This is a genomic window from Kitasatospora sp. NPDC096128 (genome assembly GCF_040303105.1).
Classification (GTDB): domain Bacteria; phylum Actinomycetota; class Actinomycetes; order Streptomycetales; family Streptomycetaceae; genus Kitasatospora.
The window spans coordinates 55069-112739 of record NZ_JBEOSP010000024.1; the positions used below are offsets into that span (position 1 = coordinate 55069).

General features: G+C 72.9%; 52 protein-coding genes (2 of these 52 only partly in view). 31 read left to right on the forward strand and 21 right to left on the reverse strand.

The features are described from left to right. The 12 genes from cydD to ABTY61_RS25455 all read left to right on the forward strand — a co-directional run. On the forward strand, positions 1–3006 hold the 3' portion of the coding sequence (gene cydD / locus ABTY61_RS25400) for a thiol reductant ABC exporter subunit CydD (RefSeq protein ID WP_350507363.1). It extends 477 nt beyond the left edge of the window; only the last 3006 of its 3483 coding nucleotides appear in the window; its start codon lies off the left edge, out of view; the stop codon is at positions 3004–3006. A gap of 68 nt (positions 3007–3074) precedes the next feature. Next, positions 3075–4883 carry a sensor histidine kinase gene (locus tag ABTY61_RS25405; RefSeq protein WP_350507364.1) on the forward strand — a complete coding sequence of 603 codons (1809 nt, stop codon included), beginning with the start codon at positions 3075–3077 and terminating at the stop codon, positions 4881–4883. Between the two features lie 161 nt (positions 4884–5044). Continuing rightward, entirely contained in the window at positions 5045–5548 is a 504-nt protein-coding gene (locus tag ABTY61_RS25410) for a YegP family protein (protein ID WP_350507365.1), read from the forward strand. Beyond that, complete coding sequence (locus ABTY61_RS25415) at positions 5538–5942, forward strand: hypothetical protein (protein ID WP_350507366.1); 405 nt, start codon at positions 5538–5540, stop codon at positions 5940–5942. Before ABTY61_RS25410 ends, ABTY61_RS25415 begins: the two co-directional genes overlap by 11 nt. 317 nt (positions 5943–6259) lie before the next feature. Then, entirely contained in the window at positions 6260–7294 is a 1035-nt protein-coding gene (locus tag ABTY61_RS25420) for a PstS family phosphate ABC transporter substrate-binding protein (protein WP_350507367.1), read from the forward strand. 241 nt (positions 7295–7535) lie between these two features. Continuing rightward, the gene (locus ABTY61_RS25425; RefSeq protein ID WP_350507368.1) at positions 7536–8135 is read left to right on the forward strand and encodes a hypothetical protein; all 600 of its coding nucleotides are present in this window, start codon (positions 7536–7538) and stop codon (positions 8133–8135) included. A gap of 259 nt (positions 8136–8394) precedes the next feature. Continuing rightward, positions 8395–10971 (forward strand): hypothetical protein, encoded by a 2577-nt coding sequence (locus ABTY61_RS25430; RefSeq protein WP_350507369.1) that lies wholly within the window; start codon positions 8395–8397, stop codon positions 10969–10971. 407 nt (positions 10972–11378) lie between these two features. After that, on the forward strand, positions 11379–12410 hold the full coding sequence (gene pstC / locus ABTY61_RS25435) for a phosphate ABC transporter permease subunit PstC (RefSeq protein WP_350507370.1): 1032 nt from the start codon (positions 11379–11381) through the stop codon (positions 12408–12410). Between the two features lie 79 nt (positions 12411–12489). Beyond that, positions 12490–13797: a phosphate ABC transporter permease PstA gene (gene pstA, locus ABTY61_RS25440; protein ID WP_350507371.1), complete on the forward strand. Its 1308-nt coding sequence runs from the start codon at positions 12490–12492 to the stop codon at positions 13795–13797. A gap of 38 nt (positions 13798–13835) precedes the next feature. Beyond that, positions 13836–15644 (forward strand): substrate-binding domain-containing protein, encoded by a 1809-nt coding sequence (locus ABTY61_RS25445; RefSeq protein ID WP_350507372.1) that lies wholly within the window; start codon positions 13836–13838, stop codon positions 15642–15644. Next, positions 15641–16582 carry a sortase gene (locus tag ABTY61_RS25450; RefSeq protein WP_350507373.1) on the forward strand — a complete coding sequence of 314 codons (942 nt, stop codon included), beginning with the start codon at positions 15641–15643 and terminating at the stop codon, positions 16580–16582. The genes ABTY61_RS25445 and ABTY61_RS25450 overlap by 4 nt, the downstream gene beginning before the upstream one ends. A 166-nt stretch (positions 16583–16748) precedes the next feature. Next, positions 16749–17525 (forward strand): phosphate ABC transporter ATP-binding protein, encoded by a 777-nt coding sequence (locus ABTY61_RS25455; protein WP_350507436.1) that lies wholly within the window; start codon positions 16749–16751, stop codon positions 17523–17525. 122 nt (positions 17526–17647) lie between these two features. Here ABTY61_RS25455 and ABTY61_RS25460 read toward each other — a convergent pair whose 3' ends face one another. Further along, positions 17648–18496 (reverse strand): HAD family hydrolase, encoded by an 849-nt coding sequence (locus ABTY61_RS25460; RefSeq protein WP_502895435.1) that lies wholly within the window; start codon positions 18494–18496, stop codon positions 17648–17650. A gap of 155 nt (positions 18497–18651) precedes the next feature. Between ABTY61_RS25460 and ABTY61_RS25465 the strand changes: the two genes are divergently transcribed. Further along, entirely contained in the window at positions 18652–18834 is a 183-nt protein-coding gene (locus tag ABTY61_RS25465) for a hypothetical protein (RefSeq protein WP_350507375.1), read from the forward strand. Between the two features lie 6 nt (positions 18835–18840). Here the strand turns inward: ABTY61_RS25465 and ABTY61_RS25470 are convergent, their stop codons facing one another. Next, positions 18841–19728: an LLM class flavin-dependent oxidoreductase gene (locus ABTY61_RS25470; protein WP_350507376.1), complete on the reverse strand. Its 888-nt coding sequence runs from the start codon at positions 19726–19728 to the stop codon at positions 18841–18843. 80 nt (positions 19729–19808) lie between these two features. Here ABTY61_RS25470 and ABTY61_RS25475 point away from each other — a divergent pair, with 80 nt between their 5' ends. Both ABTY61_RS25475 and ABTY61_RS25480 read left to right on the forward strand, forming a co-directional pair. After that, a complete protein-coding gene (locus tag ABTY61_RS25475; protein ID WP_350507377.1) occupies positions 19809–20123 on the forward strand; it encodes a hypothetical protein in 315 nt (104 codons plus the stop codon). A gap of 32 nt (positions 20124–20155) precedes the next feature. Further along, positions 20156–21400, forward strand: coding sequence for a hypothetical protein (locus ABTY61_RS25480; protein ID WP_350507378.1), 1245 nt, complete (start codon positions 20156–20158; stop codon positions 21398–21400). A 228-nt stretch (positions 21401–21628) separates the two neighbouring features. Here the strand turns inward: ABTY61_RS25480 and ABTY61_RS25485 are convergent, their stop codons facing one another. Next, positions 21629–22348 (reverse strand): hypothetical protein, encoded by a 720-nt coding sequence (locus ABTY61_RS25485; RefSeq protein WP_350507379.1) that lies wholly within the window; start codon positions 22346–22348, stop codon positions 21629–21631. 14 nt (positions 22349–22362) lie between these two features. After that, positions 22363–22557: a matrixin family metalloprotease gene (locus ABTY61_RS25490; protein ID WP_350507380.1), complete on the reverse strand. Its 195-nt coding sequence runs from the start codon at positions 22555–22557 to the stop codon at positions 22363–22365. 243 nt (positions 22558–22800) lie between these two features. On the opposite strand from ABTY61_RS25490, the gene ABTY61_RS25495 reads away from it, so the two are divergent. From ABTY61_RS25495 to ABTY61_RS25505, 3 genes are all read left to right on the forward strand, one after another. Beyond that, positions 22801–25446, forward strand: coding sequence for an RICIN domain-containing protein (locus tag ABTY61_RS25495; RefSeq protein ID WP_350507381.1), 2646 nt, complete (start codon positions 22801–22803; stop codon positions 25444–25446). Between the two features lie 353 nt (positions 25447–25799). Next, positions 25800–26051 carry a hypothetical protein gene (locus ABTY61_RS25500; RefSeq protein WP_350507382.1) on the forward strand — a complete coding sequence of 84 codons (252 nt, stop codon included), beginning with the start codon at positions 25800–25802 and terminating at the stop codon, positions 26049–26051. A gap of 131 nt (positions 26052–26182) precedes the next feature. Next, positions 26183–26761, forward strand: a complete 579-nt coding sequence (locus ABTY61_RS25505) for an RNA polymerase sigma factor (protein WP_350507383.1) — start codon at positions 26183–26185, stop codon at positions 26759–26761. Positions 26762–26993: 232 nt separating this feature from the next. On the opposite strand, the gene ABTY61_RS25510 is transcribed toward ABTY61_RS25505, so the two are convergent. Further along, positions 26994–27455, reverse strand: a complete 462-nt coding sequence (locus tag ABTY61_RS25510) for a hypothetical protein (protein ID WP_350507384.1) — start codon at positions 27453–27455, stop codon at positions 26994–26996. Between ABTY61_RS25510 and ABTY61_RS25515 the strand changes: the two genes are divergently transcribed. Continuing rightward, positions 27436–27867, forward strand: coding sequence for a hypothetical protein (locus tag ABTY61_RS25515; protein ID WP_350507385.1), 432 nt, complete (start codon positions 27436–27438; stop codon positions 27865–27867). The two genes, ABTY61_RS25510 and ABTY61_RS25515, sit on opposite strands and share 20 nt — an antisense overlap. Before the next feature lie 191 nt (positions 27868–28058). Here ABTY61_RS25515 and ABTY61_RS25520 read toward each other — a convergent pair whose 3' ends face one another. The 4 genes from ABTY61_RS25520 to ABTY61_RS25535 form a co-directional block, all read right to left on the reverse strand. Next, positions 28059–29324 carry an ABC transporter permease gene (locus ABTY61_RS25520; RefSeq protein ID WP_350507386.1) on the reverse strand — a complete coding sequence of 422 codons (1266 nt, stop codon included), beginning with the start codon at positions 29322–29324 and terminating at the stop codon, positions 28059–28061. Then, on the reverse strand, positions 29321–30034 hold the full coding sequence (locus ABTY61_RS25525; protein WP_350507387.1) for an ABC transporter ATP-binding protein: 714 nt from the start codon (positions 30032–30034) through the stop codon (positions 29321–29323). The genes ABTY61_RS25520 and ABTY61_RS25525 overlap by 4 nt, the downstream gene beginning before the upstream one ends. Beyond that, positions 30031–31557, reverse strand: a complete 1527-nt coding sequence (locus ABTY61_RS25530; protein WP_350507388.1) for a peptidoglycan-binding protein — start codon at positions 31555–31557, stop codon at positions 30031–30033. Before ABTY61_RS25530 ends, ABTY61_RS25525 begins: the two co-directional genes overlap by 4 nt. Before the next feature lie 166 nt (positions 31558–31723). Beyond that, positions 31724–32635 carry a serine/threonine-protein kinase gene (locus ABTY61_RS25535; protein ID WP_350507389.1) on the reverse strand — a complete coding sequence of 304 codons (912 nt, stop codon included), beginning with the start codon at positions 32633–32635 and terminating at the stop codon, positions 31724–31726. 86 nt (positions 32636–32721) lie between these two features. Between ABTY61_RS25535 and ABTY61_RS25540 the strand changes: the two genes are divergently transcribed. From ABTY61_RS25540 to ABTY61_RS25580, 8 genes are all read left to right on the forward strand, one after another. Then, positions 32722–33267 carry an RNA polymerase sigma factor gene (locus ABTY61_RS25540; RefSeq protein WP_350507390.1) on the forward strand — a complete coding sequence of 182 codons (546 nt, stop codon included), beginning with the start codon at positions 32722–32724 and terminating at the stop codon, positions 33265–33267. Beyond that, positions 33264–34067 carry a hypothetical protein gene (locus ABTY61_RS25545; protein WP_350507391.1) on the forward strand — a complete coding sequence of 268 codons (804 nt, stop codon included), beginning with the start codon at positions 33264–33266 and terminating at the stop codon, positions 34065–34067. Before ABTY61_RS25540 ends, ABTY61_RS25545 begins: the two co-directional genes overlap by 4 nt. Positions 34068–34161: 94 nt before the next feature. Further along, positions 34162–34863, forward strand: a complete 702-nt coding sequence (locus tag ABTY61_RS25550; RefSeq protein WP_350507392.1) for a hypothetical protein — start codon at positions 34162–34164, stop codon at positions 34861–34863. A gap of 311 nt (positions 34864–35174) precedes the next feature. Beyond that, a complete protein-coding gene (locus ABTY61_RS25560) occupies positions 35175–35762 on the forward strand; it encodes a hypothetical protein (protein ID WP_350507393.1) in 588 nt (195 codons plus the stop codon). A gap of 229 nt (positions 35763–35991) precedes the next feature. Next, a complete protein-coding gene (locus ABTY61_RS25565; RefSeq protein ID WP_502895434.1) occupies positions 35992–37023 on the forward strand; it encodes an ABC transporter ATP-binding protein in 1032 nt (343 codons plus the stop codon). Continuing rightward, entirely contained in the window at positions 37007–37906 is a 900-nt protein-coding gene (locus ABTY61_RS25570; protein WP_350507395.1) for an ABC transporter permease, read from the forward strand. Before ABTY61_RS25565 ends, ABTY61_RS25570 begins: the two co-directional genes overlap by 17 nt. Positions 37907–37915: 9 nt before the next feature. Then, positions 37916–38833, forward strand: a complete 918-nt coding sequence (locus tag ABTY61_RS25575; RefSeq protein WP_350507396.1) for an ABC transporter ATP-binding protein — start codon at positions 37916–37918, stop codon at positions 38831–38833. Between the two features lie 52 nt (positions 38834–38885). Then, complete coding sequence (locus tag ABTY61_RS25580) at positions 38886–39602, forward strand: ABC transporter permease (protein ID WP_350507397.1); 717 nt, start codon at positions 38886–38888, stop codon at positions 39600–39602. A gap of 59 nt (positions 39603–39661) precedes the next feature. Here the strand turns inward: ABTY61_RS25580 and ABTY61_RS25585 are convergent, their stop codons facing one another. The 11 genes from ABTY61_RS25585 to ABTY61_RS25635 form a co-directional block, all read right to left on the reverse strand. Next, positions 39662–40981 carry a CynX/NimT family MFS transporter gene (locus ABTY61_RS25585; RefSeq protein ID WP_350507398.1) on the reverse strand — a complete coding sequence of 440 codons (1320 nt, stop codon included), beginning with the start codon at positions 40979–40981 and terminating at the stop codon, positions 39662–39664. Between the two features lie 127 nt (positions 40982–41108). Beyond that, the gene (locus ABTY61_RS25590) at positions 41109–41840 is read right to left on the reverse strand and encodes a FadR/GntR family transcriptional regulator (protein WP_350507399.1); all 732 of its coding nucleotides are present in this window, start codon (positions 41838–41840) and stop codon (positions 41109–41111) included. Between the two features lie 173 nt (positions 41841–42013). Continuing rightward, on the reverse strand, positions 42014–42847 hold the full coding sequence (locus tag ABTY61_RS25595; RefSeq protein WP_350507400.1) for an HAD family hydrolase: 834 nt from the start codon (positions 42845–42847) through the stop codon (positions 42014–42016). Beyond that, positions 42844–44118, reverse strand: a complete 1275-nt coding sequence (gene serS / locus ABTY61_RS25600; protein WP_350507401.1) for a serine--tRNA ligase — start codon at positions 44116–44118, stop codon at positions 42844–42846. Before serS ends, ABTY61_RS25595 begins: the two co-directional genes overlap by 4 nt. A 570-nt stretch (positions 44119–44688) precedes the next feature. Beyond that, positions 44689–45624: a prephenate dehydratase gene (gene pheA, locus ABTY61_RS25605; RefSeq protein WP_350507402.1), complete on the reverse strand. Its 936-nt coding sequence runs from the start codon at positions 45622–45624 to the stop codon at positions 44689–44691. A gap of 163 nt (positions 45625–45787) precedes the next feature. Beyond that, positions 45788–47086: an iron uptake transporter deferrochelatase/peroxidase subunit gene (gene efeB / locus ABTY61_RS25610; protein ID WP_350507403.1), complete on the reverse strand. Its 1299-nt coding sequence runs from the start codon at positions 47084–47086 to the stop codon at positions 45788–45790. A gap of 32 nt (positions 47087–47118) precedes the next feature. Beyond that, the gene (locus ABTY61_RS25615; protein WP_350507404.1) at positions 47119–49191 is read right to left on the reverse strand and encodes a FixH family protein; all 2073 of its coding nucleotides are present in this window, start codon (positions 49189–49191) and stop codon (positions 47119–47121) included. A 13-nt stretch (positions 49192–49204) separates the two neighbouring features. Beyond that, positions 49205–49717 carry a copper chaperone PCu(A)C gene (locus tag ABTY61_RS25620; protein WP_350507405.1) on the reverse strand — a complete coding sequence of 171 codons (513 nt, stop codon included), beginning with the start codon at positions 49715–49717 and terminating at the stop codon, positions 49205–49207. After that, on the reverse strand, positions 49714–50382 hold the full coding sequence (locus tag ABTY61_RS25625; protein WP_350507406.1) for an SCO family protein: 669 nt from the start codon (positions 50380–50382) through the stop codon (positions 49714–49716). Before ABTY61_RS25625 ends, ABTY61_RS25620 begins: the two co-directional genes overlap by 4 nt. A 74-nt stretch (positions 50383–50456) precedes the next feature. Next, entirely contained in the window at positions 50457–51218 is a 762-nt protein-coding gene (locus tag ABTY61_RS25630; RefSeq protein WP_350507407.1) for a YcnI family copper-binding membrane protein, read from the reverse strand. A gap of 178 nt (positions 51219–51396) precedes the next feature. Continuing rightward, entirely contained in the window at positions 51397–52215 is an 819-nt protein-coding gene (locus tag ABTY61_RS25635) for a hypothetical protein (RefSeq protein WP_350507408.1), read from the reverse strand. A gap of 229 nt (positions 52216–52444) precedes the next feature. Between ABTY61_RS25635 and ABTY61_RS25640 the strand changes: the two genes are divergently transcribed. Beyond that, entirely contained in the window at positions 52445–53068 is a 624-nt protein-coding gene (locus ABTY61_RS25640) for an ATP-binding protein (protein ID WP_350507409.1), read from the forward strand. A gap of 404 nt (positions 53069–53472) precedes the next feature. On the opposite strand, the gene ABTY61_RS25650 is transcribed toward ABTY61_RS25640, so the two are convergent. Further along, positions 53473–54828: an NsdA family TPR-like regulatory protein gene (locus tag ABTY61_RS25650; RefSeq protein ID WP_350507410.1), complete on the reverse strand. Its 1356-nt coding sequence runs from the start codon at positions 54826–54828 to the stop codon at positions 53473–53475. Between the two features lie 125 nt (positions 54829–54953). On the opposite strand from ABTY61_RS25650, the gene ABTY61_RS25655 reads away from it, so the two are divergent. The 3 genes in view from ABTY61_RS25655 to ABTY61_RS25665 are tightly spaced (at most 17 nt apart) and all read left to right on the forward strand, a layout consistent with a single transcriptional unit that may run on beyond the window. Beyond that, the gene (locus ABTY61_RS25655; protein ID WP_350507411.1) at positions 54954–56006 is read left to right on the forward strand and encodes an NAD-dependent epimerase/dehydratase family protein; all 1053 of its coding nucleotides are present in this window, start codon (positions 54954–54956) and stop codon (positions 56004–56006) included. A gap of 17 nt (positions 56007–56023) precedes the next feature. Then, positions 56024–57079: an NAD-dependent epimerase/dehydratase family protein gene (locus ABTY61_RS25660; protein WP_350507412.1), complete on the forward strand. Its 1056-nt coding sequence runs from the start codon at positions 56024–56026 to the stop codon at positions 57077–57079. Then, positions 57076–57671, forward strand: partial view of a DegT/DnrJ/EryC1/StrS family aminotransferase gene (locus ABTY61_RS25665; protein WP_350507413.1) — the 5' portion only. It continues 544 nt past the right edge of the window; the window shows 596 of its 1140 coding nt (coding positions 1–596); the start codon lies at positions 57076–57078; its stop codon lies beyond the right edge, outside the window. Before ABTY61_RS25660 ends, ABTY61_RS25665 begins: the two co-directional genes overlap by 4 nt.

Below are 57671 nucleotides of genomic sequence, written 5' to 3' on the forward strand. Positions count from 1 at the left end.
TCCGCCGCGGTCATCGCCGGGACACTGCCGCTCATCCCGCTGTTCATGGTGCTCATCGGGATGGCCACCCAGGCCCGGATGGACCGGCAGTGGAACACCCTCTCCCGGCTCTCCCACCACTTCCTCGACGTCGTGGCCGGCCTGCCCACCCTCAAGGTGTTCAACCGGGCCCGCGCCCAGGCCGCCACCATCGCCCGGATCACCGCCGACTACCGCCGGGCCACCCTGCGCACCCTGCGGATCGCCTTCATCTCCTCCTTCGCGCTGGAGCTGCTCTCCACCCTGTCCGTGGCGCTGGTCGCGGTCACCATCGGCTTCCGGCTGGTCGACGGCACCCTCGACCTGGAGACCGGGCTGCTGATCCTGATCCTCGCCCCCGAGGTGTACTTCCCGATCCGCCAGGTCGGCGCGCTCTACCACTCCAGCGTCGAGGGGCTCACCGCCGCCGACGAGATCTTCCGGGTGCTGGAGACCCCGCTGCCCGCCGCGGGCACCCGCCCCGCCCCCGACCTCACCGGCGCCGTGATCACCGCCGAGGGCCTGACCGTACGCCACCCCGGCCGCGCCCTGCCCGCCCTGGACGGCGCCGCGCTCACCCTGCGCCCCGGCTCCAGCACCGCCCTCACCGGGCCCAGCGGAGCCGGCAAGTCCACCCTGCTGGCCGTCCTGCTCGGCCTCACCGCCCCCGAGGCGGGCAGCGTCCGGATCACCGCCGCCGACGGGCGGACGCACGACCTCGCCGAGCTGGAACCCGGCAGCTGGCGGCGGCAGATCGCCTGGGTGCCCCAGCACCCCCACCTGTTCGCCGGGACGATCGCCGACAACCTGCGGCTCTACCGGCCCGAGGCCCCCGACGAGCAGCTGTGGACGGCGCTGCGGGCCGCCCACGCGCTCGACTTCGTCACCGACCTGGACGCCGAACTGGGGGAGGACGGCGCCGGGCTCTCGGCCGGCCAGCGCCAGCGCCTCGCCCTCGCCCGGGTACTGCTCGCCGACGACCGGCCGCTGGTGCTCCTCGACGAGCCCACCGCCAACCTGGACGGCGCCTCCGAGGCGGCCGTCGTGGCCGCCGTCCGGACCCTCGCCGAGGATCCGGCGCGCACCGTGCTGGTGGTCGCCCACCGGCCCGCGCTGCTGGCGGTCGCGGACCAGCGGGTCCGGCTGGCGGGAGCGCCGGTCGAGCCGCAGCAGTCCGTCGCCCCGCTGACCCACAGCGGCGCGCCGGCCCCCGCTCCCGCCGGGCCCGAGGAGCCCGAGGCCGAGCCCGCCGCCCCCCGGCTGGCCCTGTCCGTGCTGCTCGGCGCGCTCGCCCTCGGCAGCGCCGTCGCCCTGATGGCCACCTCCGGCTACCTCATCTCCCGGGCCTCCCAGATGCCCCCGGTGCTCTACCTGATGATGGCCGTCACCTCCGTCCGGGCCTTCGGCATCGGCCGCAGCGTCTTCCGCTACGCCGAACGGCTGGTCTCCCACGACGCGGTGCTGCGCACCCTCGGCACCCTGCGGGCCGCCGTGTACCGCCGGCTGACCGTGCTCGCCCCCGCCGGGCTGCCCGCCTTCCGGCGCGGCGACCTGCTCTCCCGGCTGGTCGCCGACGTCGACGCGATCCAGGACCACCACCTGCGCTGGCGGCTGCCCGCCGCCGTCGCGGCCGTGGTCTCGCTCGCCTCGGCCGTCGCGATGGGTGCCTTCCTGCCCTCCGCCGGGCTGGTGCTCGGCCTCGGACTGCTGCTCGCCGGAGTGCTGGTGCCCGCGCTGGCCGCCCGCTGGTCGGCCGACGCCGAGCGGCGCCAGGCGCCGGCCCGCGGGCGGCTGGCCACCGCCGTGGTGGACGGCCTCACCGGCACCGCCGAACTCACCGTGGCCGGCGCGCTGCCCGCCAGGCTGGCCGCCGTCCGCACCGCCGACGCCGCCCTCACCGGCCTCGCCGCCCGCTCCGCCGCCACCACCGCGCTCGGCACCGGGCTGATCGCCCTGCTCACCGGGCTGACCGTGGTCGGCGCGGCCGCCGTCGGCATCCAGGGGGTGCGCGGCGGCTCGCTCGCACCGGTCTGCCTGGCCGTCGTGGTGCTGACCCCGCTGGCCGCCTTCGAGGCCGTCACCGGGATGCCGCTCGCCGTCCGGGCCCGCCAGCGCAGCCGCGCCGCCCGGGCCCGACTGGACGAGGTGCTGACCGCGCCCGCGCCGGTGGCGGAGCCCGCCGAGCCGGCCGCGCTGCCCGCGCAGCCGCTGCCCGTCGCGGTGCGCGGGCTGACCGTACGGCACCCCGGGCAGGCCGTGGACGCGCTCGGCGGCGTCGACCTCGACCTCGCGCCCGGCCGCCGGATCGCCGTGGTCGGCCCCTCCGGCTCCGGCAAGACCACGCTCGCCCAGGCACTGCTGCGCTTCCTGGAGCCCGGCGCCGGGTCCGTCACCTTCGCCGCCGGTCGTCCACAGGCTGTGGACAGCCGCGCGCTCGCGGGCGAGGACGTCCGCCGGGTGATCGGCCTCTGCGCCCAGGACGCCCACGTCTTCGACAGCTCGCTGCGCGAGAACCTGCGGCTGGCCCGCCCCGACGCGGACGAGGACGAGCTGCGCGCCGCCCTCGCCGCCGCCCGGCTGCTGGACTGGACCGAGGGCCTGCCGGACGGCCTGGACACCATGGTCGGCGAGCACGGTGCCCGCCTCTCCGGCGGCCAGCGCCAGCGCCTCGCGCTCGCCCGGGCCCTGCTGGCCGACTTCCCCGTGCTGGTCCTGGACGAGCCCGCCGAACACCTCGACCTGCCCACCGCCGACGCCCTCACCGCCGACCTGCTGGCCGCCACCGCGGGCCGCACCACCGTGCTGATCACCCACCGGCTCGCCGGACTGGACGACGGCACCGTGGACGAGGTGCTGGTGCTGGACGCCGGCCGGGTCGCCGAGCGGGGCCGCTGGTCCGAGCTGGTCGCCGACCCGGACGGGCGGCTGCACGAGCTGTGGCGCCGGGAGCGGGAGGCGGACGGGCTGCTGGAGGCGGTGGCTGCCTGACGGACGTACCGTCCACCGCCCGGCTGCGTCGTCCTTCGGCTGAAAAGCGTACAAACTAGGCTTTCTCCATGGACCCCACGCCGGACCTCCCCGAGACCGCCCCCGAGCCCACCCCCCACCGGGTGCCCGAGATCGCCTCGCTCGGACTGGACACCCTGGTCACCGAGGTCGCGGAACGCCTGCAGTCGGCCGCCGCGGTCACCGACCGGATGCAGCGCCTGCTGGAGGCGGTGGTCTCCATCGGGGCCGGACTCGACCTGCACGCCACCCTGCACCGGATCGCCACCGGCGCCGCCGAACTCGTCGACGCCCGGTACGCGGCCCTCGGCGTGATCGCCCCCGGCGGGCACGGCCTGGCCGACTTCATCCACGTCGGCATCGACGACGCCACCGCCGCCGGGATCGGCGAACTGCCCGCCGGCCGCGGAGTCCTCGGCGCGCTCATCGACCGCCCCGAACCGCTGCGGCTCACCGACCTCGGCGCCGACCCGCGCTCCTCCGGCTTCCCGCCGCACCACCCGCAGATGAAGACCTTCCTGGGCGTGCCGATCCGGATCCGCGAAGAGGTCTTCGGCAACCTCTACCTCACCGGGAAGAAGGGCGGAGGCGCCTTCACCCCCGAGGACGAACAGGTCGTGCACGCGCTCGCCGCGGCCGCCGGTGTCGCCATCGAGAACTCCCGGCTGTACGAGGAGGGCCGCCGCCGCGAACGCTGGATCGCCGGGGCCGCCGCCGTCACCACCGCTCTGCTCTCCACCGAGCAGGCCGAGGGCGCGCTCACCGTCGCCGCCGAACAGGTACGGGAGTTGGCGGGCGCCGCGCTCGGCATGATCCTGCTGCCCACCGGCCCGGTCGGCGAAGGGGACTGCCAGATGCGGGTCGCCCACGCCTCCGGCGAGGCCGCCGAGTTCGTCCGCGGCGAGCTGCTGCCCAAGGACAGCTTCGCCGCCCAGCTGCTGGAGGGCGACAGCGTCCACCTCGACGACATGTCCGGTGACCCCACCGTGGTGATGCGGCTCGCCCGCAGCTTCGGCCCGTCGCTGGCCGTGCCGATGGTCGCCGCCGGGCGGGTGCTCGGCGGACTCTGCGTCTGGCGCTCGCGCGGCGCGCTGCCCTTCACCGACTCCGAGAAGCAGCTCGCCGAGACCTTCGCCTCCCAGGCCGCCCTCGCCCTGCGGCTCGCCGAGGGCCAGCGCGACCAGCAGCGCCTGGCCGTCTTCCAGGACCGCGACCGGATCGCCCGCGACCTCCACGACCTCGTCATCCAACGGCTGTTCGCCACCGGGATGATGCTGGAGAGCGCCGCCCGCCGGTCCGTCGTCCCCGAGGTCAAGGTCGGCATCGGCAACGCGGTCGACGAACTGGACGCCACCATCCAGGAGGTCCGCACCACCATCTACGCCCTCCAGCACGACAGCCACGGCGACGCCCCCGACACCCTGCGCACCCGTGTCCTGCGCGAGGCCAGCCAGGCCGCCGCCGCGCTCGGCTTCAAGCCCTCGGTCAGTTTCGTGGGCCCGGTCGAGAGCCTGGTCGGCGAGAACACCGGCCGCCAACTCCTCGCCGCCCTACGCGAGATGCTCTCCAACACGGCGCGGCACGCCCGCGCCTCCCGGGTCGGCGTGGAGGTCGACGCGACCGTCCACCTGGACGACGCCGGCCGGCCCCTCGGCGGCGACCCCGAGTCGCTCGACCGGGCCGGGCGGCCCGGCGTGCTGCTCACCGTCACCGACGACGGCGTCGGCATCCCCCAGGGCGGCCGGCGCAGCGGACTGCTCAACCTCACCCGGCGGGCCGAGGCCCTCGGCGGCGACGCCTGGCACGAGCGGGGGCCCTACCGGAAGGGCGCCATGGTCCGCTGGACGGCCCGGCTATAAGGGTCCTTACACCGATGGGTGAAAGCTGAACGAGGGAGAACTTCCCGACCAACAGCGCAAGTTGTGAACGTTCTGGGCTTTCGGCGGTTCCGTGTGCACACATAGCTTGGCTCCCGTCCCGGAGGGGACGGTGCTGATCTGTACCACTGGACGGAGGGGCAGTGGACGGTTCCGGCCGCGGTCACACCGCAGCAGGGGCGAGTCGAGGGGGGTTCCGGGCCGAGCGCGCGCCGGACGGGCGCTACCGCTGGCAGCTGAAGGCACCCAACGGCCGGGTGGTGGCGATCACCCCCGCGCTGTTCGAGACGCCCGGCGAAGCCGAGCGGGGCTTCGACGGACTGCGCGTCGGCGCCGCCGAACTGACCGCGCGGATCACCCATGTCCGCGACGGGATCGGATGGGTCTGGGTCATCCCCGGATCCCGCAGCCTGCCCGAAGTGCGCTCCAGCCGCGCGTACGAGCGGTACGCGACGTGCCAGAACGCCTTCCGCCGGTTCGTCGTGCTGCTCGCCAAGCAGCCACCGCGCGAGGCGCCCGTACGCGAGGCGCCCGTACGCGAGGTGCCCGCGCGCGAGGCGGCGTCCCGCGACCTGCCCTCCCGCGACCTGCCCACGCGAGAACTCCCCCGGAAGCCCGTGTCGTCGAGACGCCCCGATGGCCGCTGAGCGGCGCGGACCGCGGCTGCTGATCGTGCCCGCGGCCGACCACTGCGTGGGCTGGGCGCTGCGCGCCGCCAACGGGCGGCCGCTCGGCGTCGGCGTGCGGACCTACCGCAGCGAGGAGGAACTCGCCGAAGCGGTGCGCGAACTGATCATCGAACGGGCCGCACTGCGCTGCTCGACCGTCCAGGCCGAGGGCCGCCAGTGGGTCTGGTCCGCCCACCTGCCGGTGCGCACCACCCGCCCTGGCGCGGCCGGCGGCGTCCCGGTCGCCCGCAGCGCCCGCGGCTACCTGCGGCGCGACCAGTGCCAGGCGGGCGTCGAGGGCTTCCTGGCCGGACTCCAGTGGGTGGGGCAGGAGTTGCGGCGGTCCGGACGGGACGGCCGCCGGCCGCTCTAGCCGGTGCTCCGTCCGTGCTGCCCCGGTGAAGCGGAGGTTTCCGGCAACACCCCGAGCCGCCTCCTGGAGAAGAACGTCGACCGGGTTCGTCCACCCCGTTCCACCCCTGTCGCGTCCACGCTGACCAGTGCCTAAACCTCGTCGAACCGATGAGTCGACATTCCCCGGCCGCCCTCGACCGCCCTTCCGACGGGACCTCCCGGCCCGACAGGATCTGCACTGCCGGAGCGGCCGCAGCAGACACGGCCCCCGGCCCCGAACTCCCCCCGGAGCACGGGTTCACGCGATGTACGTCTCTCCTTCGGAGGAAGAGGAACATGCGTAAGACCGCTGCCAAGCTGCTCACCGTCGCCGCGCTGGCGACCTCGCTCGTCACCATCGCCGGCGGCTCGGCCCTCGCCGACCCGACCGGCACCCCGGCCGCCCAGGACATCGTGGGCGTCGGCTCGGACACCACCCAGGCCGTGCTGAACCAGTTCTCCACCGACTACAACGCCTCCCTGGGCTCCGGCTCCACCCTGCCGCACCTGTACAGCTGGGACGCGACCGGCAGCTCGCCGATCACCACCAAGACCGGGGCCACCTCGATCACCCGCCCGAACGGCTCCGGCGCCGGCATCGCCGCGCTGAACGCCAACACCAGCGCGACCGTGGACTTCGCCCGCTCCTCGCGCGACCCGCAGTCCTCCGACCCGAACACCTTCGACTTCGTCGCCTACGCGACGGACGCGGTGTCCTGGGCGGCCCAGAACGGCGGCCACGCGCCGGCCAACCTGACGACGCAGAACCTGAAGGACATCTTCAACTGCAACGTCACCACCTGGAACCAGATCGACCCGAGCCTGTCGACCAACACCATCAAGCCCTTCCTGCCGCAGGCCAACTCGGGCACCCGGGCGTTCTTCCTGAAGACGCTCGGCGTCACCACCATCAACTCCTGCGTCACCCAGGGCGTCCAGGAGAACCAGGGCTACGACACCGCGCTGAACGACCCCGACGCGCTGGTCCCCTACTCCGTCGCCCACTACATCGGCCAGGTGTACTACAGCCGGGGCAGCGGCAACGACGTTCAGGGCCCGCTGACCATCCGCAGCGTCGACGGCGTCGCCCCGGTCGACACCACCAACAAGGTGATCACCGACGCCTTCGCGGGCACCAACTACGCCCGCTCGGTCTACAACGTCCTGCGCCACGCCGAGTTCGTCGCCACCGACACCCACGGCACCGCGCTGCAGGCCATCTTCGGCACCAACGGCTGGATCTGCACCAGCTCCACCGCGGCCGCCGACCTCCAGAGCTTCGGCTTCCTGCCGCTGCCGGCCGGCGCCTGCGGCAGCACCATCCACTCCTGACCGACCCGGTACGACCCGGCGGCCACGGGCCTCGTGCCCCTGGCCGCCGGCCATCGGACCGCCGGCCAATCGGACCGCCGGCCGTGGCGGACCCGGGAGGGCCGACGCTGTCGGCCGCAACGCGACCCTCCCGAGTCCTGACACGGCCTCCAGGCACTCCTGGCCACCTGGCCACCTGGCCACCTGGCCCACCGACCACCCGCCACCACCGCACCACCTCACCTCTCCCAGGGAGTTCACCATGGCAAGAATCGGCGCCCGTCTCGCTGCCACCGGGGCGGCCGTGGTCCTCGGGATCACCGGCTCCATCAGTGCGGCCGCGGCCGACGGCACCGTCGCCACGACCACCGCGCCCACCGGCAGCGCGGTGATCACCGTCGATCAGCAGTTCCTGGCCAACACCGCGCTCAACGGCATCGTCGTCGTCCCGCTGCCTTCGGCCACCGTGGACGACACCGACAGCGGCCTCACCGCGACCCTCCCGGTCACCGGTGGCATCGCCAACATCCGGGCCTTCAGCGGCCACGTGCAGTTCGGCGGCGGGCTGCTGTTCGTGAACCTCGACAACGGCAAGAACGTGGCCTTCAAGCAGCTCGACTTCGGCGTCCGGGCCTGGAACATCTCGGGCGTCCCGGTCGGCGGCACCGCGCCGGTCGCGCTGCTGGACCCGCGCGGCTTCACCCAGCGGGGTGTCACGGGCACCACCCAGACCCTGTCGGCCACCAGCCTCCAGGTGGACGCGGCCGGGGCGCAGTACCTCGACACCGCGCTCGGCACCACGGTCTTCACCGGCGGCCAGTCGGTGGGCTCGCTCGCGCTGTCCTACACCCCCGGCAGCTGATCCGGCGCTCCGCGGGGAGCATCAGGGCCTGTCCGGCCGATCGACGGGCCCGCGCTCCGGCGCGGGCCCGCTCGTGCGCAAGGGGAGTTCCCAACTCCGTTCCAGGGGCGCCGCGTTGTGTTCTCGTACATCCGGTCGACCGGATCCGGACACATCCGGCTGGCCGAATGGTGGGTACTGGGGGTGCCCGGCCGTCGGCATGCCTGATTCCCTTTGCGCCGGCTCCTGGGCGGCGCGGATTCGCACGGAGGTGCCCGCCATGAGAGTCCGACTGCCCGACCGGAGGGATCCGGGGTGGTGGCGTCGCCGCCTCCCGGCGGCCGCGCTGGTGTGGTCGGTGGTGGTGGCCCTCGGGGTGGTGCCGATCGGCCTGGGCGCCGGGCCGCAGGCGGTGGCGGAGTCCTCCACCGTGACGGTCCAGGGGCCGGCCCTGTTCGACCCGAAGAACCCCGGGACGCCCGGCAAGCCCGGGAGCATCACCGTCTCGCAGACCAAGGACCTCACCAACCAGGTGGTCCAGGTCTCCTGGAGCGGTTTCACGCCGACCGTGGACGGCGTCGGCAACCCGCGCCCGACGGCGCACCGCTCGGACGCCACCACCTTCTACGCCGTGCGCATCTACGAGTGCCAGGGCGCGAACCCGAACATCACCGACTGCTACGACAGTTCGCTGTACGGCGGGGACGCCTCGGCGGGCTTCCAGCAGCAGGCCCCCAAGGTGACGGCCCCGGACTTCCCGAGCAACATGGTGATCGCCCCGACCGGCCCGGACGGCTCCGGAGCCGCGGACATCCAGCTGTACACCTCGGACCAGAGCCCGCACCTGGGCTGTGACGCCACCCATCCGTGCTCCCTGGTGGTGGAGGCGAACTACGGCGGGGACAGCCTCGGCGCCACCAACCCGGCCCACACGGTGGACTGTGCGAACCACACCGTCGACAAGCAGCGCTCCCGCACCACCGCGGCCGACGCGGTGTTCAACCGTGTCGCCATGAACGGGATGTCGAGCGGTGAGCAGTGCGCCTGGGCGAACGCCAAGGTGATCCCGCTGTCCTTCGCGCCGACGCCCGCCGCCTGCGACTCGCAGGCGCCCGCGTTCGTCTCCGAGGGGCTGGAGATGGCCAACCGGGCGATCCAGAAGTGGCGGGCCGGCCTGTGCATCGGCGACTCGCCGCTGTCGTTCCAGTACCTGTCTGCCAGCGGCGAGCCGCAGGCCCGCAGCCGCTTCCTCTCCGGGACGACGGACGTGGCCCTGACGGCGCGGCCGGACACGGACCCGCCGGCGCGCCCGTACGTCTATGCGCCGCTGGCGACCTCGGGGGTGTCGGTGGTCTTCCTGGTCGACGACCCGGCGACGGGGCGCCAGATCAGGGACATGAAGCTGAACGCCCGGCTGCTGGCGAAGCTGCTCACCCAGTCCTACTCGCCGAAGGGCGCCGTCGCCTCGGTGAAGGGGAACCCGACCTGCGTCTTCGCGGACCCGGAGTTCCTGGCGCTGAACCCGCTGCCCGACTCCTCCGGGCTCAAGTGGCCGAAGTTCTGCAACGTCAACGAGTTCGCCCCGACCGTCGTGGGCGGCACGACCGACCTGGTCCACCAGCTGACCTCGTGGATCGCCGCCGACCCGGACGCCGCGCGGTTCCTGGACGGCGAGCCCGACCCGTGGGGCATGCACATCGACACCTACTACCTGCGGCCCGCGTTCTCCGGGTACCCGGTCGACACCTTCATCCGGCAGGACTCGTCCGGGATCGACAAGCCCAAGCCCACGAACGAGGAGCAGCACTGGCGCGAGTTCGAGTGGAACCCGGTCACCTCGGGGCTCGGCGACCTGGTCCGCAGGACCCTGCAGAACAAGCCCAGTTGCATCCAGGCGACGCTCAACGGCGCGGGCGGCCATGACGCCTGCGTGCCGATGGAGCCCGGCACCCGGACGCTGTTCTCGATCATGGACACCGGCCAGGCCAAGGCCTACTCCCTCCCCGAGGCCCAACTGCTGAACCCGGCCGGAGCCTACGTCTCGCCGAGCACCACCGGCTTCCAGGCCGCCGTCGCCGACATGACCGTCGACGCCTCGACCGGTGTGCAGTCGCTGCCGTACGGGACCGCTGACACGGCCTACTCGCGCGACCAGCGGACCTACCCGCTGACCACCGTGCAGTACGCCATGGTGCCGACCCAGGGCGTCCCGGCCGACAAGGCGGCGGCGATCACGAGGTTCCTGCGGACCACCACGACCAGCGGCCAGGTCTACGGCAACGAGCCCGGCCACCTGGCGCCGGGCTTCCTGGCGCTCACCAGCGCCCAGCGGGCCCAGGCGGCGGACGCCGCCACCCACGTGGAGACGCAGGACGCCAAGCTGCCCGGCAACCAGGCCGCACCGCCGAACCCGCCGGCCGTCACCCCCGCCGACGGGGGTACGGCCGGGGGCACCTCGCCGACGGGCCCGGCGGGCGGTGCCGCCCCGGTCAGCGCCGCGGCCGGCGACAGCACGACCGGCGGCGGCTCCGGCGAGGCCTCGACCGGCGGTCTCGGGGCCGGCGCCGCGGCGGCCGGTGGCACCGGCGCGGCTGCCGCGGCCGCGGCCGGCGGGAAGGCCCCGAGCGCCTCGCCGAGCGCGCCCGGCAAGTCGCTGAGCGCCGCGCCCGTCGCGGCCGGGACGCCGGCGGCGGACCGCTCCGGCGCCGCCCGGCTGCTCCTCCCGGTCGCGCTGATCGGCGGCCTGGTGCTGCTGGTCGGCGGGCCGGCCGCGCTGATCCTGGGCGGCACACCGGCCGGGGAGCGGACGCTGGCGGGGCTGCGGAGCGGCTGGTCGCGGCTGCGGCGTCGGCCCTGAGGGCACGAGGGCTCGGCGGGCCCGCCGTCCCGGTCCCGTCGGGCCCTCGGTCGCCCTCACCAACTCCCCTGTAGTCGGAATGAATTGATCCGGGTCGAAACGGGTGGCCGGATTCGGTCCGGCCCTTGTCGGCTCCGGCGGCTCCGGCAGCCCCGGTGGGCCGCGTCGCCTGCGCGGACCGCGCCGCCGGCGCCGCTCGCGCCGCGTGTGCCGCCAACTCCGGCACCGAACTGGCTCGTTGGGGTCTCGTACACACGCGCGACCCGATGCGGCCACCTCCGGATGGCCGAATGGGTACGCGCCGGAGCCGCCGTCCGCCGCCAACCGGCCTTCTCCTGCACCGACTTCGCGCCACTGTCCAGTCCGGGCGCCGCCCGGCATCCGCACCCGAGCACGGAGAGCAGAGCATGACAGCCGCCGCCGAGCCCGCGGCCTCGTCCGCCGGGGCCCCGGGCACACCCGACCGCGGAGCCGACGCCGACGTCCCGCGCACCATCACCGCCCCCGCGACCCCCGGCGACCGGGTGTTCCGCGGCGTGCTGCGGGTGGCCGGGCTCTCGGTGTTCGCGATCATGGGCCTGATCGCGTTCTTCCTGCTGCTGCGCGGCTCGGACGCGCTGCGTGCCGTGGGCTGGTCGTTCCTGACCGAGCAGAAGTGGCAGACCGCGGCGCACACCTTCGGGATCGCGGCCGTCCTGCCGAACGGCCTGCTGATCGCCGTGATCGCGCTGGTCATCGCCGTTCCGGTGGCGCTCGCCACCGCGATCTTCATCTCCGAGTACGCGCCCGCCCGGCTGCGCGCCTCGCTGGTCTCGCTGATCGACCTGATGGCGGCGATCCCGAGCATCATCTACGGCCTGTGGGGGCTGTTCTTCCTCCAGCCGCGGATCATCGGTTTCAGCCGCTGGCTCTCCAACCACCTCGGCGACACGGTCCCGTTCCTGAAGGTGCGCACCGGCGACATCGGGACCTCCTACACCTCCTCCACCTTCATCGCGGGCGTCGTCGTCTCGCTGATGATCATCCCGATCGTCACCTCGCTCAGCCGGGAGGTCTTCTCCCAGGCCCCGCAGGGCGAGCGGGAGGGCGCCTACGCGCTCGGCTCGACCCGGTGGGGGATGGTGCGCACGGTGGTGCTGCCGTTCGGCCGGGGCGGCGTGATCGGCGCGATCATGCTGGGCTTCGGCCGGGCCATGGGCGAGACGATCGCGGTCGCGCTGATCATCTCGCCGAACTTCAAGGCCATCAGCCACATCCTGGAGAACGGCGCCAACTCGATCTCGGCGCTGATCGCGCTGCGCTTCGGCGAGTCGGACGCGCTCTCGCTCTCCGCCCTGATGGCGGCCGGCCTGGTGCTGTTCGCGCTGACCCTGCTGGTCAACGTGGCGGCCGGCTTCGTGATCAACCGGTCCCGTTCCGGGGCCTCCACCGCCGACTGAGGCGGCGTACGGACATGACCGGTCCTGTGCGGACCCCCGAGGACACCCCGGCTGAGACCCCGTCGAAGGGAACGACCCGATGACCACGCTCGACCTGCCTCCGGCCACCGCCGCGGCGCCCGGTCCGGGGGCCGCCGTGCCCGCGGCCGGTCCGGCGGAGCCGCGTCCGGAGAAGCGGGTGAAGCTCGGCGGCGTCACCCGCGAGGACGTGCTCACCGTGGCCGGCTCGGCGATCGGCGCGCTGGCGCTGAACTGGATGCTGTACGAGCGGGTGCTGCCGTTCAGTGGCGCCTTCGGCTTCCTGGTCTGCTGGTACCTGCTCTTCCTGGGCGCCTACTTCACGCTCGGCCGGCTCCAGTGGGGCCCGCTGCTGGTGCGCGAGCGCCTGGTCTCCGTGGTGGCGTGGAGCGCCGGCCTGCTGGTGCTGGCACTGATCGTCGACCAGGTCGGCTACCTGGGCGTGCGCGGGTACGAGGCGGCCCAGCACCTCAACTTCTTCACCGAGTCGATGGAGCGGACCGCCGCGCTCTCCCCGATCACCTCCGGCGGCGCGCTGAACGCGATCGTCGGCTCGCTCGAACAGGTCGGCCTGGCCACGCTGTTCGCGGTGCCGCTGGGCATCGCCGCGGCGATCTTCATGTCCGAGGTCGGCGGCCGGATGGCCAGGCCGGTGCGGACCCTGGTCGAGGCGATGACGGCGCTGCCGTCGATCGTCGCGGGCCTGTTCGTGCTCGGCATCGTGATCCTGACCCTCGGCTTCGACAAGAGCGGCTTCGCGGCCTCGCTCGCCCTCACGGTGATGATGATGCCGATCGTCACCCGGGCCTCCGAGGTGGTCATCCGTCTGGTGCCGGGCACCCTGCGCGAGGCCTCGTACGCGCTCGGCGGCAGCCAGTGGCGGACGGTGTGGAACGTGGTCCTGCCGACCGCCCGGCCCGGCCTCGTCACGGCGGTCGTGCTCGGCGTGGCACGCGGCATCGGCGAGACCTCGCCGGTGCTGCTGACCTCGGGCTTCACCCCGCAGTTCAACGCCGACCCGTTCCACGAGCACCAGGTGTCGCTGCCGCTGTACATCTGGAACTACGTCAAGCAGCCCTACCCCGAGATGGTCGCGCGCGCCTTCGCGGCGGGGCTGACCCTGATGGCCCTGGTGCTGATCCTGTTCGTCACCGCGCGGGTGCTCGGCGGCCGCCGCCCCGGGGAGCTGACGCGCGGGCAGCGGCGCCGGATCGACCGGGAGGCGCGGCGGGCCGAGAGCGCCGCCCGGTCCTCCCGGCGGGCCGGGACGGTCCGTCCGGCCGCGGTCGCGCAGTCGGCCGCCGTCCGTCGGACCGCCGTCCGTCAGACCGCCGCCCACCCCACCACGGCACTGCCCGGGAACAGCTGATGACCCACCCAACCACCCTCCGTACCAGAGGAGTTCTCATGTCATGGGAGGCCGCAAGGCGCTCCGTGGCCGGTGTCCTGGCGGGACTGCTGTCCTTGCTGCTCGCCTCGGGCACCCTGCTGTTCGGGCAGGCCGCACCGGCCTTCGCCGCATCGGTCGCGCTGAGCGCCGACGGGTCCAGCTGGGCCGGACCGGCCATCGACCAGTGGCGCCAGGACGTCGGGCCGCAGGGCATCCAGATCAGCTTCAACCCGGTGGGCTCGGCCGCCGGCCGGACCGCCTGGAGCAACGGGCAGGACGACTTCACCGCCTCCGACGTGCCGTTCCGCAGCTCCGAGGACACCGGCCTCAACTCCGGTGCCCGCACCAGCGGTCAGGGCACCAGGGAGAACCCGGTCTACGGCTTCTCCTACGTGCCGATCACCGCGGGCGGCACGACCTTCATGTACAACCTGGTGGTCGGCGGCAAGCAGGTCCGCGACCTGCGGCTGTCCCCGCAGACCATCGTGGACATCTTCACCAACAAGATCACCAACTGGAACGACCAGAAGATCACCGCCGACTACGGCAAGCAGCTGCCCAACCTGCCGATCACCCCGGTGGTCCGCTCGGACGGCTCCGGTGCCACCGCCCAGTTCACCCGCTGGATGGAGCACACCCACAAGGACCAGTGGGACGCCTACTGCTCCTCGGTCAACGGCACCACCTGCGGTGACTACACCGAGTTCTTCCCGCCGTCCGGCCGGATGGTCGCCCAGAACGGCTCCGACGTGGTGGCCGGCTACATCAAGGCGGCGGCCGGCCTCGGCACCATCGGCTACGACGAGTACGCCTTCGCCAAGCGCAGCAACTGGCCGGTCGTGAAGGTGCTCAACCAGGCCGGCTACTACTCGCTGCCGACCGCCTCCAACGTGGCCATCGCGCTCACCGCCGCCAGGATCCGCGGCGTGGACGACGGCACGCCGCCGTCCGACCCGAACTACCTGCAGCAGAACCTCGACGGCGTCTACACCATGGACGACCCGCGCGCGTACCCGATCTCCAGCTACAGCTACGTGATCGTGCCGCGGGCCGGCGCCGAGCTGCCCCCGCCGGGCCGCTTCAACAACGACAAGGGCGCCGCGCTCAGCCGCTTCCTCGCCTACGTGCTCTGCCAGGGCCAGGGCGAGGCCGACGGCCTCGGCTACTCGCCGATCCCGCGCGGCCTGGTGAAGGGCGGGCTGCTGCAGACCAAGTCGATCCCCGGCAACGCCAGCCCGGTCAACCCGGACACCCTGTCCAACTGCGCCAACCCGACCTTCAACTCGGCGGGCGAGCTGACCGTCCTCAAGAACGCCCCGCAGCCGAGCCCCTGCGACAAGCAGGGCGCCCCGCTGGACTGCACCGTGCAGAACGGCCAGGCGGTCAAGACCGGTTCGGGCGGCACCGGCGGCTCCGGTGGCTCCGGCGGTTCCGGGGGCACGGGCGGTTCCGCCGGCACGGGCGGCACGGGCGGCACCGGCCACGGCAACGGCTCCGGGGGCGGCGCGGGCGGCGGCGACGCGGCCGGTACCGGCGGCGCCGCGGCGGCCGGCGACCCGAACGCCGCCGCGGCCGGCGACCCGAACGCGGGCGGCGACGGCTCCGGCTCCGGCGACGTGGTCGACCCGCAGACCGGCCAGGTGGTCGCGCGCGGCCGGGGCGGCTCCACCGAGGTCGCGGCCAACGTGGTCGAGGTGAGCGGCAAGCCCGAGGACTGGATGCTCTCCTCACTGACCGCCGTCGAACTGCTCGCCGTCGTCCTCGTCCCGCCGCTGCTCGGCCGCCGGCTGCTGCGCCGGCGCAAGGGCCCGGGCGGTGCCTCGTGACGGCACCGGTCCTGGCGAAGCCGGCCGTTGCGCCGCCGTCCGCGGCGGGCGCGGTGGGTTCGGCGGGCTCGGTGGGTGTGGTGGGCGTGGTGGGTTCGGCGGCCGGGCCGGAAAGCCGGGTCACCCCCGCCCGGCGCCGCTTCCTCCAGGGTGCCTGGGCGGTCAGCCTGCTGGCCGCGCTGGTGCTGGGCTTCGTCGGCTTCCTGTTCACGCTCTCGCACGTCCAGGAGCGGCACTACCAGTCGACGGCGTACAAGACCTTCCAGGACCAGCTCGCCCGCGCCGTCGCCCCGACCGGCGCGGCCGCCGACGGCGACCCGGTGGCGCTGGTGGACATCCCGGCGATCGGCCTCCACCAGGCCGTGGTGGTCGAGGGCACCACCGGCCGGGACCTGATGCGCGGCCCCGGCCACCGCCGGGACACCGCGCTGCCCGGCCAGGGCGGGGTCGCGGTGCTGTTCGGCCGCGGCGCCACCTTCGGCGCGCCGTTCGCCCGGCTGTCCGAGCTGCGGGTCGGCGACCGGATCGAAACCACCACCGGGCAGGGCAAGTTCACCTACGTCGTCAACGTGTACGGCGACGGCGACCACCCGATCACCGACCCGGCCCGCAACCGGCTGGTCCTGGTCACCGGCGACTCCGACTGGATCCCCGGCTCCACCGTGATGGTCGGCGCCCGGCTGGAGGGCGACCCGGAGCAGAACCCCGGCGGCCGCCCCGCCGCCGTCGCGTACGACAAGGCGCTGGCCGCGGACAAGGGCGCGCTGGCCACGCTGCAGCTGTGGTCGCTCGCGCTGCTGTGCGCGGTGGCCGGGGCCCTGCTGCTGGCCCGGTACTGGCGCCGCTCGACCGCCTACCTGAGCGCCGCGCCGGTGGTCGGCGCCCTGCTCTGGGCGGTCTACGAGAACGCCGCCGCCCTGCTGCCCAACCTCTACTGACGCGCGCCCGGAGGACGTACCGATGACCGACACCGCCGACCCCACGCACCAGCCGCACGACGCGGCGCTCGACCCGGCCGCCGACACCCTCACCCTCCCGCCGGTCCCGCCCGGCTCCCCGGTCCCGCCAGGCTCCCCGGCCTCCCCGGCCCAGGGCCCCGACGGGGTGCTGGCCGGGTTGGAGACCCGGGACGTCTCCGCCTGGTTCGGCAGCCGCAAGGTGCTGGAGCGGGTCTCGCTGGCGATGCCGGCCGGCGAGGTCACCGCGCTGATCGGCCCGTCCGGCTGCGGCAAGTCCACCTACCTGCGGATCCTCAACCGGATGCACGAGATGGTGCGCGGCGCCGCCCTGGCCGGCGAGGTGCTGCTGGACGGGGACGATGTCTACCGGCCCGGACGGCGCCCCGCCGAGGTGCGGCGCCGGATCGGCATGGTGTTCCAGCGGCCCAACCCGTTCCCGGCGATGTCCATCCAGGACAACGTCTCCAGCGGGCTCAAGCTGGCCGGGATCAAGGTCTCCAAGGAGGAGCGCCAGCACCTGGTGGAGACCAGCCTGCGCCGCGCCGGGCTGTGGGACGAGGTGGCCACCCGGCTGCACACCCCGGGCGGCTCCCTCTCCGGCGGTCAGCAGCAACGTCTCTGCATCGCACGGTCGTTGGCCGTCTCGCCGGACATCCTGCTGATGGACGAGCCGTGCTCGGCGCTCGACCCGACCTCCACCCGCCGGGTCGAGGAGACCATCGCCGAACTGCGCGGGCGGCTCACCATCGTGATCGTCACCCACAACATGCAGCAGGCCCAGCGGGTCTCCCAGACCTGCGCGTTCTTCCTGGCCACCCACGACACCCCGGGCCGGATCGTCGAGGCCGGGCCCACCGCGCAGGTCTTCGGCAGCCCGCGCGACCAGCGCACCTCCGACTACGTCAACGGCCGCTTCGGCTAAGGGAGTCGGAGCCGCCCGGGGAGTCGGAGGGGCTCGGGGAGTCGGCGGGGCCCGGGGAGTCGGAGCCGCCCGGGGAGTCGGCGGGGCTCGGGGAGTCGGAGGGGCTCGGCGGGTCGGCGCGGCTAGCGGAGTTCGATCAGTTCCTCCAGCACCGCCGCGACGCCGTCCTCCTCGTTGCTCACCGTGTGCAGCGGCACCGCCGCCAGCACCTGCGGGTGCGCGTTGGCGACGGCGTACGCGGTGCCGGCCCAGGCCAGCATCTCCAGGTCGTTCGGCATGTCGCCGAAGGCCACCACCTCCGACCGGTCGATCCCGTGCTCGGCGCACCAACGAGCCAGCGTGCTGGCCTTGGTGACGCCGGGCGCGCTGATCTCCAGCAGCGAGATCGGCGCGGAGCGGGTGATCTCGGCCAGGTGCCCGGCCGCCGTACGGGCCTCGGTGAGGAAGGGGTCGGGGTCGAGGTCAGGGTGCTTGGCCAGCAGCTTGAACAGGCCCCGCACCGGGCCGCCGTCCGCCAGCAGCTCCTCGGCCGGGCCGATCGCCCGCACCTCGTCGTCGCCCCACATCAGCACCTCGTACCCGGGCTCCCGGGCCCAGCCGTCCGCGTACTCGAACGCGAAGGCGGTGCCGGGCAGCTTCGCCCGCAGTGTCTCGACCACGGCCAGCGTGGTCTGCGCCGACATCGGGAAGTACTCGATCAGCTCGCCGCCGCGCCGCACGTCCACGATCGCGCCGCCGTTGGAGCAGATCGCCACCCCGTGACCGCCGATGTGCGGGCTCACCTGCTGCATCCAGCGCGGCGGCCGGCCGGTCACGAACACCACCTGCACCCCGGCCGCCTCGGCCGCCGCCAGGGCCGCGGCGGTGCGATCGCTGACGGTGCCGCCCGAGCACAGCAGGGTGCCGTCCAGGTCGGTGGCGATGAGGCGGGGAGCGGTGCGGGGTTCGGTCACCGGTCCATCTTCGCCCATCGCCGCCGCCGCCGACTCCGGTGGCACCTGGCCTGACCGTAGGGACGGGTTCCGGCCCTTCCGGCGCCGCTTTCCGGCCGATCCGGCCCCGCCCGGGGTGTCGCCGCGGCCCGGCGGGCAGAAACCCCCTGGTCACCCCGTCGGCAGGAAGAGCCATGCCCACTCGCCAGCTCCGTGACGAGCCGCCCCCGACCGTCCCCTCCCCGGATCCCGCCGCCGCCTCCCGCGAGCCGGTCCTGCTCGGCGAGGTGCTCTTCCACACCCTCGCCGAGCTCGCCCGCCGCACCCCGGACCAGCCGCCGGCCTTCCCGGCGCAGCGCACCCGCCCGCACCCCTGACGGGCCTCAGCCCAGCTGGGCCAGGCCCTCGGTGGCGATCTCCTCGAACACCGCGAGGTCGTTCTCGAAGATCGAGTCCGGCACCGGCCAGTGGATCACCAGCTCGGTGATGCCCAGCTCCCGGTAGGTGCCGGCGAAGTCCACGAAGGCGTCCAGCGACTGGAGCGGCTTCTCCGTGGTGGAGCCCTGGAGCAGCATCTTCTCCAGCGTCGCCACGTCCCGGCCCTTGGCCTCGCAGGCCGCCGCCAGCTTCCCGATCTGTGCGGCGATCACCCCGGGCGCCTGCTCCACCGGCACGTCCGCCGGCCCCTTCGGGTCCCCGTACGTCACCCAGCCCTGCCCGTACTCGGCGGCCAGCCGCATCCCGCGCGGCCCGGCGGCGGCCACGTAGAACGGCAGCCGCGGCGTCTGCACGCACCCGGGGATGTTCCGCGCCTCGACCGCCGAGTAGTACGCGCCCTCCCGCGTCGTGGCGTCGCTGCGCAGCAGCTCGTCCAGCAGCGGCAGGAACTCCCCGAACCGGTCCGCCCGCTCCTTCGGCGACCACGCCTCCTGCCCCATCGCCGTCGCGTCGAAGCCCGTCCCGCCGGCCCCGATCCCCAGCGTGACCCGCCCGCCGGACACGTCGTCCAGCGTGATCAGCTCCTTCGCCAAGGTCACCGGGTGCCGGAAGTTCGGCGAGGTGACCAGCGTCCCCAGCCGGATCCGCTCGGTCGCGCACGCCGCCGCCGTCAGCGTCGGCACGGACCCGAACCACGGCTCCTCGCGGAAGGACCGCCAGCTCAGGTGGTCGTAGGTGTACGCGGCGTGGAAGCCCAGTTCCTCGGCCCGCCGCCAGATCTTCTGTCCTTCGCTCCACCGGTGGATGGGGAGGATAACGGTACTCAAGCGCATGCAGCGACGATACGCCCGCAAATCGGCGGAACTTCGGACTGCTCGCGAGACGGTACGGGCAGGTCGGCTAGCTTGGCGTCATGGGCACGTTGAGCAGGCGAGAACTCGCCGCACTGGTCGACGAAGCGACGATCGACACCTACGACGAGGTCGAGCAGGTGTCGGCGCTGTTCGCCGCCGTCGAGGAGAACCTGGCGGTGCCGTTCAGCACCTCGGTGCTGGGCGTCGAGGTGACCGTGCGCGGTGTCGACCTGTCGCGGGACGGAAGGATCGTCGCCCTGTGCACCCGCGGCAAGTTCCGGCAGACGATCGGGCTGCTGGACCTTCCGTTGCCGGAGCCGGCTCCGGGCGGAGCGGAGTGGGTCGAGGCATACCGCCATTACTGGGCGCAGTGAGCGCCGGAACCTTCAAGACCGATAGGGCTCGCATGGCTGCTGTTGTACGGAGCGAGGACGAGGCGTCGTTGCGAGGTCTGATCGAGCGAAGTTCCGAGTTGAAGGGCGAACTCGTCTCCTTCGGGCAGGGCTCGCGCTTCGATCGGTGGTTGACCCCCCTCCTCCTGGATGCCGCAGGCCCTGAGCGGCAGTTGGACGAGGGGAAGGCGATCCGGATCATCGACGCCTTCATCCTGCGGCACCGCCTGCCGGACGGTTCGACCGTGGTGGACCGGTTCGTCGCCGGGCGACGGGACTTGAGCGAGGTCGACCGGGCGATGCTGCTCGGCTGGCGTGACCCGGTCGAGGGCATCTTCGAGATCCGTCGTAAGGACGGGGACGCCGTCGTCCTGCTGAACCTGATCGACGACCTCGAGTACCGCACGTACTCGAACGTCGGGCGGGCGGCTTTCCACGGAGTGTCCAAGGGCGGCTTCCTGCACACCTGCCTGGTGCCCGTCCACCCGGCCGCCGGGGCATGGCTGATTTCTGGAATGATGTCGTCCTACCCGAGGTCCAGCGCCACCGAGATCGCCCGGGCCGCGCTCCAACTGGCCACCAGCCAACCCGAACTGGTCTTCCGAAACCCCGAGAAGATCGAGCAGGGATGGCACTCGATGCGGCAGGATCGGGCCGAGTTCATCGAGTTCTGCGGCAGCGACGAACTGATCCTTCCCCCTGCCGAAGTCGAGGACCGGCTCAACGCCTACTACCGGCACCGGCAAGAGGTCGCCGTCGCCGGGCATCCCGACCGAGCCCGGGGCAGGCGGCTCCCCGGCCTGGCCTTCCCGGCCTTCGAACTACCGCGAGGACTCGCGGAATCGGACACAGTCGGTGTCATCTACGACGAAGTCGACGGGCTCAACTTCTACCCCGACTACGGGATGTTGCGCGACCTCTTCGCCGACCCGGCCCTCGCCGGCCGCAGGCAGCACCAGGACGTGCTGCGCGCATACCTGCGCGAGGAGTCGATCGCGCCGCTGCCGATCCGCCGGTTGGCCGCCGCCCACCCGGAGACGGCAGACACGGTCTTCCGGAAGCTGCTGCGCAAGCCCGGATTCACCTGGGCCGATCACGGCGAGGAGCTGTTGCGCCGTCGCAAGCCCCGGTACTACGAGAACGAGCCGCGTCCCGGCGTCTCGGTGATCGGCGAACGCCTCAGCGAACTGATTGCCGGCGGCCAGCGGCGGAGGTTCACCAGAGCGCGGCCCGCGCCGTCTACGCCTGGTCGCCGGTAAGAGCGATTTCCGGCACTTCAGAGAGCTACTTGCATAAGATGCAAGCCAGCCTTCATTTTATGCAAACTCCGGCTTCGCGCTTCGGAGTTTCGAGTGCGACCGCCAGCCGCGAGGCGGATCGGCTGGTCGAGGCGGAGCTGATCACCGCGCGACGGCACGGAAACCTCCGCCTCCTGCGGGCCAACACCGCCGGGCGTCTGTCTGGCGCGCTGACCGAGCTGTTCGCCCTCACCTGCGGTCCGACCGCCGTGCTCGGCGATTTGTTGCTGCCACTGGTCGGTGTGGAGGAAGCCCACATCTACGGCTCATGGGCGGCCCGCTACTCAGGTGAACGCGGCGGGGTGCCCAACGACGTCGATGTTCTTGTGGTGGGCAACCCCGATGAGGACGAGTTGAGGTGGAGGCAAGGCTCGATGCGAGGCTGTCCACGGCACCGGTGAACTTGGCGCTCACCGAATTGAACGGCTCGACTTTGCCGTTGGAGGTCTTGAAGCGTCCGTTCGGGCCGCCGACGACGACGAAGTGCCCCGGTTCCGAGCCGTTGCGGAGAAAGAGGACGAGATGCTCCTCCTTCTTGAAGATCGGATCATCCGAGATCTCCGTGTTCGTACCGGCGCCCCCACCGGTCTGGTACACGACCACGGTCGGGGCTGTCAGCTTGCCCGCGGTGTCGGTCACCTGGTGCTCGGGGTCGTAGAGGACGCGGTTGACCGTGACGACCGAGTCCGTGAGGAGCACCGACTTACCCTGCGCCGGCCCGCCTTCTCGGTGGATGTGTGACATGTCCTTGGCGGTCACTTCGACGATGAGCGAGCTGTGGGTCTTCAACTCGGCCACCGTGTCGTAGTGTTCCGCATAGCTTGCTTCGACGTGGGACTGGCCTGCGCAGCCCGGTACCGTGAACACGGTCGCAGCCAGGAGGATCCCGAGCACGGGTTTGATCTTCATCGTCGAATCACCCCTCAGTACAAGGCGTTGATGCCATTGGTGTCATCGGCCGACGGCGTGTTGACGTTCCGTCCGGGTGCGTCCGGGTGCATCACGGCATTGTGGTCGGAGACGTGGTCGATCCCCATTGCGTGCCCGAGCTCGTGCACCGCAATTCCCTTGATCGTCCAGGCGTTGTAGTTCTGGGTGTAGTGCGTGTTCAGTTTCACCTGGCCGTCGGTGAAGTCGGCGACCGCGTCGCGGAAACCTTGCGCGGCGGCCCCGGACGGCGCGGGCGCCCACGGCGGCTCGGACGCCGATCAGTGCCCACCGCACCGCGAAGTGACCTGGAACAGTCCCGCGGCTCGCGGCAACCTTTGCGGTGCCTGTGACCACAAGGAAGTGGATCCGGCCGGTTCCGGTGACGGATCCGCCCGTCCTCGCTGCACAGTTCACAAGGAGAACGTCCTCCCATGGGAAACCCCACGAACGGCCGGCGCCGCGGGCGTCACCGCCGCCGCCTGAGCGCCACAGCTCTGCTGCTCGCCCTACCCCTCGGTGTCGGGTCGTACTTCGTGTTCGTACACGGGGATTCCCAGGCCGCGACGGTCGACGACAGTGCCTACTACCGGCTGGTGTCCGTGCGCAGCGGCCAGGTGTTGGACGTCAACGCCTTCTCCACCGCCGACGGGACCCGCATCCAGCAGTGGACCGATCAGAACACCGCCAACCAGCAGTGGCGGCTGAAGCCGACCGGGGACGGCTACTACGAGCTGGTGAACCGCAACAGCGGCAAGGTGCTGGGCATCGCGGGCGACTCGGCGGACCAGGGCGCCGTCGCCGAGCAGCAGACGGACCGGGCCGCGGCCTCCCAGCAGTGGCGGATCGGCGATGTGAGCGGGGCCGACGCGGTCACCTTCACCTCCCGCAGGAGCGGTCGGGTCCTGGACGTGACGGGCAACTCCACGGACCGGGGCACGCAGGTCATCCAGTGGACGGGCTGGGGCGGGGCCAACCAGCAGTGGAAGCTGGTGAAGGTCCCTGGCACGGCGGTGCCCGGGGCCGCGAGCGGCGGCGCGCAGGGCTCCGGCTCGTACGCGTGGAGGAACGCCCCGGTGGCGGGCGGCGGTTACGTCACGGGCCTGGTCTTCAACCAGAAGGAGAAGGGCCTGCTGTACGCGCGCACCGACATGGGTGGCGCGTACCGCTGGGACACCGGTGCCGAGCAGTGGATTCCGCTCACCGACTGGATCGGCCAGAAGGACTGGAACCTGCTGGGCATCGAGTCGCTGGCCACCGACCCGGTCGACCCGGACCGGCTCTACCTCGCGGCCGGCACCTACACCAACGACTGGGCCGGCAACGGTGCGATCCTGCGCTCCACCGACCGCGGCCGCACCTTCCAGCGCACCGACCTGCCGTTCAAGCTGGGTGGCAACGAGGACGGCCGCGGGGCGGGCGAGCGCCTGGTGATCGACCCCGCGAACCACGACACCCTGCTGCTGGGCACCCGCAAGAACGGCCTGTGGCGCAGCACCGACCACGGCCAGAGCTGGAACCAGGTCTCCTCGTTCCCGGTCAAGGACGGGGCGAGCTTCGGCACCGGCATCTCCTTCGTGACCTATGGCCCGGCCGGCAGCAACACGGTCTACGTCGGCGTCGCCGACAAGTCCACCAACCTGTACCGCTCCACCGACGGCGGCAACTCCTGGCAGGCCGTCTCCGGGCAGCCCACCGGCCAGATGCCGCAGCACGGCGTGCTCTCCGGTGACGGCTCGCTGTACCTGACGTACACCAACGCCCCGGGGCCCAACGGCGTGACGGCGGGTTCGGTGTGGAAGTACAACACCTCCGGCGGCGGGTGGAAGAACGTTTCGCCGTCCCAGGGCGGCTACGGGTTCGCCGGTCTGGCCGTCGACCCGCAGAAGCCGTCCACGGTGATGGTCACCACGCTGGACCGCTGGTGGCCGCAGGACGAGATCTACCGCAGCACCGACGGCGGTGCGACCTGGAAGGCCCAGTCCGACAAGTCGGTGCGGGACCCCTCCATCGCCCCGTACCTCGGCACCGGCATCGGGCACTGGATGACCGCGCTGAGCATCGACCCGTTCGACTCGGGGCACGTGATGTACGGCACCGGCAACGGCATCTGGGCCACCAAGGACGCCAACGCGACCGACAACGGCGGCACCAGCCACTGGACCATCGGGGCCCGCGGGCTGGAGGAGACCGCGCTGTACGACGCGGTCTCCCCGTCCGGCGCCGCCAGACTCATCACCGCGATGGGCGACCAGGGCGGCTTCGTGTACGACGACCTGACGAAGGAGCCGACCGGGCGCCTGGTCAACCCGACGATCTACAACAGCACCTCCGTCGACTACGCCCAGTCCAACCCCTCGCTGGTGGTCCGGGTCGGCCGGGGCGGCGAGCAGAACGGCGCCCTGTCCACCGACGGCGGCCACACCTGGCACGGTTTCAAGGGCGAGCCGGTGCACGGCGCGGACAGCGGCCACATCGCCATCGCGGCGGACGCCTCCAGCCTCGTGTGGGCCGAGGCGGGCCAGGCCCCGTACCGCTCCACCGACCGTGGCGCGAGCTGGTCGAAGGTCGACGGCCTGGGCAAGGACGCCCTGGTGATCGCCGACCGGTCTTCGGCCAGTACCTTCTACTCGCTGAACAACGGCACGCTCTACGCCAGCACCGACGGCGGCGCGAGCTTCGGCGCCCGCGCCACCAACCTGCCCGCCGGCAAGCTCACGGCCGTCCCCGGTGTCGCGGGCGACCTGTGGCTCGCCAGTGCCCAGGGCGTGCTGCACTCCACCGACGGCGGGCGCAGCTTCGGCAAGCTCTCCTCGGCGCAGTCCGGCACCGCGGTCGGCTTCGGCAAGGCCGCACCGGGCACCTCGTACCAGGCGCTGTACCTGATCGGCACGGTCAAGGACGTCGCCGGCGTCTTCCGCTCCACCGACGAAGGCGCCAGCTGGGTGCGGATCAACGACGACGCCCACCAGTGGGGCGGCTTCGCGGGGCAGGGCATCATCACCGGTGACCCCGACGTCTACGGTCGGGTCTACATCGGCACCAACGGACGCGGTCTGCAGTACGGCGACCCCTCCTGACCCCGACGCCCGAGCGGGGCCCCGGGCACCACAGCCTGCGGCCCCGCTCGGGCGTCTTGGCCGGTCGGACCGTGACGGGTGGACGAGGCTAGAGCGAGTGACCGGCGTGCCGAGCCATACGACGGGTCCCCGGCCCCCGGCCCTCGCCGTCCCGACGTCACCATGCCCGGTCTGAGCTGCTGTTGCCGACGCGTCAGACAGCGGAAAAATCTCCTGGAAACCACCTGCAACCTCTACGGGGGATGGACGTCTATAGGTTCGAAGGCGTGGGGAACGGACCCGCAAGGCGGGGAAGCGACAGGGGCCGGCCACCTTCGTCAGATGCCGTACGCCATACCCAGGGGGATTCCGTCATGCGCAGGTACCTTTCGTCCCGTTTCATGCAGAACGTGGCCGTCGTCAGCGCCGCTCTCGCGGTCGCGGGAGGCACCGCCGGTTCGGCCGCCCCCGCCGGCCCGGCCGCACCGGGACTCGCACCTCTCGCCGCGTCCGCACCCACTTCCGGCTCGGGCACCGCGCAGGGCGTCGTCGCAGGTCTGATCGCCGCGGTCGGCGGGGTCAGCGCGCTGGTCGTCGTCCGGGCCCGCCGTCGGCGCCGTGCGTAGTCTGCGACGGTCACGGGGTTTTCAGAGGGGGATCGATGTCCGCAACGGCTGCCGGCGTCCTGCCGGTCGCACCACTGTGCGCCGGTCGGTCGGCCGGCCGAGCCACCGGCCGAGGCGTCAGGCTGCTGGCGTTGCTGTTCGGAACGCAGGCCGAGACGGCCGCTCCGCGCCGCACGCGGCTCCAGCTGTTGCGCGGAGGCGCCGGCCGGGCCGAGGACGGGCCGCGCCCGACCGTGACCGACCTCTACCACGCCCACCGCCTCGGACTCGTGCGCCTTGCCGTTCTGCTGGTCGACGACCTGCAGAACGCCGAGGACGTGGTGCAGGAGTCGTTCACCTCGCTGTACCAGCGTCACGGCGAGAACCTGGACGACCTGGACAACGCACTCGCGTACCTGCGCACCACCGTTGTCAACAACGCCCGATCGGTGCTCCGGCGTCGGCAGACCGTACGCGCCTACGTGCCTCCGCACGAGCCGGACGCGGCCTCCGCAGAGGACCACGCCATCCACAACGACGAGCACCGACGTGTACTGGCGGCACTACAGAAGCTGACCTCACGCCAACGCGAAGTACTGGTCCTGCGCTACTGGTCGGACCTGAGCGAGGCCCAGATCGCAGAGGCCCTCAACCTCTCTCGGGGCGCCGTGAAGTCGACCGCCAGCCGGGCACTGGACGCCCTGGAGAAGAAGCTGGAGCAGGCGCGATGAGCCGACCCCGCAACCCCTGGGACTCCGGGGACGATGACCCGACATCCGCCGCGCACCGGACGGAGCTTCTGCTCCGGTCCGCACTGGCGGCCCGCGCCAACGCGGTCGGTGCGCACCACCTGCGCCCGGCCGCCCCTCCCGCCGGGAGGGTGCGGCGGACCCGGCACCTCTACACCACCGTTCTGCCGCTGATCGGCCTCGCGGCGGGTGTCGTAGGGTACTTCGCCCTCGATCACACGATGCTCACCGGGGACCGTACCGGCCAGCCGGCCGTCACGGCTGCAAGTTCGCCCACGCCGAGTGCGACTGTGCCCACCCCGGCCCCCTCGGCGACCACGTCGGCCTCCCCGACCGGGACCCCGGGCACGACCCCTTCGGCGACCACACCGGCGCCCCCCACCGGGACACACAGCACGACGCCCTCGGCGCCCGCGTCATCTTCGCCCGCCACGGACGCACCCCCTACGAGTTCCCCTGCCGGGGCGAACGCTGCTTCCGGCCAGTACATCGCTGCGACCTGGCTGACGGCGTCGGAGCTACCGCTGAACTCGGTCTTCCACTGGCAGAGCGCTGCCGGCACACCGAGGAACACCACTGATGCCTTCCAATGGCTATGGGTCTGCGGTACCGGTACGGGCAGCCCGACCACGGAACTGCAGACCACTTCGATCTCCGTGCTGAACTTCAGCGCCACGGGCAGCGGGGCGAGCACCGTCCGGGCAGCCCAGCTGATGTTCTACTTCAAGACCTCTGACGCGGCGGACAAGGCACTGAACCGGATTCGGCAGGACTACGCGGGGTGCGCGGCGGACATGATGGCGCTCGGCCCGACCGACATAACGACGGGGACAAAGATCAACTGGCAGATCACCCGCACGGCGAACAGCACTGCCGGTTTCGCCTACCGCAGTGTGGCCCGCGAAGCGGGGAACAAGCCGGCCGACATGCCCAACTTGCCGTCCGATTCGCAGGAGTGGTTCGCCCGGTCCGGAAACGTCATCACGATGGTGAGCCTCTCCGGCCCCGACGCGGAGGTCGATCCCACCGGTGACGCCGCTCAGACGCTTGAGACCATGACGACCCGGCTCGGCAACTTCCCCCGGTGAGGGATGGAGACGCCTGCCTCCGAGCCCATACGTCGGATCGGCCGCGAGGCCGCTCCTCGCCGGCGCGGACGGGAGTTCCGCCACATCGTCGTCCACCGCCGGCCTCAGCCGACCCGTAGCCGAGTTCCGGCCGAGCCGGGTCGACGGAGTCAAGTCCTTCCTGCGTGCGCAGGACCCCACCGCTGCCCCGCCTATGTGTTCCTGAGGGCCTGGAGGGGGTCGGTGCGGGCGGCGCGCAGGGCCGGGTAGAGGCCGGCCAGGAGGCCGACGACGGTTCCGATGAGCGGGGCGGGCAGGGTGGTGGCGGGCTGGAGGACGGCGGTCCAGTCGCGGGCGGCGGCGACGGAGACCACGGTGGCCGTGCCGAGGCCGGTGCCGATCAGGCCGCCGAGGGTGCCGAGGGCGGTGGACTCGGTGAGGAACTGGGCGGCGATGTGGCCGGTGCGGGCGCCCAGGGAGCGGCGCAGGCCGATCTCCTGGGTGCGTTCCAGGACGGCGACCAGCGTGGTGTTGGCGATCCCGACCGCGCCGACCAGCAGGCAGATCCCGGCCAGCGCCAGGAACAGTCCGGTGAGGTCGGAGGTGACGGTGTCCTGGAGGCTGTGCGGGTCCGGCGGGGGGACGACGGTGAACGCCTCCGGGGCGTCCGGCCGCAGGGCGAGGGGGAGTTGGGCCGCGACCACGGGGGCCGCGCCGATCCGGGTGGCGACCAGTGCCTGGGCGGCGCGGTCGGGTTGCGGGGCCGGGTTGCCGAAGTGTTCGAGTGCGGTACTGGCGGGGATCAGCAGGCTGAGCAGGGCGCCGGGCTGGCGCTGGACGTCGGTGTAGATGCCGATGACGGTGTAGGGGATGCGGTCGATGAAGACGGCGGGCTGGGCGTCCAGGCGGCTGACCCCGAGGCGTTTGGCGGCGGCCTCGCTGAGCAGGACCACCGGCTGCGCGGTCCTCTGCGCGAACTCGTCGAGGGTGACCCCGGCGGTCAGGGTGGGTTCCATGGCGGCGACCGCGCCCGGGGTGGCGGCGAGGACGGACAGCCCGGTGCCCTCGTCGGGGCCGTCCGGGCGGCGGGAGAGCGTCGGGGTGGCGGGAACCGGCCACCAGACGCCGCCGGCCCGGACGCCGTCGATCGCGGTGATCCGGTGGTCGGCGTCGGCGGGGAAGTCGCTGGGCGGGTTGGCGCCGGGGGCGGTGCCGTCGGTGCGGGGCTGGTCGGTGACGGTGACGGTGGTGGCCTTGGTGAGGCTGAACCGTTCGCCGATCTGGCCGGTGGCGGTTGCGGTGAGGCCGAGGACGGCGACGAACGCGCCGATGCCGAGCACCGTGCCGAGCATGGTGAGCACCGAGCGGCCGGGGCGCTGGAGGATGCCGGACAGGGCCTCGGAGAGCAGGTCGCGGGGGCTGAGGTGGGAGGGCGGCTCGGGGAGCACGGCTCCGCCGTGTCGTCGGATGCGGATCACCGGACGGGTGCTCCCGCCTCGCTGAGCACGCCGTCGTGGATGCTCACCCGGCGTTGGGCGCGGGCGGCCACGGCAGGGTCGTGGGTGATGACGACCAGGGTGTAGCCCTGCTCGTGCAGTGCGTCGAACTGGGTGAGCACCGCTTCGGCGTTGGCCGAGTCCAGGTTGCCGGTCGGTTCGTCGCACAGCAGCAGGCTCGGCCGGTTGACCAGGGCGCGGGCGATCGCCACCCGCTGGCGTTCGCCGCCGGACATGGTGGCGGGTAGGGCGTCGGTGCGGTGGCCGAGGCCGACCAGGCGCAGGGCCGTCAGGGCGGCGGTGCGGCGGGTGCGGCGCGGGGTGCGGTTGTAGACCTGGGCGAGGGCGACGTTCTCCTCGGCGGTGCGGTGCGGGAGCAGGTGGAAGGACTGGAAGACGAAGCCGATGCGGTGTCCGCGCAGGGTGGAGCGGTCCTTGTCGCGCAGGCCGGCGGTGTCGATGCCGTCCAGTTCGTAGCGGCCGGTGGTGGGGGTGTCGAGCAGGCCGAGCAGGTGCAGCAGGGTGGACTTGCCGGAGCCGGAGGGGCCGGTGACGGCCAGGTACTCGCCGCGGCGGACGGTCAGGTCGGTGGGGTGCAGGGCGGTGACGGGCGGGCGGCCGGGGTGGGTGCGGCCGACGCCGTGCAGGGCGATGACGGGTTTGTCCCCGGCCTCGGTGACGGGTTCGGTCACTTGCCGACCACCACCTGGTCGCCGGCCTTGAGGTTCGCGCCCTGAGCGGGGGTGACGGCCACGAGGCCGTCCGCGGTGACGCCGGTGGTCACCGGGACGGTGGTGCGGTTGCCGGCCGCGTCCACCGTGGTGACGGAGGTCCGGCCGGCCGCGTCGGTGGAGATCGCGGCGATCGGCACGGCGGTGACGGGGGCGCCGGCCTTGGCTTTGAGGACGGTGAGCCGGACGTTCTTGCCGTTCATCGCGGCGGGCAGCGGGGTGTTCGGGATGATCGCGACGGGGATGTAACTCTGGCCGCCGGGTTGGCTGTTGGGGGCCCCGGGGGCCGGGCCCGCCGTGCCGGGCTGGGTGGGCCCGGCGGCGGGGGCTCCCCCGCCGCCGAGGGTGATGACCCTGCCGGCCGGGGGAGCGCCGGTCGGGGCGCCGACCTCGGTGACGGTGCCGGGGACGGTGGTGTCGGTGTCCTCGGCGAGCAGTTCGACGGCCATGCCCGGGTGCACGCCCGCGGCCTGGGCCGGGGTGAGCTGGCCGGTGGCGGTCAGGGCGCCGCTGGTGAGCGACAACAGGGTGCCGGAGACGGGCGAGCCGACCGTGCCGTTGACGGCGGTGACGGTGGCGGGGAGGGCGGGCAGGAACAGCACGTGGGCGGCCGGGACCATCGGGCCGTTGACGGCCCTGGCCTTGCCGAGGGCGGCCTGGTCGGTGGCCAACTGCCTCCTGGCGTTGGCGAGTTGCTGGTCCAGATCGCCGGTGGGGGGCGGCTGGTCCGGCGGCGGGGTCTGGGCCGCAGTGGTCGCCGCCGGCGGCTGGGCGGGGCCGGCCTTCTTCTGCGCGGTGAGGGTGTCCACCGTCTGCCGGTCGGTGTCGACGGCTTTCTGGGCGGTGTCCACGGCCTGCTGGGTGGTGGTGCCGGTGGTCGGCACCGGGTAGCCGAGCCCGCGGTAGAAGGCCGACACCGCGGCGGCCGTACCCGGCCCGTACGTGCCCTGGTCGTCCTCGTCGATGCCGTGTCCCAGTGCGGCCAGTGCGGCCTGGAGTTCGGCCACGTCGGGGCCGGTGCTGCCGGGCTTGAGGTCGCGGTAGGCCGGGACCGGCCCGGGTAAGGCGAACAGCGGCTGTCCGGACACCTCGGCGAGCAGCTTCCCGGCCGTCGCGGCGTCCCCCTGCTTCACGGCCAGCTTGGAGACGAACAGGGCGGTCACCTCGGTGGAGGCGGCGGCCGGGACGACGTTGTACTGGGCGGGCGGGTACACCACGGCGCGGGCGGCTGTCGAAGGGGTCAGCACCTGGCTGACCACGGGCGCGGTGAGCAGGGTGTTCGGCGGTGGCGCGGTCCGCGCGGCCCGTTCCGCCGGGGACTTCACCAGCGTCGCCGCCCCGACCCCGCCCACTGCCACCAGCGCGGCCGCCAGCGCCACCCCCAGCAGCACCCGCCGCCGCCGCGCCACCCGCGACCGGGCCGGCGGGGACGACGGAAGAGGCCGGGCTATGCCGTCGTCAGCGCTCATCGGCGTCGTGGCCAAGGGTGCCTCCTCCTTGATGGTGCCCTGGGAAGAGCATGACCCATCGGATGTCGTTGAGAGGTACGGGGGTTGGGAACGATCGGCCGACAGCGAGCCCGAGGAGGATCACCGTGCTCGGTCGCACACCGCCGACCCTGCGGCAGCCGTCAGCGGCTCCCTGCCCGATTCAACGCTGCAGCCAGCTCAGCAGGGTCGTCGCAATGAACACCGCGCCCGACGCCAGACAGACCGCGCGCGGGGTCAGCCACCCCGGGCCTGCCAGGGGCCGGGACTGCGGGACCGGAGCCAGCAGGGCGTCCGCGAAGGCCTGGGCGGTCGGCGGTCGGTCCGCCGGCTCGACGGACATCGCGGCCCGTAGCACCAGGGCGACGTTCGGTGGGAGCTCCGCTCCGGCCGGGAGCGTCGGCAGCGTCGAGGCGCTCGGCAGGCCGGTCATCAGGGCTGTGGCGCGTCCGCCCGGGCCGAACGGCTTCTGCCCGGTCAGCAGCTCGTAGGCCACGACGGCCAGCGCGTACACGTCGGCCCTCCCGTCGAACCCGCCGGTCTGGAAGGCCTGTTCCGGTGCCATGTACGCGGGCGTGCCCGTGGTCACCGTCAGTCCGGACGCGTCGGCCAGTTGCTTCGCGCTGCCCAGGTCCGCCACCAGCACCGCGGCGGGCGCAGGGCCGGTGGCGAGCAGCAGGTTGGACGGCTTGACGTCGCGGTGCACCACGCCCGCCTCGTGCAGGACCTGGACCGCGTAGCCCGCCTCCGCGGCCAGCCGCAGCGCCTCCTGCGGGTCGCACCGCCCGACCCGGTCCGCCAGGGTGCCGCCGCGTACGTAGTCCATGACGAAGTAGGGCCGGTCCTCCTGCACCCCGACGTCGTGCACCCGGACCACCCGCGGGCTGGCGATCCGGCGCAGCAGCCTCGCCTCCACCAGGAACCGCTCGCGCACATCGGCGTTGGCGGCCCAGTTCTCGGCCAGCACCTTCACCGCGACCTCGGTGTCGAGCTCCGGATCGTAGGCCTTCCAGACCGTCGCGAAGGAGCCGGCTCCGAGGCGCTCCAGGAGGAGATAACGGCCGAGCTTGCGCATGTGGCAGCATTCTGCCGGAGTCGGGGGAAGTGCAAAACTCCCGTTCGGCGGGTGGGAGGCCGGGCGGGACGAACGGGGGGATCCGGGTGTTCGAGGACGGCGAGCTGGAGCGGCTCGTGACGGCCGCTCAGGCGGGCGACCCGGGGGCGGTGGAATACCTGCTGGCCAGGCTGCGGCCGGTGGTGCTGCGCCGCTGCTCGCGCTTCCTGCCCCACCACGCCGACGCGGAGGAGGCCGCGCAGGACGCGCTGCTGTCCATCAGCACGCACCTGGGCGACTACGGCGGCCGCGGCTCCTTCCTGGGCTGGGTGACGGTGATCGCCTCGAACGCCGCCCGGTCCACCTACCGCTCGATGCGCCGGCGCGCCGAGGACAGCCACGCCGACCTCCCCGAGTCCGTCGACCCGCGCACCACCAGCGTCATCGCCGGGACCCGGCTCGACCTGATGGAGGCGCTGGCCGCGCTGGAGCAGCAGCGCCCCACCCTGGTGGAGGCCTTTGTGCTGCGCGACCTGGGCGACCTGACCTACGTCCAGGTGGCCGAGCAGCTGGACGCCCCGTTGGGCACGGTCAAGGACCGCATCCACCAGGCCCGCCGCTTCCTGCGCGAGCGCCTGGGCACCGGTCTGTGAGCGGCGGTCCCGCGGCGGGCGGCGGCCACGCCGTCGTCCGGCTCCGGACCGCCGTCGCCGCCCTGGTGGCGGCCGCCGCGTTGGGGCTGGCGACCGGCCGGTTCGTCCTGCCATCGAGCCCCGGCGGGTCCGTCCCGACGCCCGCAACCTCGGCGACCGGCTCCGTCTCCCCGACCGGCTCCGTCTCCGCGACCGGCTCCGCCTCCCCGACCGGTGCGACCGGGCCCGTGACGACCAGGAACCTCCTGGAACCGGCGGCGTTCAGCCCGGAGATCGGCAGCGGGCAGATCCACGTCACCGACCGGTACGGCGACGGGGGTTACGCCAACCCGGCCTGCTCAAGCGAGAAGACCCTCAGTCAGACCCTGGGCGTGCGCGGTGCCCACTTCCGCGGACTGATGACCAGCCCCCGCACCAGCCCGGACGACCCCACAGTGGCCGGCGACAGCGGCGGCGGGGTCGCCCGCGAGGTCGCCGGCGAGGCCCAGAGCCCCTACCTGGCACAGAACTTCAGCGAACGCCTGCTGCTGGAAGCGGCGACCTGCCAGGAGGAAGTGCCAGGGCACTGGGTCTACGGAAGGACCACGACGCTGCGGCTCGCCCCGGACGTCACCGCGAGCTGGATGGGTGCCTACGAGGGATCCCTCAACACCACCGGCAGTGCGCCCGAGGGCAAGGAGCCCTGCGGCGGCATCGCCGTGCTGCGCAGCGGCAACCACTACGGAGTGCTGGAGGTCTACGCCTGCCTGGGCACGGCCGCGATGGACCGGGTCGTCAGGACCGCTCTGTCACAGCTGTGAAACAGCCGGTCCGGGCTCCAACTTTCCCTCCTCGGGCGGCATCTCCCCGGTTGTACGAGGACGCAGCAGGCGTCCCGACCAGCAGGGGGACCAGATGACCGAGAACCAGACCGTCCAGCAGAAGTCCGTTCGCCGCACCCGGCTCGCCGCCGCGGTTTGCTTCGCCGCTTCACTGATCACGGTCAGCGTCGTCGGCACCCAGTCGGCCAGCGCCGACGGGGCCGCGCACAGCGCCGCGCACCGCACCGCGGTCGCCGCCCACCCGGCCGCGGTCGCCGCGCCCGGACTCGGCTCCGCCGACCTCGTCCAGAGCGAGGACTTCCAGCAGGGCCTGAACCCGGTCGGCGCGACCGTTGCGCTGACCGGACGGCAGGGGCTGTCCGCGTGTTCCGGCGAGGAGACGATGCGCGACCTGACCAAGGACCAGGCCACCGCGTACGCGTCCGTGACCTGGACCCTCGACACCGAGGGCCGACTGCTCGAGTCGGCCGCGAGCGCCCCCACCGAGACCGCGGCCGCCACCTGGGAGAAGCAGCTCGTCGCGCTCGTTCAGGACTGCCAGGACGAGCCCGCCGGCCACTGGCGCTACGGCGCGGCCCACACCCTGACCGGCACCGGCGGCACCGCCCACTGGTACCTGGCCTACAACGGCGACGGCGCCGTCAGCGGCGGCGGGGTCGCGGTCCTGCGCAGCGGCACCAGGGTCGCCATCGTCGAGCTCACCGGCCGGCGCACCGACGCCCCGGCCTACGTCGAAGGCATCGCCACCGCAGCACTGAACCGCCTCTCCTCCTGAACGGCGGCCCGGCTCCGCCCGCGCCGCCCGGGCCGCCGGCTCCGCCCGCGCCGCCGGGCGGAGCCGGCCGTGGAGGCCTGCCGGAACGACCGCCAGGAGAGGTGGTCATGCTCCACGCGGCGTGGAACCCGAGGCCCTCGGTCCGCCGCCGGATCTGCTGCCCCTCGCTCCACCGGTGGAGGGGGAGGGTCACGGTGCTCATCGCCTGCCCCGACCCTACGGGGCGGGCCCGGGGTGGCCGGGCGGGAGGCGCTAGTGTGTCCGCCGCAGCTTCATCTGATCATGTGTTGAATAACGGGGGTTCTTTCGTCATGTCTGCATCCAGGAGACTGCTCGTCGCCGCTCTGGTCGCCACCGCCGGGTTGGGCCTCGCCGCCTGTGGTCCGGACGACCCGTCGACCCAGGGCGCCGGCAGTGCTGTCACCACCGCGACCACGGCGCCGGCCACCGGCGGCGGAGCCCCGACCACCGCGGCGCCGGCCACCGGCACCGGCAAGCCCGCCCCGACGGGCAAGCCCACCGACGGCGGCCCGGAGGGGTTCTGCACCCACGAGCCGCTGCCCGCCGGGCAGAAGTGGGTCAACGTGGAGAAGGGCACCAGCCCGACGGCGCTGGTCTACAAGGAGACCAAGGACGCCTGCGGCGTCAACGACGTCGCCCTGGAGCCGGTGGGCGCCGACAAGACCGCGACCTTCGCCCCCGGCGCCAAGGGCCACCTCAAGTCGGTCGTGGCCGCGCCGAAGGACGTCGCCGTCGCCGAGCTGGTGAAGCACATCAACGAGTGCATCGCCACCCCCGGCAACCAGAAGGGCTTCTACCCCTGCTCCAGCGGCACCTACAAGGTCGCCCTGGACGCCTCCGGCAAGGTCGTCGAGATGTGGGAGCGCCCCAGCTCCTGACCCAGCTCCTGACCCAGCACCGCCCGCGGCGCCGGGCCGTCCAATCCACGGTGGGCGGTCCGGCGCCGTCGGCGTATCCGGGCGTCCCGGCGGCAGCTCCCGCGTCCCGGCCTTACCCGACCCTTAGGGGAGAAGCGCCCCGGCGTCATACCGCAGCAGCAGAAGGCCCCGTCGAGCCTCGTCATTCCAGCTCATGGCCCTTGTGGCGCAGGGCCGTTACGTTGAGGGCGTGTCCACTGCTGTCATCAAGACCGAGGGCCTCACCAAGAGGTTCCCCCGGGTCACCGCGCTCGACCAGCTGACCGTCGAGGTGCAGCCCGGGGTCGTCGGGCTGGTCGGGGCCAACGGGGCAGGCAAGTCCACCCTGATCAAGATCCTGCTCGGGCTCGCCCCGGCGACGTCCGGCCGCGGCGAGGTGCTCGGCCTGGACATCGCCACCCAGGGGTCGGAGATCCGTGAGCGGGTCGGCTACATGCCCGAGCACGACTGCCTGCCGCCGGACGTCTCGGCGACGGAGTTCGTGGTGCACATGGCGCGGATGGCGGGGCTGCCCGCGACCGCCGCGCGGGAGCGCACCGCGGACACGCTGCGGCACGTGGGCCTGTACGAGGAGCGGTACCGTCCGATGGGCGGCTACTCGACGGGCATGAAGCAGCGGGTGAAGCTCGCCCAGGCGCTGGTGCACGACCCGAAGCTGGTGCTGCTGGACGAGCCGACCAACGGCCTGGACCCGGCCGGCCGGGACGAGATGCTCGGGCTGATCCGCCGGGTGCACAGCGACTTCGGCATCTCGGTGCTGGTCACCACCCACCTGCTGGGCGAGCTGGAGCGGACCTGCGACCACCTGGTGGTGATCGACGGCGGCAAGCTGCTGCGCTCCTCCTCCACCGCATCCTTCACCGAGGCGACCGCCGTCCTCGCCGTCGAGGTCACCGATCTCCCGCAGGACTCCGCCGCCGAACCCGGCGCCACGGTCCGGGAGCGGCTCGCCGCCACCGGGCTGGAGGTCCGGGCCGAGGGCTCGCACCTGCTGCTGGTCCGGCTGGACGGCGAGTCCACCTACGACACCATCCGCGACACGGTCGCCGAACTCGGCCTCGGCCTGGTCCGGTTGGAGCAGCGCCGGCACCGGGTCGCGGAACTCTTCACCGACCACGACGACCACGACGACCACGACGACACCGACGCCCTGGCGCACCGAGCGCATCACGGCGACGACCGGACCACCAGGGGAGGGACGGACGATGCCGCAGCCTCCTGACACCAGGCCCGCCGACACCGGTGTCATCCACGACATCGGCTACCGCGGCTACACCGGCCCGCGCCTCGGCCGTGCCTACGCCACCCGCTCGCTCTTCACCCAGAGCCTGCGTGCCGCCTACGGCCTGGGCCGCTCCGGCAAGTCCAAGGTGCTGCCGATGCTGCTGCTGGGCGTGGTCACCGTCCCGGCGGTGATCTTCGTCGCGGGCGCGGTCTACCTCAAGCGGGACGAACTCCCGGTCGAGTACGCCGGCTACCTCTCCAGCCTCGGCCTGGTGGTGTCGATCTTCCTCGCCGCCCAGGCGCCGGTGCTGCTCTCCCGGGACCTCCGGTACCACACCGTCCCGCTGTACTTCTCCCGACCGATCACCCGTGCCGACTACGTCCGGGCCAAGTTCGGCGCCATGGCCTGCGCCCAGTTCCTGCTGATGGCAGCCCCGTTGGTGGTGCTGTACGCGGGCGCGCTGCTCGCCGGGATGGACTTCGGGCACAACACCGGCCAGTTCCTCTACGGCTTGGTGGCGGCCGTGCTCTACGCCCTGGTGCCGACCTCGGTGGCCCTGGTGATCGCCGCGAGCACCCCACGCCGGGGCTTCGGGGTGGCCGCCGTCATGGGCTACCTGGTGGTGAGTTCGACCCTCGCCGCGGTCGTGGTCGGCATCAGCAACCCCGGCCCGGGCGGCTCGGACGCGGCCCAGTGGACGTCGCTGATCTCGCCGAACGGCCTGGTGGAGGCGCTGGTCAACGAGGTGTTCGACCTCGGGTCCGGGATCGACCGCCGGCACGCCCCGGGGGCGCTCGGCACGCTGGTGTTCGCACTCGTCGGCGTCGCGATGGTGGCCGGCTCGTACCGCCTCCTGCTGCGTCGCTACGAGAAGGTCTGAGAGGGCGGCATGGCCACCATCACCATCGACAAGGTCTCCCGCTGGTTCGGGAACGTGGTCGCGGTCAACGACATCTCGATGTCGATCGGCCCCGGCATCACCGGCCTGCTCGGGCCCAACGGCGCGGGCAAGTCCACCCTCATCCACATGATGAGCGGCTTCCTGGCCCCCTCCAGCGGCGCGGTCACCCTGGACGGAGCGGCGATCTGGCGCAACCAGCAGGTGTACCGGCAGATCGGGCTGGTCCCCGAGCGGGAGTCGATGTACGACTACCTGACCGGCTGGGAGTTCGTCCTCGCCAACGCCGAACTGCACGGCCTGCCCCAGCCCGGCGCCGCCGCCCGGCGCGCCCTGGACCTGGTCGAGATGGCGTACGCCAAGGACCGCCGCACCGGGACGTACTCCAAGGGCATGAAGCAGCGGGTCAAGATGGCCTCGGCGCTGGTCCACGACCCGGCGGTGCTGCTGCTGGACGAGCCCTTCAACGGCATGGACCCACGCCAGCGGCTCCAGCTGATGGAGCTGCTGCGCCGCTTCGGCGCGGACGGCCGGACGGTTCTCTTCTCCTCGCACATCCTGGAGGAGGTCGAGCAACTCGCCCGGCACATCGAGGTGGTGGTGGCCGGACGGCACGCCGCCTCGGGCGACTTCCGGCGGATCCGGCGGCTGATGACGGACCGCCCGCACCGCTACCTGGTCCGCTCCAGCGACGACCGCCGACTGGCCGCCGCGCTGATCGCCGACAGCTCGACCACCGGCATCGAGGTGGACGAGCGGGAGCGGGCGCTGCGGATCGAGGCGGTGAACTTCCAGGGCTTCACCACCCTGCTGCCCCGGGTCGCCCGGGATGCGGGCATCCGGCTGTACACCGTCTCCCCGGCGGACGAGTCGCTGGAGAGCGTCTTCTCCTACCTGGTCTCGGCATGACCCCCGGCTCCACCCGCGCCACCCACCGGACCCAGGAAGGGGTCGACCGACCATGAATCCGACCGTCGCCAGGCTGACCCTGCGCGGCCTGCTCGGCCGCCGCCGCGGCGCGCTGCTGCTGGTGGCCCCGGCCCTGCTGCTGATCGTCGCGGCGATCGCCGCCGGGTCGAGCGGCGACGCGCACAGCCTGACCGTCAAGATCCTCGGCCAGCTGGACCTCGGCACCCTGGCGCCGATCCTCGGCCTGGTGATCGGCACCGGGGTGATCGCCACCGAGATCGACGACGGCTCGATCGTCTACCTGCTCGCCAAGCCGCTGCCGCGCCGGCAGATCATCACCACCAAGCTGACCGTGGCGATCGGCACCACCTGGCTGTTCGCCGCCGTCCCGACGCTGTTCGCCGGACTGCTGCTGTACGGCACCAGGGACGGCGTGGCGCTCGGCTACACCGTCGCGGTGCTGGTCGCCGGGGCCGCGTACAGCGCGCTGTTCCTGCTGCTCGGCGTGGTCACCCGGCACGCGGTGGTGGCGGGGCTGGCGTACGCGCTGATCTGGGAGTCGCTGATCGGCAACTTCGTCGAGGGCGCCCGGACGCTGAGCATCCAGCAGTGGGGCCGGGCGGTCGCCGAGGCGGTGGCCGGGGACACCGCGATCGGCGCCGACATCTCCTTCGGGGCGGCCGTCCCGCTGCTGCTGGTGGTCACCGTCGGGGCGACCGTCCTGGCCTCGGTGAAGCTGGCCGGGCTGACCCTGGCCGCCGAGGAGTAGCGACAACCACTAGAACCCAAGTACCGGAGTCCGGGCCCTGTCCGCGTACGGCGGTCGTCCTACAGCGTCCGGTTCCGCCCGGCGCCGAGGCCGGCCGCGCCGACCACCAGGACCAGCACCAGCATCAGCATCAGGGTGGCGTCCCAGCCACCGGTGAGCTGGTGCAGTACACCGGCGCCGACCGGGCCGGCCGCGGCGACCAGGTAGCCGATCGCCTGGGACATGCCGCCCAGCTGGGCGGCGCCGGCCGCGGTGCCGGTGCGCAGCACGATGAACGCCAGGCCGAGGCCCAGCGAACCGCCCTGGGCCAGGCCGAGGATGGTTGCCGACACCCAGGCGCCGGAGACCGGGGCGACCAGCAGCAGGGCGATTCCGACCCCGTTCAGGGCGGCCATGGTGACGGCGAGGGTGCGCTGGCTCGTCATCCGGCCGGCCATCAGCGGCACCAGGAAGGCACCGGCCACCTGCACCAGGTTGGAGTAGGCGAAGACCAGGCTGGCCTGGCCGCGGTCCATGCCGTGGTCGGCCAGGATGGTCGGCATCCAGGCGACCAGGGTGTAGACCAGCAGCGACGAGATGCCCATGAACAGGCTGATCTGCCAGGCCAGCGGGGACTTCCAGATGCCCTCGATCGGCTTGGCGGGCTGGGCGGGCTGGGCAGCCTTTCCGGGCTGGACGGGCTGGACGGGCTGGACGGGCTGGACGGGCTGGACGGGCTGGACGGGCCGGGCGGGGGCGGCCACCGCGGCCTTCGCCTGCCGGGAGCGCAGCACCTGCGGCAGCCAGGCCACCGCGGCGATCAGCGCGAGCAGCGACCAGGCGCCGAGCGAGGCCCGCCAGCCGCCGCCGAGCGCGTGCTCCAGCGGGACGGAGGTGCCGGCCGCGAGGGTCGCGCCGACCAGCATGGTGGTCGAGTAGACGCCGGTCATGGTGGCCGCGCGGTCCGGGAACTCCCGCTTGACCAGGCCCGGCATCGACACGTTCAGCACCGCGATGGCCACGCCGATCACCACGCAGCCCGCGTACAGCGCGAACACCGAGGGCAGCACCCGCAGCAGCACGCCGGCGCCGAGCACCAGCACCGCGCCGAGCACCACCCGCTCGGTGCCGAACCGGCGGGTCAGCCGGGGGGTGAGCGGGGCGCCGACGCCCTGGAACAGCACCGGGATGGTGGTGATCAGCCCGCCCGCGGTGGTGGACAGCCCGAAGGTGTGCTGGATCTCCTTGACCATCGGGGAGATCGCGGCCAGACAGGCGCGCATGTTCAGCGCGACCAGCAGGATGCCGATCAGCAGCAGCGCGGGGTGGGCCAGCCGGCTGCGGACGGGGAGCGGGGCGGGAGTGGTGACAACCGGCTGCGGGGCACGGGTGACGGCCATGGGTGTGCTGTTCTTTCCGGGGCTCGGGGGTGGCGCGGGCACGGCGGGAGGAGGCCTCCACCGGCCGCGGGCAGGAAGGGAGTTGAGCAGGCAGCGGGCTGCGTGCGGAAGTGGGGCCTGCGCCGTCCTACTTCCGGGCCGCGATGGCGGCGAGGAGCTGCTCGACGGCCGCGGTGGGCTCGGCGAGCAGCGCCCGACACGCCGTTTCGGCGCGGTCCGGGTCGCCGCTCTCGATCGCGTCCACCAGCGCCTCGTGGGTGGCCACGACCGCCTCGGGCATCTCGTGGTCGCCGAAGGCGGAGGTCATCGCCTCGCGCACGGAGGCGCCGAAGTAGTGGTACACCTCGGCCAGGGCCGGGTTGTGCGCGGCCTCGACGACGGCGGTGTGGAACTCCAGGTCGTGCTCGACGGTGGCCTCGCGGCTCGCCCGCTCGGGGTGGGTCGCGAAGACCTCGGCCTCCCGGGCCAGCGCGGCCCGCATCCGCCGGACGTCCTCGGGGGTGTGCCGCAGCGCGGCCAGCCTGGCGGCCTCGGTCTCCAGCGCGGCGCGGACCTCCAGGACGTCCCGGATGCCCGAGCGCTGGACGCCGCGCAGCACCGCCGCCGGGTCGCTGGTGGACCGGACGAAGGTGCCCTCGCCCTGCCGGGAGACCAGCATCCCGGCGTGCACGAGCACCCGGATCGCCTCCCGCACGGTGTTCCGCCCGACCTGCAGCTGCTCGGCCAGCTCGTGCTCGGTGGGGATCTGCGACCCCACCGGCCACGCGCCGCCGGCCAGCTGCTCGCGCAGCCGGTCGATCGCGGTGTCCACCAGGGAACGCCGCCCGGCCGCCTGCAGGCCGTTTCCGTCGCCGCTCATGCCGGGCCTCCCTTCGCACACCGCTCATCGGTCATGGGTCATCCTACAACCGCTTGCCCGGTCATCCTACAACTGGGAGTGAACCGCCCCTGAACAGTCCTGAACCGCCCCACCGGGACACCCGCGTACCGGGGGAGCACGGTGGGGCCGGGGTGCTCAGCGGGCCGGGGTGCTCAGCGCGCCGGGTAGAGGCGTTCCAGGACGACGGCGACGCCGTCCTCGTCGTTGCCCGCGGTGACCTCGTCGGCGACGGCGAGGAGTTCCTCGTGCGCGTTGGCCATGGCGACGCCGTGTGCGGCCCAGCCGAACATCGGCACGTCGTTGGGCATGTCGCCGAAGGCGATGGTGTCGGCGGCGCGCACGCCCAGGCGGCGGGCGGCGACGGCCAGGCCGGTGGCCTTGGACAGGCCCAGCGGCAGCAGCTCGACCACGCCGGCGCCGGCCATCACCACGCCGACCAGGTCGCCGGCGGCGCGCCGGGCGGCCTCGGCGAGGGCGTCGTCGGTCAGGCCGGGGTGCTGGATGTAGAGCTTGCTGAGCGGGGAGGCGAGCAGTTCGCCGCGCTCGACCCGGACGACCGGGAGGTCGGAGCCGATCAGCAGCTCGTAGCCGGGGCCGGCCAGCACCTGGCCGTCCAGGCCGTCCTGGTTGGCGGCGATGGCCAGCGGGCCGGTCTCGGCCTGGATCTTCTCGATCGCGACCGCGGCGAGCCGGCGGTCCAGGGTGAGCGAGGTGAGCAGCTTGTGCGCGCCGGCGTCGTAGACCTGGGCGCCCTGGCCGCAGACCGCTATCCCGGTGTAGCCGATCTCGTCGAAGACCGGGCGGGCCCAGACGGCCGAGCGGCCGGTCACCACGATGTGCAGCGCGCCCGCGTCGGTGGCGGCGGCCAGGGCCGCGCGGGTGCGCTCGGAGACGGTCTCCGCGCTGGTGAGCAGGGTGCCGTCGAGGTCGGTGGCGACCAGCCGGTAGGGCAGGTCGCCACCGATCGGGTGTGCGGAGGAGGTCACTTGACCGGCTCGAGGACGGTCCGCCCGCCGAGGTAGGGGCGCAGCGCCTCGGGCACGACGACCGAGCCGTCGGCCTGCTGGTGGTTCTCCAGGATCGCCACGATGGTGCGCGGGACGGCGACCAGGGTGCCGTTCAGGGTGGCGAGCGGGCGGGTCTTGCCGTCCTCGCGCATCCTGATCGACAGCCGGCGGGCCTGGTACTCGGTGGTGTTGGAGGTCGAGGTGACCTCGCGGTACTTGCCCTGGGTCGGGATCCAGGCCTCGATGTCGAACTTGCGCGCGGCCGAGGAGCCGAGGTCGCCGGAGGCGACGTCGATCACCCGGTACGGAAGTTCCAGCGCGTTGAGGAAGTCCTTCTCCCACTGGAGCAGGCGGCGGTGCTCGTTCTCCGCGTCCTCGGGCGTGGTGAAGACGAACATCTCCACCTTCTCGAACTGGTGGACCCGGATGATGCCGCGGGTGTCCTTGCCGTAGGTGCCGGCCTCGCGGCGGAAGCAGGACGAGTAACCGGCGTAGCGCAGCGGCAGCTTGTCGGCCTCGATGATCTCGTCCATGTGGTACGCCGCCAGCGGGACCTCGCTGGTGCCGACCAGGTACTTGTCCTCCTCGGCGAGGTGGTACACGTTCTCGGCGGCCTGGCCGAGGAAGCCGGTGCCGTCCATGGCGGCCGGGCGGACCAGCGCCGGGGTGATCATCGGGATGAAGCCGGCCGCGGTGGCCTGGGCGATCGCCATGTTGACCAGGGCGAGCTCCAGCAGCGCGCCGGGACCGGTCAGGTAGTAGGAGCGGGCACCGGCGACCTTGGCGCCGCGCTCGGTGTCGATCGCGCCCAGCAGCTGGCCCAGCTCGACGTGGTCGCGGGGCTCGAAGCCCTCGGCGGCGAAGTCGCGCGGGGTGCCGATCTCCTCCAGGGTGACGAAGTCCTCCTCGCCGCCGACCGGGGCGGCCGGGTCGATGAGGTTCGCCAGGGAGCGGAGCAGGCGGTCCGCCTCCTCCTTGGCCGCGCTCTGCTCGGCGTCCGCGGCCTTGACCTCGGCGGCCAGGTCCTTGGTGCGCTGCAGCAGGGCGGTCTTCTCGTCGCCCTTGGCCTGGGCGACCTGCTTCCCGAGCACCCGCTGCTCGTTGCGCAGTTCGTCGAAGCGGCTGCCCGAGGACCGGCGCCGCTCGTCGGCGGAGAGGAGGGCGTCGACGACGTCGACGTCCTCGCCACGGACGCGCTGCGAGGCGCGCACTCGGTCAGGGTCCTCACGAAGCAGGCGAAGGTCAATCACAGGGCCAAGCGTACCGGGCGGGCGTTCCTCCACCGGTACCGGTTTTCCCCTGGGGATAACTCACCGGATCCTGTGGATAACTCCTGTGGGGAAAGCGGCGGCCCCGGACCGCGGGCGGGTTATCCACAGCCCCGGGCCCCGGCCTGTGGATGAGGAGTGGGGGTCGGGGGTCGCTGATCGAAACCAGGGAATTGAGGTTTCAAACCTCAATGAACCTTCTCGGGTGAGGGAATTGAAGCACTCGCACGGGTGATTTACAGGCAAGCGGGTGACTCTGGTCCGATTAGTCATCTCTGCGACGCAAACCGATGGTCCGACCAGTTCTGGGCAGTGGCTATACCGGTTTGTCGACTCATCCCCAGGCCTGTGGATAACTTTCGGCTGTGGACAGCGGGGAGGCCTGTGGACAGCGGCCTCCGGAGTCGGAGGCTCCTGTGGATGACGGTACGGTCACCCGCCGCGTTTGATCATGCCGGTCGATAACGGTCGGAAAAGGTCAGAAAGACACGAGATGGCGCCCGGGTATCCGGAGCCGGGCCCGACGAGGGGATCACCCGGGGGATCAGGTGATCAGATGTCCCCGCGCCCGTCGAGCGCCCGGGAGAGCCAGTCCGCCGCCGCGGCGAAATCCTCGTCCGAGGTCCCCGGCCGCCGGTGCTTGGACACCTGCCGGTCCGCGCGCGGATAGGAGCCGAGGAACCGCACCTGCGGGCTGATCCGCTTGAGCCCCATCAGCGCGTCGGCCACCCGGCGCTCGGACAGGTGCCCCTCGCAGTCGATCAGGAAGCAGTAGCTGCCCAGCCCCTCACCGGTCGGCCGGGACTCGATCCGCATCAGGTTCACCCCGCGCACCGCGAACTCCTGCAGCAGCTCCAGCAGCGCACCCGGGTGGTCGTCCGGCAGCCAGACCACCATCGAGGTCTTGTCCGCCCCGGTCGGCGAGGAGACCCGCCCCGGACGACCGACCAGCACGAACCGGGTGGTCGCGCTCTGCGCGTCCGCGATCTCCTTGACCAGCGGGTCCAGCCCGTAGATCGGCGCCGCGAACTCGCCCGCGAACGCCCCGTCGTACCGGCCCTCGGCGACCAGCCGGGCGCCGTCCGCGTTGGAGGCCGCCGACTCCCAGACCGCGTCCGGCAGGTTCGCCGCCAGCCACTTGCGCACCTGCGGCTGGGCCACCGGGTGGCTGGTCACCGTCTTGACCCCGGACAGCTCGGTGCCCGGCCGCACCAGCAGCGCGAAGGTGATCGGCAGCAGCACCTCGCGATAGATCATCAGCGGTGCGCCGGCCGCCAGTTCGTCGTTGGTCGCGGTGACCGCGCCCTCCACCGAGTTCTCGATCGGCACGAACGCCCCGGCCGCCTCCCCGGCGCGCACCGCCTCCAGCGCCAGCGCCACCGAGGAGAGCGGCACCAGCTCCCGGGTCGCCGCCTCCGGCAGCGTGTGCAGCGCCGCCTCGGTGAAGGTGCCGGCCGGGCCGAGGTAGGTGTATCGGGTGGCCGACATGACGCCTCCGTTGCCAAGGGGATGTGCACGAGCGGGTGGTGCCGAAGCAGTCACCATAACGATTCCGCGGCCCCGGCAGGAAAGCGTTCCGCAGACCGGGACCGCGCTCCCGAACGGGCTGACGAACGGGCTGACGAGTGGGCTGCCCGACGGGCCGGACGCCCTAACCCTCCAGCAGCTGCTGCCCGAGGTAGCCCCCGGCCGGCACCCCCGGCGGGACGACGTACAGCCCGCTCGCCTCGTGCCGCAGGAAGCGGGACAGCCCGTCACCCCGGGAGAGCTTGCGCTGCACCGGGGTGAAGCCCCGGCGCGGGTCGGCCTGGAAGGCGAGGAAGAGCAGCCCGGCGTCCGGCGAGCCGTCCGGCAGCGTTCCGTCGTGGTACGAGAAGCCGCGCCGCAGCATCGCCGCCCCGCCGTTGCCCGCCGGTGCGGCGACCCGGACGTGGGCGTCGGAGGGGACGGCGAGCCCGCCGTCCGGCCCCTGGGCGGCGAGGTCCACCGGGGTGCCCTCACCGGAGCCGGCCGGAGCGCTCAGCGGCGACCCGTCCGACTTGCGCCGCCCGATCACCCGCTCCTGGCGCTCCACCGGAAGCTCCTCCCAGTGCTCCAGCAGCATCCGGATCCGCCGGAACACCAGGTACGAGCCGCCGGCCGACCAGGCCGGCCCGTCCCCGCCGGCGGCGCAGAACACCTTGGCGGCGAAGCCGTCCTGGCCCGGCCTGGGGTTGTTGGTGCCGTCGATCTGGCCCATCAGATTGCGCCCGGTCATCGGACGGGCGGTCGCGCCGGGGGTGCGGGCGAAGCCGGCCGACTGCCAGCGCAGCACCGCGGTGCCGGCCGCCAGCTTCTGCAGGGTCCGCAGGGCGTGCACCGTCACCAGCGCGTCGTCGGCGCCGATCTGGACGAACAGGTCGCCGTCGCCGCGCGCCGGGTCCAGCGCGTCGCCGGGGAAGGCGGGCAGCGGTTCGAGGGCCGCCGGGCGGCGGTCGGCCAGCCCGGCCTTGTCGAACAGCGCGGCGCCGAAGCCGAGCGTGACGGTGAGCGAGCAGGGCCCGGCGTCCAGGGCGACCTGGTTGTCGAACTCCTCGGCCGGCTCCCCGGCGGTCAGCCGCTCGACCGCCTTGGTCCAGCGCTGCAACAGGGTGCGCAGCCCGTCCCGGCCGGGCCCGTCGACCAGGTCGAAGGCGGCCAGCTGGACCCGGGCCTGCTGGGGCTCGAGGATGCCGGCCTGGTGCTCGCCGCGGAACGGCACCCGGCCCGCGCCGAGCGCGCCGCCGGTCGCCGCCGCCCCCGCGGCCGGGCGGTCCCGGTAGGCGCCCGCCCCGGCCGCGCCCGCCCCGGCGCCGACCAGCAGTCCGGCGCCGGCCGTGCCGAGCAGGGCCCGCCGGGTGAAGCCCGTCGGGGCCGTCGTCCGGTCGCGTTCCGCCGATTCCGCCGAATCTGCCGAATCTGCTGATTCCATCGGTTCCACTGCTTCCGCTGACTCCACCGCGCTCAGCCGATCTTGAACTGCTGGGTCGGGGTGGTCTGGTCGATGTCGGAGGAGCGGATCTGCACCGAGACCACCCAGCTGCCGGCCAGCGGAAGCTGGGTGGTTCCGCTCCAGCGGCCGGTGCCCTCCGGGGTGAGCGCCACCGGCAGCGGGCCGAGGTCGCGGTCCGGCAGGGTGAAGGCGAGCTGCACCTCGGGGACGTCGACCGGCTTGCCGTCGGCGCCGTCCAGCGCGAGCTTGACCTCGTTCGGGCCGGTCCGGGCCGGGTTGAGGGTGACGGTCGCGGTGCCCTTGGCGTTCGGCGTCCGGCCCTTGGTGTCGTACGGCAGCTTGAGCTCCACCGTGCGGCCCGGCTCGGTCTGCGGGGCGGCGGGGGCGGCGTTCCCGGCCCCCGCGCTGCTCCCGGCCGCCTTGACCTCGCCCGCCACCCGCCCGGGCGGGGAGTTGGTGAGCATCGTGGTGACCACCAGCACCGCCACCGCGACCAGTGCCTCCACCAGCACCGAGCGGCGCAGCCCGGCCCGGGTCGGGGTCAGCCCGCGCTCGCGGCCCGCGCTGCGCGCGGCGGCCCGCTGGCGCTCCAACTGGGCCTGCCGGAGCGGGTCCTCGCTGCGCGCGGCGGCGCCGACCGGCTCGGGCACCTCGGCCCGCTCGACCTCCGCCGCCTCGGCCGGGGCCGAGCGCAGCCGGGCCAGCCAGCCGCGGGAGATCCAGGCGACGCCCAGCATCACGACCACGCAGCCGCTCTTCACCAGCAGCAGCTTCCCGTACTCGGTGCCGGTCAGCGCGCTCCAGCTGCCCAGGCCCCGCCAGGACTGGTAGATCCCGGTGGCGGCCAGCACGGCCACCGAGGCGAAGGCGATCCGGGAGAAGCGGTCCACCACCTCGGCACCGACGCCCTCGCGCAGCGCGACCAGCAGCGAGGCCAGGCCGCCCAGCCAGAGCGCCATCGCGATCAGGTGCAGGATCCCCAACGGCAGCGCCAGCCAGACCTGGATGCCCACCGAGGCGTGGTCGGCGCCGACCCAGGTCGCGGAGAGCGCCACCGCCAGCACCAGTCCGGCCACGCCCAGGCCGATCCGGGCCTCGCGCTGCGGCCGCTCGGCGGCCCGCTGCTCCAGCGCGCGCAGCTCGGCGGCCTCGGTGTCCTCCTCGCGGCCGTCGGCCTGCGCGGGGGCGGCCTCCGGGGAGACCGGCTTCGCGGGGGCCGGCTTCGGCGGCTGCCCCAACTGCCCGACCAGCAGCGACAGGAAGATCCCGGCCGCCGCGAGCAGCAGCAGCCGGGCCGCCAGCGCGGTGCCGATCCGCTCGTCCAGGGTGGCGCGCACCAGCGACAGGTCGAGGGCCTGCCCGATGCCCGAGCCGCGCTCGTACGGGCCGCGCAGCATCAGCACCGCGACGGTCGAGGCCAGCAGCGCCGTCCAGCCGGTCATCAGCAGCCGCTGCACCGGGCGCCGGGCGGCGCCGGCCGGCCAGCAGAGCAGGACGAAGGCGGCGACCCCGGCGAGCAGCGCGAAGGCCGCGTAGGCGACGGTGCGCCCGGTCCCGTACAGGGCGGCGACCAGGCCGTCCGCCTTGGCGCCCTGCAGCGCGGTGGCGGACACCGAGGTGTCCGAGGGGGCGCCGATGGAGAAGGTGAACGCCCCGCCGACCGGGTGGGAGTCCTCCGAGACGGCCCGCCAGGCGACGGTGTACGTGCCGTTGGCGAGCCCGCTGTCGAGGCCGACCCGGGCGGTGTTGCCCTTGCCGTCGGCGTGGGCCGGGTTGCCGGTGTCCACGGCCTTGCCGGCCGGGTCGAGCACCCGGACGGAGTCGCCGGACAGCGAGACCGACTCGCTGAAGGTCAGGGTCACCGCCGGCGGGGCGGTGGCGACCACCGAGTTCTGCGCCGGGTCGGTGGAGTCCAGGGTGGCGTGGGCGGACGCCGGGGCGGCGCCGGCGAGCATCAGCGCGAGCAGCGTGCCGAGCGTCCCGAGCGCCGCGGCGATGCGCAGCGGGACGGCCCGGCGGCGCGCGGCCGGGTGCCGCTGCGTGGCCCGGGGGCGGGCGCTCCGGTGGTGGGCGGCCTTCTCCATGCTGGCGGGTCCCCTAACTCTGGCCTGGGCGGTAGGTGAGCTCCTTGACCGGCACCTTGACCGAGAGGGTGCCGGACTTGGCGAAGGTCAGGTCCAGTTCCAGCTCGTCGCCCAGGGCGGGGGCCTTCTGCCAGTCCATGATCATCAGATGGGTGCCGCCGCGGGCCAGCTGCAGCGCGCCGTGCGCGGGCACGTCCAGGCTGTTCACCTGCTCCATGGTCGAGGCCGTCGAGCGGTGCATGGTGACCGACCCGGCGGCCGGGCTGGTCACCTTGACCAGCTGGTCCGGCCCGCCGTCGTTGCGGACGGTCAGGTAGCCCGCGCCCATCCCGCCGGCCGGGGGCAGCGGGATGTAGGAGTCGGCGACGCTCAGCTTCGCCGGGCCGGCGTCCGCCGAGGTGCCGCCCTGGCCGCCCGTCCCGCAGGCCGCGAGTATCGCGCCGCCGCCGAGGGCGGTGGCGACCACGGCGCCCAGCAGCGCCGACCGGCGGAACCGCCGGGTGCCGGTCGTCGTCAGCGTGGTCACGCCGCGACCCCCTTGGCGAGCAGCGGCAGGTCGTGCTCGTAGGTCTTCTCCTCGGTGCCGCTCATGTAGAGCACGTGCGCCTTGTCGTCCGAGGGGAGGAAGGCCAGCACCTGCGCGCCGTGGGTGGAGGTGACGGTGCCGTCCGCGTTGACCACCGGGTCCTCGATCATGATGCCGAGCGACTTGGCGGCGGCCTTCACCCTGCCCAGGTCGCCGGTGAGGCCTGTGAAGTCGGTGCCCATCGAGTCCAGCCAGGTGCGCAGCACCTTGGGAGTGTCGCGCTGCGGGTCGGTGGAGACGAAGACGACGTTGACCTTCTTCCGGTCCTCCGCGGAGAGGGCCTTCATCGCGACGCCGATGTCGCCCATGGTGGTCGGGCAGACGTCCGGGCAGCTGGTGTAGCCGAAGAACAGCAGGGTCGCCTTGCCGTTGGTCTGCTGCCGCAGGTCGTACGGCTGGCCGGAGGTGTCGGTCAGCTGGAGGTCCGGCTTCTCGAAGTTCTTGGCCAGCTTGGTGCCCTGGTACGGGCTGTCGTCCTTCTGCTGGGTCACCTTGGCGGCGGTCGAGCCGCCGCCGGAGGAGCCGCAGGCGGAGAGGGTCAGCGCGGCGGCCAGGGCGAGGGCGGCGGCGCCGGCCAGGCGGGTGGAACGGGCGGTGCGGGACATGGTGCTTCCGATCAGGCGCGGTGGACCACCGGTGGGGCCGTACCCGGAGCGGTACGGCCCCACCGGCGCGGGGGTCAGGAGGCGGAGCCGCTGTTCTTGCGGCGCAGGCCGAGCACGCCGACGGCGGTGCCGATCACGCCGACCACGATGCCGACCACGCCGAGGATCCGGGCGGTGTTGTCGCTGGACTTGGCGTCGCCGTCGGAGGCGGCGGCGTGGTCGGAGCTGTCGCCGTGGGCGCCGGCGGCGGGGGAGGCGGTGGCGCCGGCGCCGTGGTGGTCGTCACCGGCGGCGGCCTTGGTGAGCTTCAGCGTCGGGGCCGGGTGGGCCGGCTCGGGCTGGCCGGCCGGGGCCTCGTCGATCCAGCGGACGACATCGCCGTTGTCGTAGGTCTGCAGGGCCTTGAAGGCCATGCTGTCGGCGTCGGTCGGCAGCGGGCCGAGCGAGACCCGGAACTCCTGGAACTGGCCGGGGGCGATCTTGGTGCCCGGGTCGGCGGTCCAGGTGATCTTGGAGACGGCCTCGTTGACGTCGCTGCCGTGCACCTTGATGGGCTTGTCGAGCTTGGCCTTCTCGACGGTGGCGCTCCAGCCCGGCAGCGGCAGCGTCCGGACCGAGGCCAGCGGGTGGTCCAGCGGCAGGTTGACCTCGAGCTTCACCGTGCTCGCCGTGTCGCTCTCGTTCGGCACCCGGAAGTCGACGGCCGTGTAGCCGCCCTGGGCCGCCGAACCCGGGTTCACGGTGACGTGCGCGAAGGCGGGCCCGGCCAGCGCCACCACGGAGGCGGCGGCGGTCAGGGCGACGGCGGCGATACGACGGGTGGGAAGGGAACGCATGATGGGGGGTCTCCGATCGGAGTTCGGCACGTGACCCGCCGCTCTCGGCGGCGCCGCACGCGCGGACGTGGGGCAGGACCAGGGGCCGCCGTCGCCGTGGGCGGACGGAACGGCCCGGACACCGCGCACCGCACCCGGTCGGCCCGCACCCCTGCTCGGGGCGCGCGGGAACACCGGATCAGTACGCGAAGGCCCCGCGCGGCGGCCCGCGCCGCACCACGCTGTGCCGCAGCACCGCACCCGCGGGCAGCCGGCTCCCGCCGTCCCCCGCCCCGAACCGGCGGACCGGACCGGCCACGCCGAACAGACCGCGCAGCAACGCGGCCACCAGCACCAGGGCCGAGCGCAGCGGCGCCGCCCAGTGCTCCCGGGCCGCCGACGCCGCCACCCGGACCAGCCGCCACAACGCCGCCTCGCCGCGCCGCAGCCACCAGCCCGCCACCAGCGCGGCGGCCAGGTGCCCGGCCAGCATCGACGGCGTCATCCCCAGCACACCGCCCTGCTGCCACCAGGGCGCGGCGGCGTACGCGTGCGGATCCAGACCCGCCGAGGAGACCAGCTGCTCCGGCGAGGCGCCGCCGGGCAGGCCCACCAGGGTGCCCGGCCGGGCCTCGTTGCAGATCAGCCGACCGGCCGCCATCGGCATGCTCATCGGAACGCCGTCGTGCATCCCGTGGCCGCCCAGGCCGTGGAACAGACAGTGCAGCCCCAGCTGCCCCGCGCCCAGCGCCCCGGAGATGGCCACCATCGAGCGCTCCCGCCCGCCGCACGCCACCGCGAGCACCAGCACCGCGGCGAAGCCCGTCGCCAGCGCGACCGGCGGCACGTCGCCGCCACCCGCCAGCGCGTGCCCGGCGGCCGCGATCAGCGTGCACACCAGGGCGAACGGGACCGCCCGGGCAAGCCGCAGGTCCCAGGCGGCCCCCGCCGGCCGGGCCGGCTGCGCTCGCTCGAAGACAGGGGTGCCCTGGAACGGGGCGGCGGGGAGGGCAGTCATGGCCGGGCCATCATCTCATCGCGTACACCGCCGACACGGGCAGGGTGGGAAATCCCTACGAATGCCCCGTTCGGCCGCGGCGTGCACCCCACCGGATGCGCCCTTCGGCACAGACCCCATCGGCAGTCCATCCGCCGAACGGGCGGTAGCCGTCCCCGGGCACGGTTCACCGCCGAATCGCCCGGAGATACCTAGTTGTATGTGGAGCCGCAGCCAGGAGGGACCTCCCGTGGACATCTGGTGGACTCTGCACCTCAAGCGCGACCCGGCCAGCGTTCCGCTGGCCCGGCGCATCCTGCTCGGTGCCATGGCGACCGCGGGTGTCGACCCCCAGATCGCCGACGACCTCGGCGTCGCCCTCACCGAAGCCTGCGCCAACGCCGTCGAGCACGGCGCCACCGGCCGACCCGACGACGGCTTCCAGGTCACCGCCTCCATCAGCGGCGACCGCCTGCGGATCGAGGTCACCGACTCCGGGCCCGGCCTGTCCGCCCCCAGCACCCCGCTCGCCCGCCGCCCGGCCGCCCCCGCCCCGGCCGGCCACGCCCCCCGCCGCGCCCGCCGCGGCCGCGCCACCGTCCCGGCCCGCGTCCTCACCGCCCACCGCCCCCGCCGCGACGGCCACCCCTACGACATCCACGTCCTCCCCCACCGCCCCGCGGCCCCCACCCTCCGCCCGGTCGACCTGGACACCCTCCCCGACCTCACCGCCGAATCCGGCCGCGGCCTCTTCCTCATCCACGCCCTCACCGACCACGTCCAACTCCGCAACCACCCGCTCCGCGGGGCCATCGTGAGCTTCGACAAGATCCTCAAGTGGCAGGACGGCGCGCTGCTGCGGGCGGCCTCGTAGCACTGGCATCTTTCTGACCTGCACGAATGGCCGCTTGCGGGCCCAGATCTCGACGAGTACGAGGCAGAGATCAAGCTGCCAGGGCACACGTGGGGCACATGCCTTCAGATTTCGGCGTGGTGTGCCCCGCCCCAGCGCCAGGAAGCACCCTGTCGATCGCGGAACGGGTCCGGGACTCGCTCGTAGGCATCAGGTGGGTGTAGGTCCGGAGCGTGAAGCCCGGGTCGCTGCGGTCGAGGCAGGCTCTCTGCGCCACCCGGGACTGGTGAGCGAGGCCGCCCCGGTCCGAGGGCGCGGCCCGCGCGCGGTCGCTCCGGACCGTCACCCACCCGTATGAAGGCCGAAGGGCGGCTCAGGGCGGAACGAGTGGCACGCTCGTCGGGAAGCGGCCGACGCAACTGGCTTCACTGGCACACGAGTTCGCCAGCTCTCTGTGCGAGTTCGGACGCTCCAGGGATTCCCCGCCTGCTATAGACGGCCATGGTCGAGCGCACCGTCTTCAGCTCCTTCCGGTTCCGGTCGGATGCCACGCCGTCCATGAGATCCAGGCACTGATCCCAGAGGATCACGGCCTCCTCGTGACGGTGCTGGGCGGCTACGGATTTGGCGAGATTCGCGAGGGTCAGGCCGCGAACCCGCTGGTACGTCTCGGGGACACGGCCCTCCAGTGCCGCACGGTAGTGCCGTTCGGCGGCCCGGTGGTCCTTCATCTCGGTCAGTGTCTTGCCCGTGTGCGATGCCACGGTCGCCGCGACCGGGCCGGAGGCGGCGGCATAGGAAGGAACGCCGTCGTCACCGACGAGCATGGCGTTCTCGGCGGCCAGGAGTGCCCCGGCTGCGTTCTTGCTCTGGCCGCTCGCTCCGTACGCCCGCGCGGCCGTCACCAGCAGAAGCGCTTCTGTCTTCCGATCGACCTTCCCTTGGGCCCGCGACAGCGCGGCCTCGGCCAGTTCGACGCAGTGCGCGGTCTGGCTCAGATCGAGGGCCTGGTGGGTGAGGGCCCGCATCATCCAGGCTCCGTGACCTGCGGGGTCGGACTCGCAGGCGAGCTGGTAGGCGAGGAGGTAGAACCTCTGGGCCGCGCCCTCGCGGCCGAGATCATGGCACTTCCATCCGACCAAGGTCACCAGCTCAGCCGCCGCGCCGTACGCACTCCGGCGGCCCTCCTCGGACGGGAACGTGGCCTGGAGCATCGGCACGACGGCGTCCGCCAGATAGGACGACACAGTGGACAGCCCGTGGCCGCCGCCCAGTCTCTCGTCGGCGGTCCGGAACATCTCGGTGAGCTGCCGGACGGTGCAGACCTCTTCAGCCCCGGCCCTGCGACCGCCCTTCGCGGTTCTCAGGGCAGCGGCGACGGCCTGGTGGTCGTAGACGAGAGGGAGCCCGACTGCAGCGGTGCCGAAGGCGAGGGCGAGGAAGTCGCGACGGTGGAACATGACAAGTCTCCCGAGATCGGCAGCGGTTGCCAGAGGATCAGGGGTCATGACCTCCCCGATTGCAGGGAAGCCTAGACCGATCTCGGAGGCCGTCACCTTCCGCTTCACCATTCTGGTCAAAGCCTCGGCAAGGTAGGTCGCGGTTCTGCCAGTTGGGGTGCCGCCCCGGACCCAGGAGAGTACGGCCGATCGAGAGGTGTGCAGGGTCTCGCCGGCCTCCGCCGCAACAGTGCGGACCGTTCTGGCCAGGGCTTCGTACGTGCACCCGGCTTCCTCGATGACGCTCGCCAGCTGCCGGTTGGGCTTCTTACTGCCAGTCAACTCGCACCCCCAGAGCTGATCTTGAACAGATTGAACGGGATGGGCGGGCCATCACCGTACCGCCTGGGCGTGGTCGGCTGTTCACTGAGTGCACAAACCCGCACTTCAGAGGAGGTCGTTGCCTCATGGCCGACGTGTATTTCGACCCGCGCCTACGCGAGTTGGCCGGGGCCGGCGTGCTGGTCACCGGGGGTGGTGGCCTGATCGGCAGCCGCATCGTCGCCCAGCTCGCCGCGTGCGGAGCCAGGCCGACCGTCCTGGACAGGTTCGACGCCTACCCGCACCCGGTGCGGGACCTGTTCCGGGTGGACCAGCACGGCGCCCGGGTCGTCCTCGGGGACGTGCGCGAACGGGCCACCGTGAAGTGGCTCACGGGCCGCGCGGACTATGTGATCCACGCCGCCGCGTACGCCGACGTCGCCGCCTGCACCCGCCGGCCCGACACCGCCTTCGCGGCGAATGTGCAGGGCACTCAGACCGTCCTGGACGCGCTGCTGGAGTCGTCGGTGAAGCGGTTGGTGTTCGTGTCCTCCGCCTCCGTCTACGGCGACGGCATCCCCGCGGAGGACGGTGTGGCGTGCTTCACCGAGAACCAGCCGCTGACCCCGATCTCCGTGTACGCCAACACGAAGTTGTGGGGCGAACACCAGGCGCGTCTGATGCTCGGCAGCAGCGGCACCGAGTACTCGATCGTCCGGTACTTCTCGGTCTACGGCGACCCGCAGATCCCCAAGTCCGGCTCGCACTCCTGGATGGTTCCCTGGCTGGCCCTGTCCGCGCACACGGGTCGGCCGATGCGGCTCAACGGCGGTGGCCACCAGGTGCGCGACATGGTCCACGTCGAGGACATCGCGCACGCCACGATCCTCGCGCTCGTCGCCGATCAGGCTGCCGGACAGACCATCAACATCGGTACGGGCATTCCGACCTCGGTCCGGAGGATCGCCGAGTTGGTCGCCGCCCACTATCCCCGCGCCGCTTTCGTCGAGACACCCGTGCCCGAGGGCGACCCGCGCGGAGGCTACGCCGACACCCGCCGAGCCACCGACCTGCTCGGCTGGCGCCCCGCCATCACCCTCACCGAGGGCGTGGACCGCTACGTGAACTGGCTCAGGACCACGCCGGGCGCCATCCCGGACTGGTTCACCGCCGCGCCGACCGCCGCCATGGCCGCCTGAACGAAGGGACCGCTTCCATGCGCGTCGTACTCCTCGGCGGAGCCGGATACATCGGCTCCGTCGTCTCCCACCACCTCGTCTCCCACGGCCACCACGTCACCGTCGTGGACGGCCTGATCTACAACCGCGGGGACGACCCGGGCCGGCTACTACCCGACACCGCCGCGTTCGTCGGCGGCGACCTGCGCGACCCCGCCCTGCTGGCCGACGTCTGCGACGGCGCGGACGCCGTCGTGCACCTCGGCGGGATCGTCGGCGAACCGGCCTGCCAGCTGGACGAGGAACTGGCTGTCGAGCTGAACTACGCCGCCCCGATGATCGCCGCCGAGGCCGCCGCCGGCGCGGGCGTCGGCCAGTACGTGTTCTTCTCCTCGTGCAGCGTCTACGGCAGGCACGAGGGCACCGTGGACGAGGACAGCGAGCCGAACCCGCTCGGCATCTACGCCCGGACCAAGGTCCTCGCCGAACGGCGCCTCCCGGACGTACTTGTCGGAGTCACCGAGTTCACGACCCTTCGGCTGGCAACCGTCCACGGCTCATCGCCCCGCCAACGTCTGGACTCCGTCGTCAACTCCATGGCTTCCCGCGCCGTCGCCACCGGCCGTATCCCGCTCAACGGCGGCGCACAGCGCCGACCCCTCGTCCATGTCGGTGACGTCGCCGAAGTCCTCACCGGCGTCATGGCCGACAACCTGACCGGGGCGTGGAACGTCGGCAGCGACCAGGAGAACCACACCATCGCCGACATCGCCGAGACCGTCGCCGCCATCGTGCCCGGGTCGAGGATCCAGCGCGGGCCGGAGCGGGACGAAACCGACGCCCGCGACTACCGCGTCAGTTTCGCCCGGCTCCAGCGCCACATGCCCGGGGCGTGCTCCACTGCTCTCAAGGACGGCGTGCAGGAGATCGCCGACCTCCTTGGGACCCGCACGATCGCTGACCCGGACGAGCCCCAATACGACAACCACCGGGGCCTGGTGGACGCCTTCACCGCCGACAGGGTGCGATCCCTGCACTCCCCGGCCTGCCGGCGGTATCAGGCTGAGTACACCGCCGCGTGGGGTAGCCCGTGACGACCACCGCACCGTTCCTTCCGTGGAACCGGCCGTCCATCGGGGGCGAGGAGGAGGCCGAGGTGATCCACACCCTGCGCTCGGGCTGGCTCACGCACGGCCCGAAGGCAACCCGGTTCGAGGAAGTCGTGAAGACCACACTCGGAACCGAGGACGCGTTCGCCGTGTCCTCGTGCACCGCTGCCCTGCACCTGGCCTTCCTCGCTGCCGGCATCAAGGCGGGGGATGAGGTGATCACGCCGAGCCTCACCTTCTGCGCGGCCCCGAACGCCATCGTCCAGTGCGGCGGTACACCGGTGTTCACCGAGGTGGATCCGGACACGTTCACCATCGACCCGGAGGCGGCCGAGCGGGCGATCACCTCCAGGACGAAGGCCATCGTGGTCATGCACTACGGCGGCCACCCCTGCGACCTGCCGGCCTTCCGCAAGCTCGCCGACGACCACGGTCTGCTCCTCATCGAGGACGCCGCCCACGCTCTGCACGCCTCGCGCGACGGCCTCCGAGCGGGCAGCATCGGCGACCTGGCGGTCTTCTCCTTCTACGCCAACAAGGTCATGACCACCGGCGAAGGCGGGATGATCGTCGGCCG

Coding starts and splice junctions, on each gene's coding strand:
- ABTY61_RS25405 (WP_350507364.1), top strand. CDS start 3,075: ATGGACCCCACGCCGGACCTCCCCGAGACCGCCCCCGAGCCCACCCCC.
- ABTY61_RS25415 (WP_350507366.1), top strand. CDS start 5,538: ATGGCCGCTGAGCGGCGCGGACCGCGGCTGCTGATCGTGCCCGCGGCC.
- ABTY61_RS25420 (WP_350507367.1), top strand. CDS start 6,260: ATGCGTAAGACCGCTGCCAAGCTGCTCACCGTCGCCGCGCTGGCGACC.
- ABTY61_RS25425 (WP_350507368.1), top strand. CDS start 7,536: ATGGCAAGAATCGGCGCCCGTCTCGCTGCCACCGGGGCGGCCGTGGTC.
- ABTY61_RS25430 (WP_350507369.1), top strand. CDS start 8,395: ATGAGAGTCCGACTGCCCGACCGGAGGGATCCGGGGTGGTGGCGTCGC.
- pstC (WP_350507370.1), top strand. CDS start 11,379: ATGACAGCCGCCGCCGAGCCCGCGGCCTCGTCCGCCGGGGCCCCGGGC.
- pstA (WP_350507371.1), top strand. CDS start 12,490: ATGACCACGCTCGACCTGCCTCCGGCCACCGCCGCGGCGCCCGGTCCG.
- ABTY61_RS25445 (WP_350507372.1), top strand. CDS start 13,836: ATGTCATGGGAGGCCGCAAGGCGCTCCGTGGCCGGTGTCCTGGCGGGA.
- ABTY61_RS25460 (WP_502895435.1), bottom strand. CDS start 18,496: ATGGGCGAAGATGGACCGGTGACCGAACCCCGCACCGCTCCCCGCCTC.
- ABTY61_RS25465 (WP_350507375.1), top strand. CDS start 18,652: ATGCCCACTCGCCAGCTCCGTGACGAGCCGCCCCCGACCGTCCCCTCC.
- ABTY61_RS25470 (WP_350507376.1), bottom strand. CDS start 19,728: ATGCGCTTGAGTACCGTTATCCTCCCCATCCACCGGTGGAGCGAAGGA.
- ABTY61_RS25475 (WP_350507377.1), top strand. CDS start 19,809: ATGGGCACGTTGAGCAGGCGAGAACTCGCCGCACTGGTCGACGAAGCG.
- ABTY61_RS25480 (WP_350507378.1), top strand. CDS start 20,156: ATGGCTGCTGTTGTACGGAGCGAGGACGAGGCGTCGTTGCGAGGTCTG.
- ABTY61_RS25485 (WP_350507379.1), bottom strand. CDS start 22,348: ATGAAGATCAAACCCGTGCTCGGGATCCTCCTGGCTGCGACCGTGTTC.
- ABTY61_RS25495 (WP_350507381.1), top strand. CDS start 22,801: ATGGGAAACCCCACGAACGGCCGGCGCCGCGGGCGTCACCGCCGCCGC.
- ABTY61_RS25500 (WP_350507382.1), top strand. CDS start 25,800: ATGCGCAGGTACCTTTCGTCCCGTTTCATGCAGAACGTGGCCGTCGTC.
- ABTY61_RS25535 (WP_350507389.1), bottom strand. CDS start 32,635: ATGCGCAAGCTCGGCCGTTATCTCCTCCTGGAGCGCCTCGGAGCCGGC.
- ABTY61_RS25550 (WP_350507392.1), top strand. CDS start 34,162: ATGACCGAGAACCAGACCGTCCAGCAGAAGTCCGTTCGCCGCACCCGG.
- ABTY61_RS25560 (WP_350507393.1), top strand. CDS start 35,175: ATGTCTGCATCCAGGAGACTGCTCGTCGCCGCTCTGGTCGCCACCGCC.
- ABTY61_RS25570 (WP_350507395.1), top strand. CDS start 37,007: ATGCCGCAGCCTCCTGACACCAGGCCCGCCGACACCGGTGTCATCCAC.
- ABTY61_RS25575 (WP_350507396.1), top strand. CDS start 37,916: ATGGCCACCATCACCATCGACAAGGTCTCCCGCTGGTTCGGGAACGTG.
- ABTY61_RS25580 (WP_350507397.1), top strand. CDS start 38,886: ATGAATCCGACCGTCGCCAGGCTGACCCTGCGCGGCCTGCTCGGCCGC.
- ABTY61_RS25585 (WP_350507398.1), bottom strand. CDS start 40,981: ATGGCCGTCACCCGTGCCCCGCAGCCGGTTGTCACCACTCCCGCCCCG.
- ABTY61_RS25590 (WP_350507399.1), bottom strand. CDS start 41,840: ATGAGCGGCGACGGAAACGGCCTGCAGGCGGCCGGGCGGCGTTCCCTG.
- pheA (WP_350507402.1), bottom strand. CDS start 45,624: ATGTCGGCCACCCGATACACCTACCTCGGCCCGGCCGGCACCTTCACC.
- efeB (WP_350507403.1), bottom strand. CDS start 47,086: ATGGAATCAGCAGATTCGGCAGATTCGGCGGAATCGGCGGAACGCGAC.
- ABTY61_RS25615 (WP_350507404.1), bottom strand. CDS start 49,191: ATGGAGAAGGCCGCCCACCACCGGAGCGCCCGCCCCCGGGCCACGCAG.
- ABTY61_RS25625 (WP_350507406.1), bottom strand. CDS start 50,382: ATGTCCCGCACCGCCCGTTCCACCCGCCTGGCCGGCGCCGCCGCCCTC.
- ABTY61_RS25630 (WP_350507407.1), bottom strand. CDS start 51,218: ATGCGTTCCCTTCCCACCCGTCGTATCGCCGCCGTCGCCCTGACCGCC.
- ABTY61_RS25635 (WP_350507408.1), bottom strand. CDS start 52,215: ATGACTGCCCTCCCCGCCGCCCCGTTCCAGGGCACCCCTGTCTTCGAG.
- ABTY61_RS25655 (WP_350507411.1), top strand. CDS start 54,954: ATGGCCGACGTGTATTTCGACCCGCGCCTACGCGAGTTGGCCGGGGCC.
- ABTY61_RS25660 (WP_350507412.1), top strand. CDS start 56,024: ATGCGCGTCGTACTCCTCGGCGGAGCCGGATACATCGGCTCCGTCGTC.